This is a genomic window from Pseudomonas sp. HMSC076A11 (genome assembly GCF_001810205.1).
Taxonomy (GTDB): domain Bacteria; phylum Pseudomonadota; class Gammaproteobacteria; order Pseudomonadales; family Pseudomonadaceae; genus Pseudomonas; species Pseudomonas aeruginosa.
The window spans coordinates 152,746-207,384 of record NZ_KV800303.1; the positions used below are offsets into that span (position 1 = coordinate 152,746).

The 54,639-nt window shown below is 67.2% G+C and carries 45 protein-coding genes and 1 pseudogene; 34 read left to right on the forward strand and 12 right to left on the reverse strand.

The features are described 5' to 3' along the window. The 3 genes from HMPREF2716_RS14450 to gpmI form a co-directional block, all read right to left on the reverse strand. The coding region (locus tag HMPREF2716_RS14450) for a murein hydrolase activator EnvC family protein (protein ID WP_019682697.1) at positions 1–776 on the reverse strand (776 nt) is incomplete at its 3' end. Positions 777–925: 149 nt separating this feature from the next. Next, positions 926–1,744 carry a CPBP family intramembrane glutamic endopeptidase gene (locus tag HMPREF2716_RS14455; RefSeq protein WP_016254004.1) on the reverse strand — a complete coding sequence of 273 codons (819 nt, stop codon included), beginning with the start codon at positions 1,742–1,744 and terminating at the stop codon, positions 926–928. Positions 1,745–2,057: 313 nt separating this feature from the next. Then, positions 2,058–3,605, reverse strand: a complete 1,548-nt coding sequence (gene gpmI / locus HMPREF2716_RS14460) for a 2,3-bisphosphoglycerate-independent phosphoglycerate mutase (protein ID WP_003114478.1) — start codon at positions 3,603–3,605, stop codon at positions 2,058–2,060. Between the two features lie 324 nt (positions 3,606–3,929). Here gpmI and HMPREF2716_RS14465 point away from each other — a divergent pair, with 324 nt between their 5' ends. Genes HMPREF2716_RS14465 through secB form a run of 3 tightly spaced genes read left to right on the forward strand, consistent with a single transcriptional unit; the run spans position 3,930 to position 5,133 of the window. After that, positions 3,930–4,349, forward strand: a complete 420-nt coding sequence (locus HMPREF2716_RS14465) for a rhodanese-like domain-containing protein (RefSeq protein ID WP_003096058.1) — start codon at positions 3,930–3,932, stop codon at positions 4,347–4,349. Between the two features lies 1 nt (position 4,350). Next, entirely contained in the window at positions 4,351–4,605 is a 255-nt protein-coding gene (gene grxC, locus HMPREF2716_RS14470) for a glutaredoxin 3 (protein ID WP_003096057.1), read from the forward strand. Between the two features lie 36 nt (positions 4,606–4,641). Beyond that, positions 4,642–5,133 carry a protein-export chaperone SecB gene (gene secB, locus HMPREF2716_RS14475; protein WP_003096050.1) on the forward strand — a complete coding sequence of 164 codons (492 nt, stop codon included), beginning with the start codon at positions 4,642–4,644 and terminating at the stop codon, positions 5,131–5,133. A gap of 58 nt (positions 5,134–5,191) precedes the next feature. Here the strand turns inward: secB and trmL are convergent, their stop codons facing one another. Next, positions 5,192–5,653 (reverse strand): tRNA (uridine(34)/cytosine(34)/5-carboxymethylaminomethyluridine(34)-2'-O)-methyltransferase TrmL, encoded by a 462-nt coding sequence (gene trmL, locus HMPREF2716_RS14480; protein ID WP_003096047.1) that lies wholly within the window; start codon positions 5,651–5,653, stop codon positions 5,192–5,194. Here trmL and HMPREF2716_RS14485 point away from each other — a divergent pair. Beyond that, complete coding sequence (locus tag HMPREF2716_RS14485) at positions 5,652–6,119, forward strand: hypothetical protein (protein ID WP_003096038.1); 468 nt, start codon at positions 5,652–5,654, stop codon at positions 6,117–6,119. The genes trmL and HMPREF2716_RS14485 overlap by 2 nt on opposite strands. Before the next feature lie 811 nt (positions 6,120–6,930). Here the strand turns inward: HMPREF2716_RS14485 and ntrC are convergent. From ntrC to HMPREF2716_RS14505, 4 genes are all read right to left on the reverse strand, one after another. Further along, positions 6,931–8,361: a two-component system response regulator NtrC gene (ntrC, locus tag HMPREF2716_RS14490; RefSeq protein WP_003104661.1), complete on the reverse strand. Its 1,431-nt coding sequence runs from the start codon at positions 8,359–8,361 to the stop codon at positions 6,931–6,933. Positions 8,362–8,363: 2 nt separating this feature from the next. After that, complete coding sequence (gene ntrB, locus HMPREF2716_RS14495) at positions 8,364–9,440, reverse strand: two-component system sensor histidine kinase NtrB (RefSeq protein WP_003096033.1); 1,077 nt, start codon at positions 9,438–9,440, stop codon at positions 8,364–8,366. A gap of 270 nt (positions 9,441–9,710) precedes the next feature. Continuing rightward, positions 9,711–10,283 (reverse strand): DUF4124 domain-containing protein, encoded by a 573-nt coding sequence (locus tag HMPREF2716_RS14500; RefSeq protein WP_003114474.1) that lies wholly within the window; start codon positions 10,281–10,283, stop codon positions 9,711–9,713. Continuing rightward, positions 10,280–10,801 (reverse strand): DUF4124 domain-containing protein, encoded by a 522-nt coding sequence (locus HMPREF2716_RS14505; RefSeq protein ID WP_003104660.1) that lies wholly within the window; start codon positions 10,799–10,801, stop codon positions 10,280–10,282. The genes HMPREF2716_RS14500 and HMPREF2716_RS14505 overlap by 4 nt, the downstream gene beginning before the upstream one ends. A 287-nt stretch (positions 10,802–11,088) precedes the next feature. Here HMPREF2716_RS14505 and HMPREF2716_RS14510 point away from each other — a divergent pair, with 287 nt between their 5' ends. After that, positions 11,089–13,296, forward strand: a complete 2,208-nt coding sequence (locus HMPREF2716_RS14510) for a mechanosensitive ion channel family protein (protein WP_003111156.1) — start codon at positions 11,089–11,091, stop codon at positions 13,294–13,296. On the opposite strand, the gene HMPREF2716_RS14515 is transcribed toward HMPREF2716_RS14510, so the two are convergent. Beyond that, positions 13,293–13,697 (reverse strand): hypothetical protein, encoded by a 405-nt coding sequence (locus tag HMPREF2716_RS14515; RefSeq protein WP_003104642.1) that lies wholly within the window; start codon positions 13,695–13,697, stop codon positions 13,293–13,295. The genes HMPREF2716_RS14510 and HMPREF2716_RS14515 overlap by 4 nt on opposite strands. Before the next feature lie 147 nt (positions 13,698–13,844). Next, positions 13,845–15,254 carry a glutamate--ammonia ligase gene (gene glnA, locus HMPREF2716_RS14520; RefSeq protein WP_003096016.1) on the reverse strand — a complete coding sequence of 470 codons (1,410 nt, stop codon included), beginning with the start codon at positions 15,252–15,254 and terminating at the stop codon, positions 13,845–13,847. A 336-nt stretch (positions 15,255–15,590) separates the two neighbouring features. On the opposite strand from glnA, the gene thiI reads away from it, so the two are divergent. Continuing rightward, entirely contained in the window at positions 15,591–17,045 is a 1,455-nt protein-coding gene (thiI, locus tag HMPREF2716_RS14525) for a tRNA uracil 4-sulfurtransferase ThiI (RefSeq protein ID WP_003096011.1), read from the forward strand. A 216-nt stretch (positions 17,046–17,261) separates the two neighbouring features. After that, on the forward strand, positions 17,262–19,079 hold the full coding sequence (gene typA / locus HMPREF2716_RS14530; RefSeq protein WP_003096009.1) for a translational GTPase TypA: 1,818 nt from the start codon (positions 17,262–17,264) through the stop codon (positions 19,077–19,079). Positions 19,080–19,162: 83 nt separating this feature from the next. Here the strand turns inward: typA and HMPREF2716_RS14535 are convergent, their stop codons facing one another. Then, positions 19,163–19,588 (reverse strand): helix-turn-helix domain-containing protein, encoded by a 426-nt coding sequence (locus HMPREF2716_RS14535; RefSeq protein ID WP_003114472.1) that lies wholly within the window; start codon positions 19,586–19,588, stop codon positions 19,163–19,165. 83 nt (positions 19,589–19,671) lie between these two features. Here HMPREF2716_RS14535 and HMPREF2716_RS14540 point away from each other — a divergent pair, with 83 nt between their 5' ends. From HMPREF2716_RS14540 to HMPREF2716_RS14580, 9 genes are all read left to right on the forward strand, one after another. Further along, positions 19,672–20,256, forward strand: a complete 585-nt coding sequence (locus HMPREF2716_RS14540; RefSeq protein WP_003110179.1) for an SAM-dependent methyltransferase — start codon at positions 19,672–19,674, stop codon at positions 20,254–20,256. A gap of 138 nt (positions 20,257–20,394) precedes the next feature. Further along, positions 20,395–24,000, forward strand: a complete 3,606-nt coding sequence (locus tag HMPREF2716_RS14545; RefSeq protein WP_043494522.1) for a DUF2339 domain-containing protein — start codon at positions 20,395–20,397, stop codon at positions 23,998–24,000. Then, positions 23,997–25,391 (forward strand): DUF3999 domain-containing protein, encoded by a 1,395-nt coding sequence (locus HMPREF2716_RS14550; RefSeq protein ID WP_003162193.1) that lies wholly within the window; start codon positions 23,997–23,999, stop codon positions 25,389–25,391. The genes HMPREF2716_RS14545 and HMPREF2716_RS14550 overlap by 4 nt, the downstream gene beginning before the upstream one ends. 108 nt (positions 25,392–25,499) lie before the next feature. Further along, the gene (gene estA, locus HMPREF2716_RS14555; RefSeq protein WP_023119125.1) at positions 25,500–27,440 is read left to right on the forward strand and encodes an esterase EstA; all 1,941 of its coding nucleotides are present in this window, start codon (positions 25,500–25,502) and stop codon (positions 27,438–27,440) included. 156 nt (positions 27,441–27,596) lie between these two features. Further along, a complete protein-coding gene (gene gloA / locus HMPREF2716_RS14560; RefSeq protein ID WP_003101793.1) occupies positions 27,597–28,127 on the forward strand; it encodes a lactoylglutathione lyase in 531 nt (176 codons plus the stop codon). A gap of 139 nt (positions 28,128–28,266) precedes the next feature. Further along, the gene (locus HMPREF2716_RS14565; RefSeq protein WP_003095990.1) at positions 28,267–29,277 is read left to right on the forward strand and encodes a class 1 fructose-bisphosphatase; all 1,011 of its coding nucleotides are present in this window, start codon (positions 28,267–28,269) and stop codon (positions 29,275–29,277) included. A gap of 4 nt (positions 29,278–29,281) precedes the next feature. Further along, complete coding sequence (locus HMPREF2716_RS14570; RefSeq protein ID WP_003101790.1) at positions 29,282–29,884, forward strand: DUF924 family protein; 603 nt, start codon at positions 29,282–29,284, stop codon at positions 29,882–29,884. A 72-nt stretch (positions 29,885–29,956) separates the two neighbouring features. Next, positions 29,957–30,214 (forward strand): outer membrane protein assembly factor BamE domain-containing protein, encoded by a 258-nt coding sequence (bamE, locus tag HMPREF2716_RS14575; RefSeq protein WP_003095983.1) that lies wholly within the window; start codon positions 29,957–29,959, stop codon positions 30,212–30,214. Further along, positions 30,211–30,780 (forward strand): lipocalin family protein, encoded by a 570-nt coding sequence (locus HMPREF2716_RS14580; protein ID WP_003095980.1) that lies wholly within the window; start codon positions 30,211–30,213, stop codon positions 30,778–30,780. The genes bamE and HMPREF2716_RS14580 overlap by 4 nt, the downstream gene beginning before the upstream one ends. 142 nt (positions 30,781–30,922) lie before the next feature. Here the strand turns inward: HMPREF2716_RS14580 and HMPREF2716_RS14585 are convergent, their stop codons facing one another. Then, a complete protein-coding gene (locus HMPREF2716_RS14585) occupies positions 30,923–32,284 on the reverse strand; it encodes a formimidoylglutamate deiminase (RefSeq protein ID WP_023518171.1) in 1,362 nt (453 codons plus the stop codon). 100 nt (positions 32,285–32,384) lie between these two features. Here HMPREF2716_RS14585 and hutC point away from each other — a divergent pair, with 100 nt between their 5' ends. From hutC to HMPREF2716_RS29840, 18 genes and pseudogenes are all read left to right on the forward strand, one after another. After that, positions 32,385–33,137 (forward strand): histidine utilization repressor, encoded by a 753-nt coding sequence (gene hutC / locus HMPREF2716_RS14590; protein ID WP_003095970.1) that lies wholly within the window; start codon positions 32,385–32,387, stop codon positions 33,135–33,137. Further along, positions 33,134–33,724, forward strand: coding sequence for a HutD/Ves family protein (locus HMPREF2716_RS14595; RefSeq protein WP_003162196.1), 591 nt, complete (start codon positions 33,134–33,136; stop codon positions 33,722–33,724). The genes hutC and HMPREF2716_RS14595 overlap by 4 nt, the downstream gene beginning before the upstream one ends. Before the next feature lie 141 nt (positions 33,725–33,865). Next, positions 33,866–34,888, forward strand: coding sequence for an ABC transporter substrate-binding protein (locus HMPREF2716_RS14600; RefSeq protein WP_003101766.1), 1,023 nt, complete (start codon positions 33,866–33,868; stop codon positions 34,886–34,888). A gap of 15 nt (positions 34,889–34,903) precedes the next feature. Then, positions 34,904–35,842, forward strand: coding sequence for a fatty acid desaturase (locus HMPREF2716_RS14605; protein WP_003101765.1), 939 nt, complete (start codon positions 34,904–34,906; stop codon positions 35,840–35,842). Positions 35,843–35,860: 18 nt separating this feature from the next. Next, positions 35,861–36,658, forward strand: coding sequence for a phosphate/phosphite/phosphonate ABC transporter substrate-binding protein (locus HMPREF2716_RS14610; RefSeq protein WP_004352471.1), 798 nt, complete (start codon positions 35,861–35,863; stop codon positions 36,656–36,658). Between the two features lie 325 nt (positions 36,659–36,983). Further along, entirely contained in the window at positions 36,984–38,663 is a 1,680-nt protein-coding gene (gene hutU, locus HMPREF2716_RS14615) for a urocanate hydratase (RefSeq protein ID WP_003095958.1), read from the forward strand. A 107-nt stretch (positions 38,664–38,770) separates the two neighbouring features. After that, entirely contained in the window at positions 38,771–40,213 is a 1,443-nt protein-coding gene (locus HMPREF2716_RS14620) for a purine-cytosine permease family protein (protein ID WP_003101761.1), read from the forward strand. Between the two features lie 96 nt (positions 40,214–40,309). Beyond that, positions 40,310–41,839, forward strand: coding sequence for a histidine ammonia-lyase (gene hutH / locus HMPREF2716_RS14625; protein WP_003162197.1), 1,530 nt, complete (start codon positions 40,310–40,312; stop codon positions 41,837–41,839). Positions 41,840–41,901: 62 nt separating this feature from the next. Then, complete coding sequence (locus tag HMPREF2716_RS14630) at positions 41,902–43,305, forward strand: amino acid permease (RefSeq protein ID WP_003101758.1); 1,404 nt, start codon at positions 41,902–41,904, stop codon at positions 43,303–43,305. Between the two features lie 117 nt (positions 43,306–43,422). Then, on the forward strand, positions 43,423–44,391 hold the full coding sequence (locus HMPREF2716_RS14635) for an ABC transporter substrate-binding protein (protein WP_003095948.1): 969 nt from the start codon (positions 43,423–43,425) through the stop codon (positions 44,389–44,391). 24 nt (positions 44,392–44,415) lie between these two features. Then, the gene (locus HMPREF2716_RS14640; RefSeq protein WP_003095946.1) at positions 44,416–45,267 is read left to right on the forward strand and encodes an ABC transporter permease; all 852 of its coding nucleotides are present in this window, start codon (positions 44,416–44,418) and stop codon (positions 45,265–45,267) included. After that, on the forward strand, positions 45,264–46,094 hold the full coding sequence (locus tag HMPREF2716_RS14645) for a quaternary amine ABC transporter ATP-binding protein (RefSeq protein WP_003095945.1): 831 nt from the start codon (positions 45,264–45,266) through the stop codon (positions 46,092–46,094). Before HMPREF2716_RS14640 ends, HMPREF2716_RS14645 begins: the two co-directional genes overlap by 4 nt. Beyond that, positions 46,091–47,623: an HAL/PAL/TAL family ammonia-lyase gene (hutH, locus tag HMPREF2716_RS14650; RefSeq protein ID WP_025324635.1), complete on the forward strand. Its 1,533-nt coding sequence runs from the start codon at positions 46,091–46,093 to the stop codon at positions 47,621–47,623. The genes HMPREF2716_RS14645 and hutH (HMPREF2716_RS14650) overlap by 4 nt, the downstream gene beginning before the upstream one ends. After that, complete coding sequence (gene hutI / locus HMPREF2716_RS14655) at positions 47,620–48,828, forward strand: imidazolonepropionase (protein ID WP_003114456.1); 1,209 nt, start codon at positions 47,620–47,622, stop codon at positions 48,826–48,828. Before hutH (HMPREF2716_RS14650) ends, hutI begins: the two co-directional genes overlap by 4 nt. Further along, positions 48,821–49,621: an N-formylglutamate deformylase gene (gene hutG / locus HMPREF2716_RS14660; protein WP_003095940.1), complete on the forward strand. Its 801-nt coding sequence runs from the start codon at positions 48,821–48,823 to the stop codon at positions 49,619–49,621. The genes hutI and hutG overlap by 8 nt, the downstream gene beginning before the upstream one ends. A 269-nt stretch (positions 49,622–49,890) precedes the next feature. Then, positions 49,891–52,263: a type VI secretion system Vgr family protein gene (locus tag HMPREF2716_RS14665; RefSeq protein ID WP_003162200.1), complete on the forward strand. Its 2,373-nt coding sequence runs from the start codon at positions 49,891–49,893 to the stop codon at positions 52,261–52,263. Next, the gene (gene pldB, locus HMPREF2716_RS14670; protein WP_023518170.1) at positions 52,260–54,497 is read left to right on the forward strand and encodes a type VI secrection system-dependent phospholipase D effector PldB; all 2,238 of its coding nucleotides are present in this window, start codon (positions 52,260–52,262) and stop codon (positions 54,495–54,497) included. The genes HMPREF2716_RS14665 and pldB overlap by 4 nt, the downstream gene beginning before the upstream one ends. Before the next feature lie 3 nt (positions 54,498–54,500). After that, a pseudogene (locus HMPREF2716_RS29840) lies at positions 54,501–54,639 on the forward strand (sel1 repeat family protein); the annotation flags it as partial.

Consider the following 54,639-nt stretch of genomic DNA (forward strand, 5'->3'; position numbering starts at 1 on the left):
CGTTCGGCGGCCAGCGCGCGCTGGCGCTCGCGCTCCGCCGCGGCGGCGGCTTCGCGGGCCTGGCGGGCCAGGGTTTCCTCGATGGTCCGCAGTACCTTGGCCAGCTCGGCCTGGTCCTGTTGGCGGGACTTGAGCTTCTGGTCGCGTTCGCGGTAGTCGCTGTTCAGCTTGGCCAGGGCTTGCTGGCGCTCCTTGCGGGTCGCTGCCAGCGCCTCGCGGCGGCTGTCCAGCTCGCCTTGCTTGCTCAGTTGTTCGGCTTTCTGCGCAGAGATGTCCTGCTCGACGTTGGCCAGCTGGCGGAGGGTTTCGTTGAAGCTGGCGAGCTGTTCGAGACGGGCTTTGTTGATGTAGTCGTAGTAGGTGAGGGTGCGGCTGAATTTTTCCGGGTGTTCCTGGTTCAGCAGCAGCTTCAGGTATTCCTCGCGTCCACTCTGGTAGGCCGCGCGGGCCTGGATGGCGAGGAGGCGCTGCTGCTCAATGCGCGCGTCCTGGAGTTTTTTTTTCTCCCCATCCAGCCGTTTCAGCTCGGCTTCGCTCTTGTCCAGCTCGTCCTGCAGGGCCTTGATCTGTTTTTCCAGGTCGCCCATCTCGGTCTCGGTGGACTTCAGCTGCTTCTGCACGCCGCTCTTTTCCTGCTGGATGCCGTCCAGCAGCTTCTTCAGCTCGCCGATGTCCTTCTGCGTCTGTTCCAGCTGGCGTTGGGTGTCGGCGCGCTCGTCGGCGAAGGCCGGAGCGAGACAGGCGAGGGATAGCAGGAGAGGAAGGAGGCGGAGCATGGGGTGGCGGGCACCTGGGAATTGGACCGGCCTAGTATGCCCGTGGCCGCCGTTAAAAAAAACGCCCCGCACCGCGCGCTGTGGGGCGCTTCCACGTATTTCAGCCGGATGGCAGCGGCGGATGTCGTCGACGACGAAGGCCACGGGCATCAGGCGGGTCTGTAGAGCGGGTAGGTGAACAGCAGCAGATGCGTCAGGTTCAGCCCGAAGTGGAACAGCGTCGCCACCCACAGGCGGCCGCTCCACAGCCAGGCCAACCCGTAGATCAGCCCGGCGAGGCCGGCGAACAGCATCAGCAGCGGGCCGCCGGCGAAGTGCGCCAGGCCGAACAGCGCCGAGGCCAGCGCCAGGGCGGGCCAGGGGCCCAGCCATTGGCCCAGGCGTTGCTGCAGGTAGCCGCGGAACAGCGCTTCCTCGGCAAGGGAAACGAAGAACAGGTTGGCCAGGACGAACTGCCAGAGCCAGGCCGGCGCGTGGAGTTCCGGCCGCAGCAGGCCGACGCCGACAGCCAGTAGAAGCAGCGCCGGCACCGCCGCCACGAGCAGCAGCCAGTGCCAGGGGCGGCCGGGAGCTCGGGCTTCGTCGCGGAACAGGCTCGGCAGGCAGGCCAGTAGCAGGAACGGCACCAGTGCCTTGTCGAAGTTGAAGTACATGGTGAACGGCAGGCTCTGCGGGCCGACCACCGCCTTGTCCAGGACCCTGGGGTTGGCGAAGCCGGGTAGCAGGTGCAGGAACAGGCCCACCGCGCCGGCGACCAGCAGCAGCTCCAGGCCCAGGGCCCAGGCGCGGCGTGCCGCCAGGCGCCGGCGCAACAGGGCGAGGACGCCCAGTGCAGCCAGGGCGGCGACCGCAGGCGGAGCGAGAACCCCGTCGTAGAAGGCGAGGCAGCAGGTCGCGAGCAGCAAGACGAGGGCCAGCAGGCGCTGGAAGGACAGGGCGAGGAGCGAGGTGGCGAGGAGGAACCACATCGGCGGAAATCCTTGTAGGGCAGATGGAAAAGACAGCGCGGGCAAGGCTAGCACGGGCCTCGGCGACGTAGCGGGACGCAGGGGGGGAGACGCGGAAAATGAAAACCGCGGCACACGTCTCGACGCCGCGTGGCCAGGCCTGTCGGCCGATCGGCAGCGTTAAAGCGGGGAAGGTGGCGTCGTGGAAACAGGGCGCGGCGCCCGGCCCGCTACGGCGGATAACGTCGCAGGCGTTATCCGTCGATGGCCTGCAGAAGCGGCGGATAACCGCGACGCGGTTATCCGCCCTGCGCGGGAGTTCGTCGTTCGCGGATCAGCCGAGGGTGACGATGCTGCGACCGGTCATTTCCGCCGGCTGCTCCAGCCCCATGAGGGTCAGCATGGTCGGCGCCACGTCGGCCAGCACGCCGCCTTCGCGGATGCTCAGCTTGCGCTTGCCGACGTAGACGAAGGGCACCGGTTCGCAGGTGTGCGCGGTGTGCGCCTGGCCGGTGGACTCGTCTTCCATCTGCTCGACATTGCCGTGGTCGGCGGTGATCAGGGCTTCGCCGCCGACCTTGTCCAGCGCCTCGACGATACGGCCCATGCAGGTGTCCAGGCACTCCACGGCCTTGACCGCGGCCTCGAACACCCCGGTGTGGCCGACCATGTCGCCGTTGGCGTAGTTGACCACGATCACGTCGTAGCGCTGTTGCTCGATGGCCTCGACGATACGGTCGGTGACTTCCGGCGCGCTCATCTCGGGTTGCAGGTCGTAGGTGGCGACCTTCGGCGAGGGGATCAGGATGCGCTCCTCGCCCTCGTAGGGTTCCTCGCGGCCGCCGGAGAAGAAGAAGGTCACATGGGCGTACTTCTCGGTCTCGGCGATGCGCAGCTGGGTCTTGCCATGCTTGGCCAGGTACTCGCCGAGGACGTTGGTCAGCGGCTCCGGCGGGAAGGCGCAGGGCGCCGGGATGCTCGCCGCGTACTGGGTCAGCATGACGAAACCTGCCAGCTGCGGGGCTCGTTCGCGGGGGAACTCATTGAATGCCGGCTCGACGAAGGCGCGGCTCAGCTCGCGGGCGCGGTCGGCGCGGAAGTTCATGAAGATCACCGCGTCGCCATCCTCGACCCGCACCGCTTCGGCGCCGGCCGGGACCACCGCGGTGGCCTTGACGAATTCGTCGCTCTCGCCGCGGGCGTAGGCGGCCTCGAGGGCTGCCACCGAGGAGTCGGCGGTGAACTCGGCCTTGCCGTCGACAATCAGTTCATAGGCGGCCTGGACGCGGTCCCAGCGGTTGTCGCGGTCCATCGCGAAATAGCGGCCGATGATCGAGGCGATGCGGCCCTTGCCGAGCCCGGCGAAGGTGGCGTCGAGACGCTCCAGCGACGGCTGCGCGCTTTTCGGCGGGGTATCGCGGCCATCCAGGAAGGCATGCAGGTAGATCTTGCCGGCGCCGCGCCTGGCGGCCATCTGCGCCATCGCCACCAGGTGGTCTTCATGGCTGTGTACGCCGCCCGGGGAGAGCAGGCCGAGGATGTGCACCGCCTTGTCGGCGGCGACGGCCTTGTCGACCGCGCCGGCGATCACCGGGTTTTCGAAGAATTCGCCGTCGCGGATGGCCTTGGTGACGCGGGTGAAGTCCTGGTACACCACGCGGCCTGCGCCGAGGTTCATGTGGCCGACCTCGGAATTGCCCATCTGGCCGTCGGGCAGGCCGACGTCCATGCCGGAGCCGGAGATCAGGCCGTGCGGCTGGGTTGCCAGGAGGCGATCCCAGACCGGCTTCTTCGCGGCGTAGATGGCGTTGTAGTCAGGGCTTTCGCTGTGGCCGAAGCCGTCCAGGATGATCAGGACCAGGGGTTTGGGCGTGGCAGTCATATGTCCGGCTCTATTTCCGCGGGGTTCAGAAACTGACCAAATTTAGTGGGAACATTGTCGTTCAAGACGTAGGAAGAGGCTGATTGATTAAACCGATGACGCCGATCCGCAACCGAATGCCGCTATCCTCGCTCCCTCTGTCCCGCCCGAACCGTGCCGGGGCCGGAACTGGCCAGCTTCACAGAAAAGGACCGGCATTCTAACCGTGAAGTTTCCCGCGACGCCATTTCCTGGAGCCGAGCGGGGCGCCGCCCGGCGGGTTCCCCCCTGGCCGGCGCGGTCTGTATACTGGCCGGCATTTTTACGCCCTGGATATCCGTCACCATGCAATTCGTTTCCCGTCTGATCGAGTTCGCCACCAACCACTACCTGCTGGTCGCGGCGCTGCTGGTCCTGCTGGTCCTGCTGTTGCTGCACGAGCTGCGCAAGGGTGGCAAGAGCCTGTCGACCCGCGAGCTGACCGCGCTGGTCAATGCCGACCAGGCGGTGGTCCTGGATATCCGTCCGGCCAAGGAGTTCGCCAGCGGGCACATCGTCGACGCGCTGAACATCCCGGCCGACAAGCTGAACAGCCGCATGACCGAGCTGGAAAAGTACAAGGGCAAGACCATCATCCTGGTCGACGCCATGGGCCAGCACTCCGGTACCTGGGGCGGCGTCCTGAAGAAGGCCGGCTTCAACGCCGCCAAGCTGTCCGGCGGGATCGGCAGCTGGCGCGGCGACAACCTGCCGCTGGTGAAGTGACATGCCGCCCGTCGTGATCTACACCACCGCCTGGTGTCCGTACTGCATCCGCGCCAAGCAGTTGCTGCAACGCAAGGGCGTGGACTTCCAGGAGATCGCCTGCGACGGCAAGCCCGAACTGCGCGCCGAGCTGGCACGCAAGGCGGGATCGACCACCGTGCCGCAGATCTGGATCGGCGAGACCCATGTCGGCGGCTGCGACGACCTTCATGCACTGGAGCGCGCCGGCAAGCTGGACGCGCTGCTGTCTGCCTGAAACCATTCATGAATTGACCCAAGGGAAGGCCCGAAAATGACCGAGCAAGCTACCAACGGCGCTGCCGACGAGCAGCAACCCCAGTTCTCCCTGCAGCGCATCTACCTGCGCGACCTGTCGTTCGAGTCGCCGAAGTCCCCGGAAATCTTCCGCCAGGAATGGAACCCGTCCATCAGCCTGGACCTGAACACTCGCCAGAAGCAGCTGGACGGCGACTTCTACGAAGTGGTCCTGACCGTATCGGTGACCGTGAAGAACGGCGAGGACACCACTGCCTTCATCGCCGAAGTGCAGCAGGCCGGCATCTTCCTGATCAAGAACCTCGATCCGTCGAGCATGAGCCATACCCTCGGCGCGTTCTGCCCGAACATCCTCTTCCCGTACGCTCGCGAAGCCCTGGACAACCTGGTGGTACGCGGTTCGTTCCCGGCGCTGATGCTGTCGCCGGTGAACTTCGACGCCCTCTACGCCCAGGAAATCGCCCGCATGCAGGCCTCCGGCGAGATCCCGACGCCGTCGGTCCAGTAAGCCCAGTGCTTGCGAAAAAGCCCGCCTTGCGCGGGCTTTTTCATGCCTGCCGGCCGGCTCAGTCCATGGCGAAGCCGAGCTGGCGCCAGGCTTCGTAGACGGTCACCGCCACCGTGTTGGACAGGTTCAGGCTACGGCAGCCTTCGCGCATCGGCAGGCGCAGGCGCCGATCGGTTGGCAGGGCGTTGCGCACGTCCTCCGGCAGTCCGCGGCTTTCCGGGCCGAAGAGGAAGGCATCGCCGCGCTGGTAGGCCACTTCGTGGAAGGCCCGCGACCCCTTGGTGGTGAAGGCGAACAGGCGTGGCTGGCCGAGGGCCTCGAGGCAGCTCTGCAGATCCGGGTAGCGGCGTACGCTGGCGTATTCGTGGTAGTCGAGGCCGGCACGGCGCAAGCGCTTGTCGTCCAGTTCGAAACCGAGCGGCTCGATCAGGTGCAGGCTGCATCCGGCGTTGGCGCAGAGCCTGATAATGTTGCCGGTATTCGGAGGAATCTCCGGTTGAAACAGGATGACGTGGAACATGCAGGGCTCCGGAGCAGATAACGGGCGGCATTCTACCTCCGCCATCGACGATCTGCGGCGCCAGCGCTGGAAAGTCTGGGGTGCGCTGGTGCTTGCCGGGTTGTTGTTCGGGCTGATGCTCGGCAGGTTGTTCGGTCCCGCTTCGCTGCCGACGTCTGCGCCGCAACTGCTGGCGGTCGGGGAGAGCGAGCAGGGCCTGGTCCTGCGCTTCGATCGCCAGGCTGCGGTTACGGCGGCACGGGTGGAGGGTGCCCTGACGTTGCGCATCGTCGCCCGGGGCGCGGCGCAGCAGGGAGACGGGCGATGGCTGGGCCAGCCGTTGCGCTGGCGCGTCCGCGAGGAGGGAAAGGCGCTGCTGTTGAGCCTGGTCTCGACCCGCCCCTTGCAGGGGCGCTGGCAGTGGTCGGAGGATGGCGAGGGCTGGCGCCTGGTCGTCGAACTGCAGGAGCGCGACGGCCGGGAATAAAAGGGGGAATTCTCAGCCTGCCTGTACCGAGGTCCCCAAACGGGAGGGCGGAGGCGCGGATCACTGCGCTACCGCCGGGCATAAAAGAGGGGAGTTCTCAGCCTGCCTGTACCGAGGTCCCCGAAACGGGTGTGGTGGTTGCGCGCGGATGCTGCGTCTGCCGCCGGGTGTAAAAGAGGGGATTCCCCAGCCTGCCTGTACCGAGGCCCCCGAAATCTTCGTTATCTGCTCCAATGCAGGGGCTGTGCCAATTCTCATGAGCGCGCTGGCGGCGCGCGCGCTTTCCTGAAGGATTGTGGATAAGTCTGTGGGCGAGCTGGTGATGAATGCCTCTGGAAGCCCGTGGATCAAGGGCTTGGCGGCATCCCAGGGGTTTGTGGGAAGTCGATTGCGGAAAAATGACGGAGCGGGCTTTTCCGCCAGCGATTGATGCCGATTTGTCGCCTGCTGGTGCACGCTGCCCAAAATCCGGGCAAGGGCCGCAGCCCTGCCGAACCGGCGGATAACCGCGATGCGGTTATTCGCCCTACGCCATGGTTTGACCGGTGGTGCCGGGCGGGCGCTCGCCGAGGTTGGGGCTGTGCTGCGGACGGTAGGGCGAATAACGCCATAGGCGTTATCCGCCGCGGCCCTGCACAATCGGCGGATAACCGCGATGCGGTTATTCGCCCTACGCTACGATTTGACCGGTGGTTCCGGGCGGGCGCCCTGCCGAGGCTGGGGCGGCGTCTCGCTTGGCACGGGCGCGCGACGGACCATGAAAAACGGGGCCCGAAGGCCCCGTTGGGTCGCTCATGGGAGCAGTGGCGCTTCAGTCGTCGCCTTCGTCGTCGGCTCCATCGACGTTCATCCCCAGCTCCTTGATCTTGCGGGTCAGGGTATTGCGGCCCCAGCCGAGCAGCACGGCGGCATCGCGGCGGCGGCCGGCGGTGTGCTTGAGGGCGGTTTCTATCATGATCCGTTCGAAGGCCGGCACGGCGCTGTCCAGCAGGTTCGACTGGCCGCGGCCCAGCGCCTGGTCGGCCCACTGGCGAAGGGCCTGTTCCCAGTTCGCCGCCGGCGCGCTGTCCTGCGGCTGGGTCAGCAGCTCCGGCGGCAGGTCGTCGATGTGCACCTCGCGGCCGGAGGCCATCACGGTGATCCAGCGACAGGTGTTCTCCAGTTGGCGGACGTTGCCCGGCCAGCCGAGGTTCTTCAGGTACTCCTCGGTTTCCGCCTTCAGCAGCTTGGGTTCCACCGCCAGCTCCTGGGCGGCGCGGCTGAGGAAGTGCCGGGCCAGCGCCGGGATGTCCTCGCGGCGGTCGGCCAGCCGCGGGATGTGGATGCGGATCACGTTCAGGCGATGGAACAGGTCCTCGCGGAACTTGCCGTCGCGCACCAGGCTTTCCAGGTTCTGGTGGGTGGCGGCGATGATCCGCACGTCGACCTTCACCGGCGTGTGCCCGCCGACCCGGTAGAACTCGCCGTCGGCCAGGACGCGCAGCAGGCGGGTCTGGGTGTCGGCCGGCATGTCGCCGATCTCGTCGAGGAACAGGGTGCCGCCATCGGCTTGCTCGAAGCGTCCGCGGCGCTGGGCGGCGGCCCCGGTGAAGGCGCCCTTCTCATGGCCGAACAGCTCGGATTCCATCAGGTCCTTGGGGATCGCCGCCATGTTCAGCGCGATGAATGGCGAGGCTGCGCGCGGGCTGTGGCGATGCAGGGCATGGGCGACCAGCTCCTTGCCGGTACCCGATTCGCCGTTGATCAGCACGGTGATGTTGGAATGGCTGAGGCGGCCGATGGCGCGGAATACCTCCTGCATCGCCGGCGCCTCGCCGATGATCTCCGGCGTGCGCGCCTGGTTCGCCGGCAGCTCCAGGCCCTGCTGCTCCTGGGCGTGCTGGTTGGCGCGCTTGACCAGGGAGACCGCCTCGTCGACGTCGAACGGCTTGGGCAGGTATTCGAAGGCGCCGCCCTGGTAGGAGGCCACCGCGCTGTCGAGGTCGGAATGCGCGGTCATGATGATCACCGGCAGGCGCGGATGCAGTTCGCGGATCTGCGCCAGCAGGTCGAGGCCGCTGGCGCCGGGCATGCGGATATCGGAGATGATCACGTCCGGCTGCTGCCGGCCGAGGCGGCCGATCACGCTGTCGGCGCTGTCGAAGCTCACCGTGGTCATGCCTTCCTGTTGCAGGGCCTTTTCCAGTACCCAGCGGATGGAGCGGTCGTCGTCGACGATCCAGACGGTCTCTGATCGGCTCATGGTCAATGCACTCCTTGTTCCAGGGGCAGGAACAGACTGAACACGGTATGGCCGGGGTGGCTCTCGCATTCAATCAGCCCCTGGTGCTGGCTGATGATGTTCTGGGCGATGGCCAGGCCGAGTCCGGTACCGTCCGGACGGCCGCTGACCATGGGGTAGAAGATGGTTTCCTGGAGCTCGGCCGGAATGCCCGGGCCGTTGTCGATGATCTCCACCTTGCACACCAGGCGGTGACGCGTGTGGCCGATGGTGAACTGGCGCAGGGTACGGCTGCGCAGGGTGATGCGACCGAGGCGCAGGTCGTTCTGCCCGGCGATCGCCTGCATGGCGTTGCGTACCATGTTGAGCACGGCCTGGATCATTTGCTCGCGGTCGAGCAGCAGGTCGGGGATGCTCGGGTCGTAGTCGCGGACCAGGGTGATGCTGCCCTGGCTCTCCGCTTCCACCAGGCTGCTGACCCGCTCCAGCACTTCATGGATGTTGGTCGGCGCCAGGTTCGGCAGTTTGTTCGAGCCGAGCATGCGGTCCACCAGGTTCCGCAACCGGTCGGCTTCTTCGATGATGACGTTGGTGTAGTCCTTCAGCGACTCTTCCGGCAGCTCGCGGGATAGCAGTTGCGCTGCGCCGCGGATGCCGCCGAGCGGGTTCTTGATCTCGTGGGCGAGCCCGCGCACCAGCAGCTTGGTGGTCTCCTGCTTGGACAACTGCGCTTCTTCGCGGGTGATCCGCATCAGCCGGTCGCGCGGATGGACCTCGAGCAGCAGCAGCGTCTCGTTGCGGTTGAGGATGGGCGTCACCGCATAGTCGACCGTGATGCTGACGCCGGTGATCGAGGTCAGGGTCGCTTCGCGCTTGGTGAACGGATGTGCCTGTTCCACCGCCTGGCGCAGCGAGTTCAAGGCTTCCGGCGATTCGGTGAACAGCTCGCTGATGAATTGCCCGTGGCTGCGCTGGCCGCTCACGGCCAGGAGCATCTCCGCCGCCGGGTTCATGTACTCCAGGCGCAGTTCGCCGTTGAGCAGGATCACCGCGGTGGTCAGGTTGTCGAGCAACAGTCGGTGCAGGGTATCGGTCGGCATGGCGGGCAGCTGTTCCAAGGTTGGGCAGGAAAATGCAAAAAGCAAACCAGGCGCCGAAAAGGCGCGTTTTTTCTGCCGAGGCGCTGGCTAGAGGTGCGCCGGGAAGGTTTTCGGCGACGAGCGGTGACCCGAAATGGGGACAGTATAGAAAGTGGTGCGGGTAATCGCACCAATCTGGTGCGTTGGCGTGGCCGGCGGCGTTTTCGCCAGGAGAGTCGGGAAAAAAACCGGAAAATCCCGCCCACCGTGGAGTGGGCAGGGGAAGTTCGGCTAGCGCTCGCTTGGCTCTATCGCGCTGACCAGCGGCGTATCGACCTCCGGCAGGGGTTGCCCGGCGATGCTCACTCGATGCAGGTGGAAGGGCTGGCTCGGGGTGCTTTCGACGGTCATGCCGTCGCCATCGATGATTTCCACTGCGACCTGGTGGGTGCCGCGATCGAGGTTCTTCAACGGGAACACCGGGCTGCGTCCCGGCACTCCGGCAGGCTTGCCGTCGAGCAGCAGGCGATAGCGATGGCCGGGCAGCAGCGCCGGCTCGCTGGTGACGGTGACGATGACGTCGCCGCTGTTGGCGCGCAGGGTTGCGTCCGGTTCGGGGAAGAGGATGCGCAGTAGCTGGTAGGCCGGCGGCTTCACCTCCAGCGGCGCGGCGGGCGGACGATAGCGTATGCCCGGCGGCGCCACGCTGTTGCCCGGCGCCAGTTCGACGCGTTGGGCCTTGCGCCCGCTGGGCGGCTGGTCGGTGTAGACGCGGTTGCCCTCGGCGTCGATGTAGGTGTAGACCCCCGCTTGCGCGGCGCAGGCCAGGCACAGCAGGAGGGCGCCGAGAATGCGCGGGATCATCGCTTCTTCCCGAGGTGCACGCGCTGCACGGTGAAGGTCACCGGCGGGCTGGATTGCAGCACCCGTTCGCCGTTGAGTACCTGTACCGCGAGGCTGTGGTCGCCGCGGTCGATCTCGTGCAGGGTGAAGCGGGTGCCGCTGCTGGGCGTGCCGTAGGGTTTGCCGTCCAGCACCAGTTGCAACTGGTGGCCGCTGTGCAGGGCCGGGCGGATGCTGACGCTGACGTTGAAGGTGCCGTTGTTGGCGCGCAGCGCCTCTTCCGTGGGGAGGTCGCTGAGGGCAAGGATCTCGTAGGCGGCGGCCTCGCTATCGGCGGCCGGGGCATTGCCCGCGGAGGACTTTTCCGGCGTGTCGATTCCTACGGTATTGGTCGGCTGCAGTTCGACGGTCTGCGCCTGCACCCCGTCTGGCGGCTGGTTGGTGAATACCTTGTTGCCGTTGGCGTCGGTGTATTGGTAGATCTGCGCCATGGCCGGCAGGGCGGCGGCCAGGAGCAGGCAGCTGGTGATCAGGCGCATGGACGGTCTCCGGGTGAACCTGCCAAGCGTTGCACCGCATCGGCGCGCTGGCAAGCCGTGCATTGTGCGGCATGCGGGTATTCGAAGGTGTGCGCTGGGGCACGTTGGCGGTCGCTGTGCCCCGCCGCGCGGCTGCGTTCGTCTCAGCCGGCACTGGCGGGGCGAACCCTCGTTGCGCCAGAGTGTCTGTGCTTGCGCCGCCGGCCGGCGGCCCCGTTCGAAACGGCGGGTGTCCGGCTTGTATGATGCGGCTGTTTCGGTTTCTCACCTTGGGGACTGCCTTTCTCGTGCCGATCATCGCCCGCTTCACCCTTCGCTCCCGCGTCCTGGCGGCCCTGCTGCTGTGCCTCTGCGCCGCCCTGTTCTACTCGCCGCCGGGTGCCGCGGCGCTGCCGAACCCGTTGGCGGGGAGTTCTTCCGGTGGCGAGAAGGTCAGCGATGCGCAGTTGGAACAATCGCTGAACCAGGTCATCCAGACCCTGGAGAACGACAGGCAGCGCGCCGACCTGCTGAAAAAGCTGAAACAGCTGCGCGACGTGACCAAGAAAGGCAAGGAAAGCGAGGGTGGGGTGCTGGGGCTGATCGGCGATACCCTGACCAGCCTGGAAAAGCAGTTCCAGGGCGCGAACAGCCCGGTCGCGTTATGGGGCAACCAGTTCCAGCTGGCGCGTGCCGAACTCGAGGAGCGCTTTCCAAGCTGGCGCGACCTGCCGGCGATGGTCTTCGATTTTTCGGTGGTGATCCTCCTCTGGGCCTGCCTGGCCAGCGCGCTGCTCTGGCTCAGCCGGCGCATGCGCGAGCGCTTCGGCCTGTCGGCGGAGTTGCCGCAGCATCCGAAGACCCGCGACCTGCTGCTGTTCTCCCTGCGCAAGCTGGGCCCCTGGCTGGTGGCCTTCCTCATCACCCTGTACCTGTCGGTGGTGCTGCCGGACTCCCTGAGCAAGACCCTGGCGATGGTCATGGCCTATGTGCTGGTCTGCGGCACGCTGTTCTCCGCGCTGTGCGTGATTTCCCTCTCGCTGCTCAGCGGCCCGCACCGCCAGCGCGCCCTGGATATCCTGCGGCGCCAGGCGTTCCGCCCGTTGTGGCTGATCGGCAGCCTCGCCGCGCTGGGCGAGGTCGCCCACGATCCGCGGCTGATCGCCGGCCTCGGCGAGCACACCTCGATCTGCCTGAGTACCCTGGCCAACGCCAGCGCCGCGCTGTTCACCGCCTTGTTCGTGATGCGTTTCCGCCGGCCGATCGCCCACCTGATCCGCAACCAGCCGCTGGAGCGCCGCCTCAAGCGCCGTAGCCTGCACGACCTGGTGCAACTGGTCGGCTCGCTGTGGTTCGTGCCGGTGCTGGTGCTGGTGGGGATTTCCCTGTTCGCCACCTTCGTTTCCGCCGGCGACAGCAGTTCGGCGTTGCGCCGGGCGCTGGTCTGCGCGGTGCTGGCGGTGGTGGCGATGACCGTGATCGGGCTGATCCGCCGCCGTTCCAGTCGGGTCGGCGCCGGCCCGCGCCGCAGCGCGCCGTACATCGAGCAGTTGCAGAGCTTCGGCTACACCCTGCTGCACATCTTCGTGGTGCTGTTCTTCATCGAGGTCGCCTTGCGCGTCTGGGGCATGTCGCTGATTCGCTATGCGGAAGGCGAGGGCGAGCAGATCAGCATGAAGGTAGTCAGCTTCGGCACCACCCTGCTGGTCGCCTGGCTGATCTGGATCCTCACCGATACCGCGATCCAGCACAGCCTCGGCCTGGGCGGCAAGAGCCGGCCGAACACCCGCGCGCTGACCATGCTGCCGCTGATCCGCAACGTGCTGTTCGCCACCATCGCGGTGATCGCCCTGATCGTCGCCCTGGCCAACATGGGCATGAACGTCACCCCGCTGCTGGCCGGTGCCGGCGTGATCGGCCTGGCCATCGGCTTCGGTGCGCAGTCGCTGGTGGCGGACCTGATCACCGGCCTGTTCATCATCATCGAGGACTCGCTGTCGATCGACGACTACGTCGACGTCGGCGGCCACCTTGGCACGGTCGAGGGCCTGACTATCCGTACCGTGCGCCTGCGCGACCTGGACGGCGTGGTGCATACCATCCCGTTCAGCGAGATCAAGAGCATCAAGAACTACTCGCGCCAGTTCGGCTACGCGATGTTCCGCTGGCCGGTGCCGGCGAGCATGCCGATCGACGACGCGGTGGCGCTGGTGCGCGAGGTCGCGATGGAGCTGCGCAGCGACCCGGCGGTCTACCGCAACCTGTGGTCGCCGATGGAATTGCAGGGCGTGGAGAGTTTCGACAACGGCCAGGCGATCCTGCGCTTCCGCTTCAAGACCGCGCCGATCAAGCAGTGGGAGGTCCAGCGGGCGTTCAACCTGCGCCTGCGTCGGCGCCTCGACCAGGCCGGCCTCGAACTGTCCATGCCGCGTCTCAACGTACAGTTGAGCCGGGCGCCCAAGGCGAAATCCGCGGAACCGGACGAGCAGGGCACGCCGGCGGACGGCGGCATCTAGCGCGACAGGATGACCCGGCAGATGCGGCGCATGTCGCGGTCGTCGATGCCGTCGCACTGCCACGGCGCACGCGATACCACGGCCCGGCACTGGCGGCGCATGTCGCGGCTGTCGATGTCGTCGCAGCGCTTGCGGTCGCCGCGGACGATGGCGCGGCACTGGCGGCGCGTGTCGCCGTCGCGGATGTCGTCGCAGTCGTAGCGCTGTCCCGGCGCCAGCAGCGCGCCGCAGTAACGCCGCAGGTCGCGGCTGTCGATGTCGCCGCAATCCCCGCTGTCGCCGCGTTCCAGTGCGTTGCACATGCGCCGCAGGTCGCGGTCGTGGATATCGCGGCATTCGGTGCCGGCCTGGGCGGGCAGGCTGAGGATGGCGGCAAGCAGGAGCCAGAGAGAGTGACGCATGGACGGTCCTTATCCTTGGGGCGGGGAGCGCGGCAAGTCTAACCGAACGGCGCGGCGAACTTTGCGTTTCTCCATGGGCCGGCCCATAAAAAAGGCCTCCCGAAGGAGGCCTCAAGAGGGTGACTCGTTGTTATAGGAAAGGGTGGATCAGACGCTGTAGTACAGGTCGTATTCCAGCGGGTGCACGAAGGTGCGCACCTTGATCTCTTCTTCGCTCTTCAGCTCGATGTAGGCATCGATGAACTCGTCGGTGAACACGCCGCCCTTGGTCAGGAACGCGCGGCCCTTGTCGAGTTCTTCCAGCGCCTCTTTCAGGCTGCCGCAAACCTGCGGGATTTCCTTCGCCTCTTCCGGCGGCAGGTCGTACAGGTTCTTGTCGGCGGCATCGCCGGGGTGGATCTTGTTCTGGATGCCGTCCAGGCCGGCCATCAGCAGCGCGGCGAAGGCCAGGTAGGGGTTGGCTGCCGGGTCCGGGAAGCGCGCTTCGATACGGCGGGCCTTCGGGCTGGATACGTAGGGGATACGGATCGAGGCGGAACGGTTGCGCGCCGAGTAGGCCAGCATCACCGGAGCTTCGAAGCCCGGGACCAGGCGCTTGTAGGAGTTGGTCGAGGGGTTGGTGAAGCCGTTCAGGGCCTTGCCGTGCTTGATGATGCCGCCGATGAAGTACAGGGCGGTCTCGGACAGGCCGGCATAGCCTTCGCCGGCGAAGGTGTTCTTGCCGTCCTTGGAGATCGACATGTGCACGTGCATGCCCGAACCGTTGTCGCCGTACAGCGGCTTCGGCATGAAGGTCACGGTCTTGCCGTAGGCGTCGGCGACGTTGTGCACGCAGTACTTCAGGGTCTGCACTTCGTCGGCCTTGGCGACCAGGGTGTTGAACTTCACGCCGATCTCGTTCTGGCCGGCGGTTGCCACTTCGTGGTGGTGGACTTCGACTACCAGGCCCATTTCTTCCAGGGCGTTGCACATGGCGGTGCGGATTTCATGGTCGTGGTCGACCGGCGGTACCGGGAAGTAGCCGCCCTTCACACCCGGGCGATGGCCCTTGTTGCCGGACTCGATGTCGGCGTCGGTGTTCCAGGAAGCCTGCTCGGAGAAGATCTTGAACATCGAGCCGGAGATGTCGGACTTGAACTTCACTTCGTCGAAGATGAAGAACTCCGGCTCCGGGCCGACGAACACGGTGTCGCCGATGCCGGTGGACTTCAGGTACTCCTCGGCGCGCTTGGCGATGTTGCGCGGGTCGCGCTCGTAGCCTTGCATGGTGCTCGGCTCGATGATGTCGCAGACCAGGATCAGGGTCGGCTCTTCGGTGAACGGATCGAGGACGGCGGTGCTGTCGTCCGGCATCAGGATCATGTCGGAGGCTTCGATGCCTTTCCAGCCGGCGATGGAGGAGCCGTCGAACATCTTGCCGGCTTCGAAGAACTCATCGTCCAGCGCGTCGCGAGCCGGCATGGTGACGTGTTGCTGCTTGCCCTTGGTATCGGTGAAGCGCAGGTCTACCCACTTCACGTCATGGTCTTTGATCAGTTGGTGCGACTTGTACGACATGCTGTCCTCCAGGAGGGATTAGAGCTGGGAGCTTTTTCTGTGCCCCAGTATCGGGTGATGCCGGCCGGAATACTCCGCCAGGGCAACCTGCCTCACAAGTGAGCAAGTTGCGTGCCAGTGCCCGGAATCGGGCAGGGCCCCATGTTTGGCGGGGCCAGGTCTTCTTCAGGGTAGCTGGGCGGCCTTCGGGTGCACCGTTATGGTGCTCCATGTTGGTGCATCATTCCATTTTGGTGCAGCAAAAATAACTGTGCATATTTCTGCTCAATACGTGAGCAATTTCAGATATAATTCCGCCCCTTTTTTTCCGTCGCCCCGCGCGTTCGCGTCCCTCGCATGAAACTCATCGTCAAGACCTTCCAGGAAATCACCATCAAGAGCCGGCCGGTGCGCAAGCGCTTCATCCGGCAGTTGGCGAAGAACATCCGCGCGGTGCTGCGCGACCTGGACCCGGAGCTGAAGGTCGAGGGCGAGTGGGACAACCTGGAGGTAGAGACCGCCGTGGTCGACGCCAAGGCCAGGCGCGAGATGATCGAGCGCCTGACCTGCACCCCGGGCATCGGTCATTTCCTCGAGGTTCACGAGTATCCGCTGGGCGATTTCGACGACATCCTCGCCAAGTGCAAGGCGCATTTCGGCGACCAGTTGGCCGGCAAGACCTTCGCCGTGCGCTGCAAGCGCGCCGGCAAGCACGCGTTCACCTCGATGGAGGTGGAACGTTACGTCGGCAGCGGCCTGCGCCGCGAATGCGGGGCTGCCGGGATCGACCTGAAGCAGCCGGAAGTCGAGGTGCGGATGGAAATCCGCCTCGACCGCCTGTTCGTCATCCATCGCCAGCATCCGGGCCTGGGCGGCTATCCGCTGGGCGCGCTGGAGCAGGTGCTGGTGCTGATGTCCGGCGGCTTCGACTCGACCGTGGCGGCCTACCAGATGATGCGCCGCGGGATGATCAGCCACTTCGTGTTCTTCAACCTCGGCGGGCGCGCCCACGAACTGGGGGTGATGGAAGTCGCCCACTACCTGTGGGAGAAGTACGGCCGCTCGCAGCGCGTGCTGTTCGTCAGCGTGCCGTTCGAGGAAGTGGTCGGCGAGATCCTCACCAAGGTCGACGACAGCTATATGGGCGTGACCCTCAAGCGCATGATGCTGCGCGCCGCCAGCCGCGTGGCCGAGCGCCTGGAGCTGGACGCGCTGGTGACCGGCGAGGCGATCTCCCAGGTGTCCAGCCAGACCCTGCCGAACCTCTCGGTGATCGACCGGGTTACCGACACCCTGGTGCTGCGCCCGCTGATCGTCAGCCACAAGCAGGACATCATCGACACCGCCCGGCAGATCGGCACCGCCGAGTTCGCCCGGCACATGCCGGAATACTGCGGGGTGATCTCGGTGAACCCGACCACCCAGGCCAAGCCCTACCGCGTCGAGCACGAAGAGTCGAAATTCGACATGGCGGTGCTCGAGCGCGCCCTGGAGCGCGCCACCCAGCGCACCGTCGACCGGGTGATCGACGAACTCGGCCAGGACCTGCAGGTGGAAGAGGTCGGCGAGGTGCTGCCCGGTCAGATTGTCATCGATATCCGCCATCCTGATGCCCAGGAAGACGAACCCCTGGCCCTGGAAGGCGTCGAAGTCCAGGCGCTGCCGTTCTACGCGATCAACAGCCGCTTCAAGGAACTGGACGCCAACCGCCAGTACCTCCTGTATTGCGACAAAGGGGTGATGAGCCGCCTGCATGCCCATCACCTGCTCAACGAGGGGCACACCAATGTGCGTGTTTATCGTCCGGCTTAAGCAGCCGGGCTTGTTCGGCGGCAGCATCCGCCACCGTCCTCCCGACACGTCCGCCGCCTAGGCCGATGCCCGCCCTTCGGCGTGCCGGCCGGACCGGGGCAGCGTCCGCCTGCTGCCCGCCCCTTAATTGAAGAAGCCTGTCGTGTCGGGCGCCGCCCTGTCCGACCCCACCACCGCCGCGAAGCCGCGCTTCGGGCGTTAAACGAGACAAGACTTGTGATCGAAAATCTGCGCAACATCGCCATCATCGCCCACGTCGACCATGGCAAGACCACCCTGGTGGACAAGCTGCTGAAGCTGTCCGGCACCCTCGACCGCAAAGAAGCGGAAAGCGAGCGGGTGATGGACTCCAACGACCAGGAAAAAGAGCGTGGCATCACCATCCTGGCGAAGAACACCGCGATCAAGTGGAACGGCTACAACATCAACATCGTCGACACCCCCGGTCACGCCGACTTCGGCGGCGAGGTGGAGCGCGTGATGTCGATGGTCGACTCCGTGCTGCTGGTGGTCGACGCCCAGGACGGCCCCATGCCGCAGACCCGCTTCGTGACCCAGAAGGCCTTCAAGGCCGGCCTGCGTCCGATCGTGGTGGTGAACAAGATCGACCGCCCGGGCGCGCGTCCGGACTGGGTCATCGACCAGATCTTCGACCTGTTCGACAACCTCGGCGCCACCGACGAGCAACTCGACTTCCCGATCGTCTACGCCAGCGCCCTGAACGGCATCGCCGGCCTCGACCACGAGAAGATGGACGACAACATGGACGCGCTGTTCCAGGCGATCATCGACCACGTCCCGGCTCCGGTGGTGGACACCGAGGGTCCGTTCCAGATGCAGATCTCGCAGCTGGACTACAACAGCTTCCTCGGCGTGATCGGTATCGGCCGCATCACCCGCGGCAAGGTCAAGTCCAACACCCCGGTGGTGGCCATCAGCGACGACGGCAGCAAGCGCAACGGCCGCATCCTGAAGATCATGGGCCACCACGGCCTGCAGCGCGTCGAGGTGGCCGAGGCGGAAGCCGGCGACATCGTCTGCGTCAGCGGCATGGAGGAGCTGTTCATCTCCGATACCCTGTGCGACCCGCAGAACGTCGAGGCGCTGCCGCCGCTGACCGTCGACCAGCCGACCGTGAGCATGACCTTCCAGGTCAACGATTCGCCGTTCGCCGGCCGCGAAGGCAAGTTCGTCACCAGCCGCAACATCAAGGAGCGCCTGGAGAAGGAACTGCTGCATAACGTGGCGCTGCGCGTCGAGCCGGGCGACAGCCCGGAGAAGTTCAAGGTTTCCGGCCGTGGCGAACTGCACCTGTCGGTACTGATCGAGACCATGCGCCGCGAAGGCTTCGAGCTGGCCGTGGGCCGCCCGGAAGTGGTGATCATCGAGAAGGACGGCGAGAAGCAGGAGCCCTACGAGAACGTCACCATCGACATCGAGGAGCAGCACCAGGGCTCGGTGATGGAGCAGATGGGCCTGCGCAAGGGCGACCTGAGCAACATGATTCCCGACGGCAAGGGCCGCGTGCGCCTGGAGTACACCATTCCGGCGCGCGGCCTGATCGGCTTCCGCAACAACTTCCTGACCCTGACCTCGGGCACCGGCATCCTGACCTCGACCTTCAGCCACTACGGTCCGATCAAGGCCGGCGAAGTCAGCAACCGCCAGAACGGCGTACTGGTCTCCATGGCCACCGGCACCGCCCTGACCTACTCGCTGGAGACCCTGCAGAGCCGCGGCAAGCTGTTCCTCGGCCCGGGCGACGAAATCTACGAAGGCCAGTTGGCCGGCATCAACAGCCGTGACAACGATCTGGTGATCAACCCGACCAAGGGCAAGAAGCTCGACAACATGCGCGCTTCCGGCAAGGACGAAGTCATCGCCCTGGTTCCGCCGATCCGCTTCACCCTCGAGCAGGCGCTGGAGTTCATCGCCGACGACGAGCTGGTGGAAGTGACGCCGAAGTCGATCCGCCTGCGCAAGAAGATGCTCAACGAGAACGACCGCAAGCGCTACGAGCGCAGCAAGGTCTAAACCGTTGCCGTACCGGCGCGCCGCAACGGCGTGCCTCGCGGCCGGCAGGCAGGGCAGGGGTGCCCGGCCTACCGGCCGTTTTGCTATGCGCCGGGCGCTTTCCGGCGTGGCTTGATGGCCCCCGCGGCAGCGGCCCGCAGCAAGCGGCGGAACGTCGGGCAGTCCATGTGCTCGCGCGCCGGACAGGCCGCGGCATGCCGCAGGCCGTCGCGCATGGCGGCGAGGCGGCGGATCGTCCGGTCCAGTTCGTCGGCCTTGGCCGCCAGCGCCGCGCGGTCGATCCGCAGCGCGCCGTCGGCTGCGCCCATGCCGGCAATCTCGTCCAGCGACAACCCGGCGGCGCGGCCCAGCCCGATCAGCGCCAGCCGCTCCAGCACGCCTGCATCGAACAGCCGGCGCAGGCCGTGCCGGCCGCTGGAGGCGATCAGTCCCTTTTCCTCGTAGTAGCGCAGGGTCGAGGCCGGTACCCCGGATCGTCGCGCGACCTCGCCTATGTCCAGTTGGCGCATGCCCTTGACCTCAAGTCGACTTGAAGTGGAAGACTAGCGTTTCGGCACCTGGGCCGTGACGAAATACAGACGAGGTGAACCTCATGTGGGACGAACGCTATGCCGCCGAAGAGTATGTCTACGGAACCGAACCCAACGCTTTCCTGAAGGAGCATGCGCAGCGGCTGGCCGGGCCGGTGCTGAGCGTCGCCGAGGGCGAGGGGCGCAACGCGGTGTTCCTCGCTTCGCTGGGGCTGGAGGTGCTTGGCGTGGACGGCTCCGCCGTCGGCCTGGCCAAGGCGCGCCGGCTGGCCGAGGCGAAAGGCGTGTCGATCGACACCCTGGTGGTCGACCTGGCGGACTACGAACCGCCGGCAGCGGCGTTCGGCGCGGTGGTGTCGATCTTCGCGCACCTGCCCAGTCGCGTGCGCGGCAGACTCAACCGCCTGCTGGAGCGTTCGCTGCGACCGGGCGGTCTCTTCCTGCTGGAGGCCTATCGGCCGGAACAGCTCGGCCGCGGCACCGGCGGCCCGGCGGACGTCGACATGCTGGTGAGCCGCGCGGCGCTGGAGGCTGAGCTGCCGGAGTGCGAAGTGCTGCTGGCGCGGGAAATCGAGCGCGAGGTGGTCGAGGGCCGTTTCCACACCGGCGCGGCCTGCGTGGTCCAGTTCATCGCCAGGAAGAGGTAGCTCGCCACGGGGCGGGCGTCGGAATGCGTCGAATCTCTGGAATGCGGGCTGTATACTCCCGGGGCGGGTTCCGCTCTGGCAGGATGGCCAGGGCAGGTATCAGTGGATCGTGGTACCTCTTGATCAAGGATTCGACGCATGCAATGGATTTTCATGCTGGTGGGCCTGGTCCTCGGCGGCTTCGCCGGGGAATCGCTGGTCGGCGCCCTCCTCGGCGGCCTTTCCGGCCTGGCCCTGGGACAGGCCGTCTCGCTGCAGAACCTGGCGCAACAGAACGAGCGCCTGCGCAAGCAGATGAGCGAATTCGCCGAACGCTTCGAGCGCGGCACCGAGGTCATCCACCAGCGCTTGCTGCGCGTGGAGCGCCAGGCGCAGGACCTTCCCGAAAGCGTTCCCGAGCCGGCCGCCGGCATCGACCAGCCGCTCGCAGACACGCCTCCCGCTCCTCCCGCCGAGGTTGCCCCGCCGCTGGACTGGGACATCGAGCTGCCGGCCGTCGAGGCTGCGCCGCCTCCGCCTCGTCCCCCCGAACCCGTCCAGCCCATCGAGCGTCAGCCGGCGTTCCAGCCTGACGCCCAGCCAGCGCCGCGCCGTGCCGCCCCTCCAGCGCCTCCACGCGAACCCTCGCTGGTCGAGCGTGGCTTCGCCGCGGCCAAGGGCTGGCTGTTCGGCGGCAACACGGTATTGCGCATCGGCGTGGTGCTGCTGTTCATCGGCCTGGCCTTCCTCCTGCGCTATGCCTCGGAACGGGTGGCGGTGCCGGTGGAGTACCGCTACGCCGGGGTGGCGCTGGCAGCGATGGCGCTGCTCGGCGTCGGCTGGTGGTTGCGCGAGCGGCGCGCCGCCTACGGCCTGATCCTGCAAGGCACCGGTATCGCGGTGCTGTACCTGACCATCTTCGCCGCCATGCGCCTGCATCCGCTGATCTCTCCCGGCGCGGCGCTGGCCCTGCTGGTGGTGGTGACGATCTGCTCGGCGATCCTCGCCGTGCTGCAGAACGCCATGGGCCTGGCGGTGGTGGCGGCGCTCGGCGGCTTCGCCGCGCCGATCCTGACCTCCACCGGCAGCGGCAACCATGTAGCGCTGTTCAGCTACTTCGCCCTGCTCAACGCCGGCATCTTCGCCATCGCCTGGTTCCGCGCCTGGCGGCCGCTCAACCTGGTCGGCTTCGTCGGCACCTTCGGCATCGGCTTCGCCTGGGGACTGCGCTCCTATACACCGGAGCTGTTCGCCAGCACCGAGCCGTTCCTGGCCCTGTTCTTCCTGATGTACGTCGGGATCGGCCTGCTCTTCGCCCGCCGCAAGCTGCTGGAGGCCGCGCAGGCGCCTGCCGAGCGCGGCGAACTGCTGCGCTGGTCGGCGCGACAGGCCGACTACATCGACGCCACCGTGCTGTTCGGCCCGCCACTGGTGGGGTTCGGCCTGCAATGCGCGGTGATCGGCCACATCGACTTCGGCATGGCCTTCAGTGCCCTGGCCCTGGGGCTCTTCTACATGGTCCTGGCGCGGGTGCTGCGCGGCCATGCTTCGGCCGGACGCACCAGCCTGCTGGTGGAAATCTGCCTGGCGCTGGGGGTGGTCTTCGGCACCCTGGCCATTCCGCTCGGCCTGGACGCGCGCTGGACCTCGGCCGCCTGGGCCGTCGAGGGCGCCGGCATCTACTGGCTCGGCCTGCACCAGCAACGCCGCCTGGCGCGGCTCTTCGCCCTGCTGTTGCAGGGCGGTGCGGCGTTGGCCTACCTGAATGGCGTGCGCCCGGGTGAGACGACGTTGCTGGAGGGTTCGCCGCTGGGCGCGCTGATGCTCGGTGCGGCGGCGCTGTTCAGCTTCTGGCAGCTGCGTCGCGCGCCGGCGAAAGCGCTGGCCGACTGGGAGCCGGCCTGCCGGCCGTTGCTGGCGGCCGCCGGCCTGGCCTTCCTCTACCTGGTCGCACCGCTCTGCCTGGCCGTCGACAGCACCGCCATCGCCTGGGCCGTGGCCGGCCTGGCGAGCTTGTTCGCCGGCTTGCGCCTGGGCTCGCGTACCTTCCTGTTCTGCGCCTTCGCCGTGCAACTGCTGGGCGGTGCGCTGTTCCTCCTGCATTTGCAGGGCGGCGATGGCCAGGGTGGGGTATTCGACTCGGGCTGGCGTGGCTTGATGACCGCCTCGCTGATTGGCCTGGCGCTGATCGGCGGCATGCTGCTGGCGGCGCGCGACCCGCTGGTGAAGGACGACAGTCGGCTGCTCATGGGCTTGAGCCTGGTGCTGCTGGCCGGTCTGGCGTTCGTCAACCTGGCAGTGCTGTTCGTCCTGCCTTGGCGCAGCGCCAGCGCGGTATGGGCCGGTAGCGGGCTGCTGATCATCTGGCTGAGCCTGGTGCTGCGCCAGCGCCTGAGCTTCTACTTCGGCCTCGCCTTGCAGGTAGTGGGCGGCCTGGCGTTCCTCCTCGCCGGGCCGTCGCTGTTCGGCTCGCTGAGCGGCGAAGGCCTGCGGCCCCTGGCCCATTCCGGGTTCTGGACGCCGGCAGTGCTGGCCCTGGCGGCGCTGGTCGGCGCCTGGCGGCTGCGCCGCGCCGGCGAGCGCGAGCGGGCGCTGGGTATCGGTACCCTCGGCCTGGCCGAGCTGTCGCACTTGCTGCTGCTCTGGGGAGCCGGCTGGTGGGCGCTGACCGCGCTGTGCGAAACCGTCCGCTTCGTGCCTTATGGCCTGCGCGAGCATGCGTTGCTGCTGGTGGCCGCGGCGACAGTGGCGTCGTGGATGCTGCTGGCGCTGCGCGAGCGCTGGCGCGAACTGGCCCTGCTGTGCCTGGCGCTGGTCCCGGTGGCGCTGTTGGCCCTGGCCAGTGCCTGGCGTTTCGATTACCAGCCGTTCGGCGAATTCGGCTGGCTGGCCTGGCCGCTGCTGTTCGCCACGCACCTGCTGTCGCTGCGACGCCTTGCCCCGTTGCTGCCGGCGAAGGCCCTGAGCGTTGCCCATGTGCTCGGTTGCTGGCTGTTGCTAGGGGTGCTGGCGCTGGAGCTGCGCTACCTGTTCGCCCTGCTCGCCGAACAGTACAACGCCTGGCGTTGGCTGGGCTGGGCGTTGGTCCCGAGCGCCTACCTGCTGCTGGTGGCTGGCGGGCGGAGCCTGCCCTGGCCGCTGCGCGACTTCCCGCGGGAGTATCGGCTGCTCGCCGCTGCGCCGGTGGCGCTGTTGCTGCTCGGCTGGTTCTGGAGCGCCAACCTGCTCAGCGACGGCGCTGCCGAGCCGCTGCCTTACCTGCCGCTGGCCAACCCGCTGGAACTGGGGCTGCTGATCGTGCTGTTCGCCCTCTACCGCTGGAGCGACGCCAGCCTGGCCTCGCTCGTCGATGGCAATGCCAGCGCGCGCCTGGGGCGCCAGGCGTTGGCCGGCGCCTCGCTGTTCGCCCTGCTGACCCTGGCGGTGTGCCGCGCCGCGCACCACCTGGCCGGCGTACCGTTCCAGGCCGAGGCGCTGACCGCGTCGATGCTGGTGCAGGCGGGGCTGTCGCTGGTCTGGACGCTCTGTGCGCTGGGCCTGACCATCGCCGGTACCCGTCTCGGCCGGCGCGACCTGTGGATGGTCGGCGCGGCGCTGGTCGGCGTCGTGGTGGTCAAGCTGTTCTTCGTCGAGCTGGGCAACAGTGGCAGCCTGGAGCGAATCATCTCCTTCATCGGGGTCGGTGTCCTGTTGCTGGTCGTCGGCTACTTCTCACCCTTGCCTCCGCGTCGCGCCGAGGTCGCATCGGAGGCCGAGCAGCCATGACGCGCTCCTTTTCGTTCAGAACCGCCGGCCTGCTCCTGCTGGGCGCCTGCCTGTCCCTGCCGCTGTCGGCGAAGGAGTCTGCCGAAGGTTTCAGCCGCCAGGTGGCGCTGTCGCTGCAGGGCGAAGGTCCCTGGTATCGCCTGAGCATCCCGATGAGCGTGCAGTTGTCGGCTGCCCATGCCGACCTGCGCGACCTGCGGGTCTTCGATGCCGAAGGCGAGGCCTTGCCCTACGCCCTGGTGGCCGGCAGCGAGCGCCAGGCCAGCACGCCGCATGAGGCCGAGGTGCGGCTGTTCCCGTTGCGAGGCACGTCCGCCGCCGACGCGACGCAACCGAACCTGCGGGTGCAGCGCAACACCAGCGGCACCATAGTCGAGGTGCTGCCGGAAAACGCCGGGCCGGCTGCCGAGACTTTGCGCGGCTGGCTGATCGACGCGAGCGCGGTGACGTTTCCCCTGGAGCGCCTGCGGCTGGACTGGAGCAGCCCGGAGGAGGGCTTCCAGCGCTTCTCCGTGGAAGCCAGCGACGACCTCGAGCATTGGCAGGCCTGGGGTGACGGACAGATCGCCCGCTTGACCTTCAACGGCGAACGCATCGACGTCAGCGAGGTCAAGCTTCCCGGCCGCCAGGCCCGCTACCTGCGTCTGGCCTGGCCGGCCGGGGCAACCGCGGCAGACCTCCAAGGCGCCCGCCTGCAAGGCAGCACGCGGAGCACCGAGCCGGCGCCGATGATCTGGTCCGAGCCGCTGGCCGGGCGCCAGGCGGGGGACGGCGAGTACCGCTGGCAGTTGCCGCTGGCGTTGCCGTTGCAGCGGGTGCGGGTGTCCCTGGAGCAGGCGCTGACCCACACCATCGTCCCGGTGGAACTGTCCGGCCGTGATCGTACGGAGAACGCTTCGCCGCGCCGGGAGGCCGCCTGGAGCAGCCTGGCACGCGGGGTTCTCTACCGGCTGCCGATCGACGGCCGCAACGTACGGCAGAACGAGCTGGAACTGCCGGGCTGGGCGGTGCGCGAGCTGCGTCTGCAGGTGGACCAACGAGGTACCGGCCTGGGCCCGGAGGTCCCGTCCCTGAGTGTCGGCTTGCCGGCCAGCGAACTGGTGTTCCTGGTGCGCGGCAGCCCGCCGTACCGGCTGGCGTTCGGCAAGCCCGGCGCGCAGTCGGCGGCGCTGCCGCTCGGCGTACTGATTCCCGGCTATACCGAGAGCAAGCGCGCCACCCTGGGTAGCGCCAGCCTGGGCGAACCGCTGGAGGTGGCCATGGCGGCCGCGGCGCCGGCACCGGGTAGCGACTGGAAGAAGATCGGCCTGTGGGCGGTACTTCTGCTGGGGGTCGCTCTGCTGGTAATAATGGCAATGAGCCTGCTGCGTTCCTCGCCGAACAAGCCATGAGCCGGTTCCGCGCTATGCTGTTCGGCTGAGGAGGCTTTACGACGGGCCCCGGGGCGCATGCCGACGACGCGGCGGCCCGACAATAAAAACAAATCACGGAGTAAGAGAATGATCAGAATGGCGCTCAAGCCACTGGTAGCGGCCTGCCTGCTGGCTTCGCTGTCCACCGCCCCGCAGGCTGCTCCTTCGCCCTATTCGACGCTGGTGGTGTTCGGCGACAGCCTCAGCGATGCCGGGCAGTTCCCCGATCCTGCCGGCCCCGCCGGAAGCACCTCGCGTTTCACCAACCGGGTCGGCCCGACCTACCAGAACGGCAGCGGCGAGATCTTCGGACCGACCGCGCCCATGCTGCTCGGCAATCAGCTCGGCATCGCCCCGGGCGACCTGGCTGCCTCGACCTCGCCGGTCAACGCCCAGCAGGGCATCGCCGACGGCAACAACTGGGCGGTGGGCGGCTACCGGACCGACCAGATCTACGACTCGATCACCGCGGCCAACGGCTCGCTGATCGAGCGCGACAATACCCTCCTGCGCAGCCGCGATGGCTACCTGGTGGACCGTGCCCGCCAGGGCCTGGGTGCCGATCCGAACGCGTTGTACTACATCACCGGCGGCGGCAACGACTTCCTCCAGGGGCGCATCCTCAACGACCTCCAGGCACAACAGGCCGCCGGTCGCCTGGTGGATAGCGTGCAGGCCCTGCAGCAGGCCGGCGCGCGCTACATCGTGGTCTGGCTGTTGCCCGACCTGGGCCTGACCCCGGCTACCTTCGGTGGTCCCTTGCAGCCTTTCGCCAGCCAACTCAGCGGCACGTTCAACGCCGAGCTGACCGCCCAGTTGAGCCAGGCCGGCGCCAACGTCATTCCGTTGAACATCCCGCTGCTGCTCAAGGAAGGCATGGCCAACCCGGCTTCCTTCGGCCTGGCCGCCGACCAGAACCTGATCGGCACCTGTTTCAGCGGCAACGGCTGTACCATGAACCCGACCTACGGGATCAACGGCAGCACGCCCGACCCGAGCAAACTGCTGTTCAATGACAGCGTGCACCCGACCATCACCGGCCAGCGCCTGATCGCCGACTACACCTATTCGCTGCTGTCGGCGCCCTGGGAGTTGACCCTGCTGCCGGAAATGGCCCACGGCACCCTGCGTGCCTACCAGGACGAACTGCGCAGCCAGTGGCAGGCGGACTGGGAGAACTGGCAGAACGTCGGCCAGTGGCGCGGCTTCGTCGGCGGCGGTGGCCAGCGCCTGGACTTCGACTCCCAGGACAGCGCCGCCAGCGGCGACGGCAATGGCTACAACCTGACCCTTGGCGGCAGCTACCGCATCGACGGGGCCTGGCGCGCCGGGGTCGCCGCCGGTTTCTACCGGCAGAAGCTGGAAGCCGGCGCCAAGGATTCCGACTACCGGATGAACAGCTACATGGCCAGCGCCTTCGTGCAGTACCAGGAAAACCGCTGGTGGGCCGACGCGGCGTTGACCGGCGGCTACCTCGACTACGACGACCTGAAGCGCAAGTTCGCCCTGGGCGGCGGCGAGCGCAGCGAGAAAGGCGACACCAACGGCCACCTGTGGGCGTTCAGCGCGCGCCTGGGCTACGACATCGCCCAGCAGGCCGACAGTCCCTGGCACCTGTCGCCGTTCGTCAGCGCCGACTATGCACGGGTCGAGGTCGACGGCTATTCCGAGAAGGGCGCCAGCGCCACCGCGCTCGACTACGACGACCAGAAGCGCAGCTCGAAGCGCCTGGGCGCCGGCCTGCAAGGCAAGTACGCGTTCGGCAGCGATACCCAGCTGTTCGCCGAGTACGCCCACGAACGCGAGTACGAGGACGACACCCAGGACCTCACCATGTCCCTCAACAGCCTGCCGGGCAATCGCTTTACCCTCGAAGGCTACACCCCGCAGGACCACCTCAACCGCGTCTCCCTCGGCTTCAGCCAGAAGCTGGCACCGGAGCTGTCGCTGCGCGGCGGCTACAACTGGCGCAAGGGCGAGGACGATACCCAGCAGAGCGTCAGCCTGGCGCTGAGCCTGGACTTCTGAGGTAGCGGCGACCGGCGCCCGGGCGGCGCCGGTCGCGTTTCTCGCCGACGGAACGAACGGCGCGCGCCGGCATCAAGAGAGTAGTACCCCGCTGTTACTCGCCGCCCGGTCGACCGCCATACACTGCCGATCCGTTTCGTTCGAGGGAATCGCCCGATGAGTTTCAACACCGAAGTACAGCCCGGCATCTGCATGGAGCCGGACGCCATCACCCAGGAATACGTGTTCAACCACACCATGTTGCGGGTCAAGGATCCGAAGCGCTCGCTCGACTTCTACTCGCGGGTGCTCGGCATGCGGCTGCTGCGTCGCCTGGATTTCGAGGAAGGCCGCTTCTCCCTGTATTTCCTCGCCATGACCCGTGGCGAAGAAGTGCCTGATGCGGTCGACGAGCGCCAGCGATATACCTTCGGGCGCCAGTCGGTCCTCGAGCTGACCCACAACTGGGGCAGCGAGAGCGACGACAGCCAGTACCACAACGGCAACCAGGACCCGCGCGGGTTCGGCCATATCTGTTTCTCGGTGCCCGACCTGGTGGCGGCTTGCGAGCGTTTCGAAACGCTCGGGGTGAACTTCGTCAAGCCGTTGGACCGAGGCATGAAGAACGTGGCCTTCATCAGCGATCCCGACGGCTACTGGGTGGAAATCGTCCAGGCCAGCCTGAACGGCGAGATGGGGCGCGGCTGACGACCGTCGATCGGTTGCGCGCCGCGGAAATGAACCGCGCCGCCGCCGCCGATCTCCAACCGGCGGTTGCGCGGAGTCAAGCGTGACCGCCAATTCCGCGTTAAACTGCGCGGGTTTTTTCCTCTCTCCGGAGCCATCCATGTCCCGCGTTACCCTGAGCCGCTATCTGATCGAGCAGACCCGCAGCCACAACACCCCGGCCGACCTGCGCTTCCTCATCGAGGTCGTGGCGCGTGCCTGCAAGGAAATCAGCCATGCGGTGTCCAAGGGCGCGCTGGGTGGCGTGCTCGGCAGCATGGGCACCGAGAACGTGCAGGGCGAGGTGCAGAAGAAGCTGGACGTGATGTCCAACGAGATCCTGCTGGAAGCCAACGAATGGGCCGGCAACCTGGCCGGCATGGCCTCCGAGGAGATGGACCACCCCTACCAGATTCCGGGGCGCTATCCGAAAGGCGCCTACCTGTTGGTCTTCGACCCGCTGGACGGCTCCAGCAACATCGACGTCAACGTCTCGGTCGGCACCATCTTCTCGGTGCTGCGCTGCCCCAACGAGTACCTGAACCAGAACGATACCCTGCGCGAGGAAGCCTTCCTCCAGCCGGGCACCACCCAGGTCGCCGCCGGCTACGCCATCTACGGCCCGCAGACCATGCTGATGCTGACCCTCGGCAATGGCGTCAAGGGCTTCACCCTGGATCGCGAGCTGGGCAGCTTCGTCCTCACCCACGACAACATCAGCGTGCCGGAAAGCACCGCCGAGTTCGCCATCAACATGTCCAACCAGCGCCACTGGGAAGCGCCGGTGAAACGCTACGTGGAAGAACTGCTGGCCGGCAAGGAAGGCCCGCTGGGCAAGAACTACAACATGCGCTGGATCGCCTCGATGGTCGCCGACGTCCACCGCATCCTGACCCGTGGCGGCGTCTTCATGTACCCGCGCGACGCCCGCGAGCCGGAGAAGCCCGGCAAGCTGCGCCTGATGTACGAAGCCAACCCGATGTCGTTCATCATCGAGCAGGCCGGCGGCGCCGCCACCAACGGCACCCAGCGCATCCTCGACATCAAGCCGGAGAACCTGCACCAGCGTGTCGCGGTGTTCCTCGGCTCGAAGCAGGAAGTCGAGCGCATCACCGGCTACCACGCGGAGTAGGCCGATGAGCGCGCCCTGGGAGACCTTGCTCGACTGGTGGTTCGGCACCTCCAGCGATGCCGCCGAGGTGGTTGCCCAGCGCAACGGCCTGTGGTTCGGCAAGAACGTCTGCCAGGACGCCGATGCCGGCGGCCGTTTCGGCGACCTGGTGAACCAGGCGCTGGACGGCGGCTTGCAGGAGTGGACGGCCGAGGCCGATGGCTGGCTGGCGCTGATCCTGTTGCTCGACCAGTTGCCGCGGATGATCTACCGCGACACGCCGCGCGCCTACGCCGGCGACGCCCGGGCGCAACGGGTGGTGCGCGAGGGCCTGGAAAAAGGCTTCGACCGCCAGTTGCCGCCGGTGCGCCGGGTGTTCGCCTACCTGGTCCTGGAGCACGCCGAGGACCTGCCCAGCCAGGAGCGGGCGGTAGCCTGCTTCCGCGACCTGCGCGATCAGGTCGGTGGCAGCGTGCGCAAGCCCTTCGACGATTTCTACGACTATGCCGAGCGGCATCATGCGGTAGTCGCCCGCTTCGGTCGCTTTCCCCATCGCAACGCCATTCTCGGCCGCCCCTCCAGCGAGGAGGAGACGGCGTTCCTCAGGGAACCCGGTTCGCGTTTCTGACTCCAAGGCTCCGGATTTCCCCCGCGTGTGCCAAGCTGTAGGGCAGCGCTTCCCCCGAACAAGGAGTTCCTCATGGCGTCGTTCCGTACCCTGGCCGTGGTCGCTTTCTGCGTCGTCCTGGCCGCCTGCAGCAAGATCAACCAGGAAAACTATTCCAAGCTCAAGGCCGGCATGAGCAAGGCCGAGGTCGAGGCGATCCTCGGCAAGCCCACCGAGTGCTCCGGCGCGCTGGGCATGTCCAGTTGCACCTGGGGCGACGAGAAGGCTTTCATCAGCGTGCAGTACGCGGCCGACAAGGCGCTGCTCTTCTCCGGCCAGGGGCTCAAGTGATCGGTCTGCCGATCCGGGTGCTCTGCACCCTGTGGCTGGGCTTGCTGCTGGTCGGTTGCGCGGGCTCGCCGAAGAATCCGCCGGCCACCGAGCAGGTCGACCTCCAGCGCTACCAGGGCACCTGGTACGAACTGGCGCGCTTGCCGATGTTCTTCCAGCGCAACTGCGCGCAATCGGAGGCGCATTACCGCTTGCAGGAAGACCAGAGCATCCAGGTGATCAATCGCTGCCTGACCCTGGATGGCGACTGGGAGCAGGTGGAGGGGCGGGCAGTCGCCCAGCAACCGGGTCGCACCGACAAGTTGTGGGTGCGCTTCGACAACTGGTTCGCCAATCTCTTCCCCAACGTGGCGCGCGGCGACTATTGGGTGCTGGCGGTGGACGACGACTACCGTACCGCGCTGGTGGGCAATCCGAACCGTGAATACCTGTGGCTGCTGTCGCGTACCCCGCAGGTTTCGCAGCAGACCCGCGAGCGTCTGCTGGAAGAAGCGCGCAGCCGCGGTTACGCGGTGGACGAGCTGATCTGGCGGGTACCCGACGGCCAGTTGAAGCGGAGCCAGTGAAGGAACGCCCCGCCGGGGCGTTTTTTCTTTCCAGCGCCGTTCACGCCTGGCGGCTGGCGTGGGAAGTATCGGCGTTTAGCGCCCGACGGCTCGAACGAGTGGGGCGGATAAGCGCAACGCGGTTGTCCGCCGCTGTGCAGGGTCAGTCGAGCAGTTCCCCCAGCACCTGGACGAATGCCCGTGCGCTGCGCTCTTCCCCTGCATGCCGGCCGTCGCGCACCACCCATCTGCCGGCCACCATCACGTCGCGCACCTGGCGGTCGCCGCCGGCGAACAGCCAGCGGTTGAGCAGGGCGTCGCCCTCGGCGCTGGCCAGGTAGGGGTCGTTGCCGTCGAGCACCAGCAGGTCGGCGCGACGGCCCACGGCGAGACTACCGATCGGCTGCCCAAGGGCCTGGGCGCCGCCAGCCAGAGCAGCGTCGTAGAGCGTGCGGCCGATCATCGGCTGGTCGTCGCGGTACAGCCGGTTGCGTTTCCGGTCGCGCAGGCGCTGGCCGTATTCCAGCCAGCGGAGTTCCTCGACCACGCTGAGCGAGACGTGGCTGTCCGAGCCGATGCCCAGGCGCCCGCCCTGGGCGAGGAAGTCCGTCGCCGGGAAGATGCCGTCGCCGAGGTTGGCCTCGGTGCTCAGGCACAGGCCGGCCACCGCGCCGCTACGCGCCATCGCCGCCACCTCGGCGGGGTCGGCGTGGGTCGCATGGACCAGGCACCAGCGCTGGTCGACCGCGACGTTCTCGTACAGCCATTGCAACGGCCGGCGTCCGCTCCAGGCCAGGCAGTCGTCGACTTCCTTCTGCTGTTCGGCGATATGGATGTGGACCGGCAGGTCGTCGTGGCCGGCGGCGAGGACCGTGGCGATCTGCTGCGGAGTCACCGCGCGCAGGGAGTGGAAGCACAGGCCCAGGGAGTGGCCTGCCGCCTCCAGCGGCGCGCGCAGGCGCTGGAGCAGTTCCAGGTAGGCCTCGCTGCCATTGATGAAGCGCCGCTGGCCCTCGCTGGCCGGCTGGCCGCCGAAGCCTGCGTGGCTGTAAAGCACGGGAAGCAGGGTCAGGCCGATGCCGGCGGCGCTGGCGGCGCGGGAGATGCGCAGGGAAAGTTCGGCAGGGTCGGCGTAGGAGCGGCCGTCGAGGTCGTGATGGACGTAGTGGAATTCCGCCACCGCCGTGTAGCCGGCCTTGAGCATCTCGATATAGAGCTGGCGGGCGATGACCTCGATCTGTTCCGGCGACAGCCGAGCGACCATCCGGTACATCAGCTCGCGCCAGGTCCAGAAACTGTCGTTGGGATTGCCGGCGACTTCGGCGAGCCCGGCCATGGCGCGCTGGAACGCGTGCGAATGGAGGTTGGGCATCCCCGGCAGCACGGCGCCGCCGAGGCGTTCGGCGCCGTCGGCGTTGGCGTCGGGACGAATCCCGGCGAGGACTCCGTCCGCGGAAATCTCGAAACGGACATTTCGCGCCCAGCCTTCCGGCAGCAACGCACGTTCAGCGAAAATTGCGGACATAATCAGCTCACACGCAGTCTGTTTTATTTGTATATACATATACAGACGATTAAGCGGTGCGTAAACTCACTTCATCGACGCCTCGACAAGGAGTCTCTCCGTGACGTCCTCTTCCTCCGATCGTTCCCCGCTGGCCTCGCAACTCGGCGAGGTACCGGCGCCGCTCTACGCGCGGGTCAAGCAGATGATCGTCAGCCAGATCCAGTCGGGCGCCTGGCCGCCGCACCACCGGGTGCCGTCCGAGAGCGAACTGGTCAGCCAGCTCGGCTTCAGTCGCATGACCATCAATCGCGCCCTGCGCGAACTGACCAGCGACGGCCTGCTGGTGCGCATGCAGGGGGTAGGAACCTTCGTCGCCGAGCCCAAGGGCCAGTCGGCGCTGTTCGAGGTGCACAACATCGCCGACGAGATCGCGGCCCGCGGGCATCGCCATCGTTGCCAGGTGATCACCCTCGGCGAGGAGGTCGCCGGCCCCGAGCGCGCCCTGGCACTGGACGTGCGCGAAGGCCAGCGGGTGTTCCACTCGCTGATCGTGCACTACGAGAACGATATCCCGGTGCAGATCGAGGACCGCTACGTGAACGCCGCGGTGGCGCCGGACTACCTCAAGCAGGATTTCACCCGGCAAACGCCCTATGCCTACCTGACCCAGGTGGCGCCGCTCACCGAGGGCGAGCATGTGGTCGAGGCGATCCTCGCCGAGCCGGCCGAGTGCAAGCTGTTGCAGATCGAACGCGGCGAGCCGTGCCTGCTGATCCGCCGCCGCACCTGGTCCGGGCGTGTCGCGGTGACCGCCGCGCGGCTGCTGCACCCGGGTTCCCGCCACCGTCTGGAAGGACGTTTCAGCTCATGAGCGAATTCCGCATCCTGCGCGCCGTCGACTACCCGAGAATGCCGTGGAAGAACGGCGCCGGCTCCACCGAGGAGATCGCCCGCGACGGCGGCGACGGCCTGGACGGCTTCGGCTGGCGCCTGTCGATCGCCGATGTCGGCGAGTCCGGCGGCTTCTCCCGCTTCGCCGGTTACCAGCGGATCATCAGCGTGCTGGAGGGCGGCGGCATGCGCCTGCGGGTGGATGGCGCGGAATCCGCGCCGCTACGCGCCCGGCAGGCCTTCGCCTTTTCCGGCGACAGCGAGGTGCACTGCACCCTGCTCGATGGAGCTATCCGCGACTTCAACCTGATCTATGCGCCCCGGCGCCATCGCGCGCGCCTGCAATGGCTGCGGGTCGAGGGCGAGCTGGACTGGCACGGCACGGCGAGCACGCTGCTGCTGTTCGCCCAGCAGGACGGGGTAGCGATTTCCTTGCAAGGGCAACCTCGCGGGCAACTGGCTGCCCACGACTGCCTGTGCGCCGAGGGGCTGCAGGGCTTGCAGCATTGGCGCCTGACGGCCCACGAGCCGGCGTGGGTCTGTGCGGTGGAACTCGATTCGCTGTGATTCGCCGGCGCCGCCAGGAAAAAGCGTCTACACCGAAAGGGTAGGCGCTTTTGTCTATCCAAAGAATCAAACGTTATTAATCCAATATTTTTAATGCCTATATAGTTCCGCATGCCGTCCGACTCCAACCGGGAGACCCGCATGCCCCCGCTTCGCCAGATCCTCGCCGTCCTCGCCCTGGGCGCCAGCCTCGCCAGCCAGACCGCCGTCGCGGCGGAATGCCCGTACCCGGGCAAAGTGGTGTTCGCCGGGCTGAACTGGGAAAGCGGCATGTTCACCACCGACCTGTTGCGCTACGTACTGGAAAAAGGCTACGGCTGCGAGACCGACGCGCTGCCGGGCAATACCGTGACCATGGAAAACGCCCTGCGCCAGAACGATATCCAGGTCACCGGGGAGCAATGGGCCGGGCGTAGCCCGGTGTGGCGCGCGGCGGAGGAGGCGGGCGAGGTGTTCTCCGTCGGCGAGACGGTGAAGGGCGCCACCGAGGGCTGGTGGGTGCCGGAGTACCTGGTCAAGGGCGACCCGCAACGAGGCATCGAGGCGAAGGCGCCGGAGTTGAGGTCGGTCGCCGACCTGCCGCGCTACAAGGCGCTGTTCCGCGATCCCGAGGAGCCCGCCAAGGGGCGTTTCTACAACTGCCCGACCGGCTGGACCTGCGAGATCGTCAACAGCCAGAAGCTCAAGGCCTACAGGTTGCAGGACAGCTACACGAACTTCCGCACCGGCACCGGCCCGGCGCTGGATGCGGCGATCAGTGCGGCCTTCCGGCGCGGCGAGCCGGTGCTTTTCTACTATTGGTCGCCGACTCCGTTGATGGGCCGTTTCAAGCTGGTGCAACTGGAAGAGCCGCCGTTCAGCGAGAAGGCCTGGGCCACCCTGTCCGATCCGAAGAACCCCGACCCCATCGGTTCCCGCTCGTTGCCGGCGAAGATCACCATTGGCGTTTCCCGCGATTTCCATGACAAGGCGCCGGCGTTGGTCGAGCTGTTCCGCAAGGTCGAGATCCCCTTGCCGCTGTTCAACGAGCTGCTCGCCGACATGGCGCAGAATCATCGCGAGGTCGGCGAGGTGCGTGCGCAGTTTCTTCGCCAGCATCGCGAAATCTGGAGCCACTGGGTGCCGGCCGAAGTCGCCGCGCGCCTCGATACCTCCCTGAAGTAAGCCTCGCCAGCCTTCATGGCGCACTACCTGAGCGGGCGTCAGCGCACCCTGGTGCGGCGGCTCCAGGATACCTTCCAGGCGCGCAGCGAATGGCCGACCTGGCTGCTGATCGCCTGCCTGTACGGCGGTTGGGCATTGCTCGCCAGCCAGTATGAGCGCTGGGGTTGGCCGGTGCTGGCGGGACTGGTGCCGTTCGCCTCCCTCTACATGTCGTTGCAGCATGAGCTGATCCATGGCCACCCGACCCGCTGGCCGAGGTTCAACGCCATGCTCGGCTACCTGCCACTGGCCGTCTGGTATCCCTATCCGCTGTACCGTGACAGCCACTTGCGGCACCACCTCGACGAGCAACTGACCTACCCGGGGCTGGACCCCGAGAGTCGCTACGTCAGTCTGTCCGAATGGCCGCGCCTGGGCTCCTGGCGGCGGCGCTGGCTCTGCCTGGACAAGACCCTGCTCGGTCGCGCCACCCTCGGCCCGCTGCTGGCCCTGGCGGCGATGGCGCGCCTGGAAGGTTCGCGGTTGCGCCGGGGAGAGGGTGCCGCCTGGCGCCTGTGGGGCCTGCATGCCGTGCTGCTGGGCGGGTTGCTGGCCGGGCTTTGGCGCTGGGCGGGCATCCCGCCCTGGCTGTACCTGCCGGCGGTGGCCTATCCGGCCCTCGGCCTGAGCATGCTGCGCTCTTTCTACGAGCACCGTCCGGCCCGTGAGCCGGCGCAGCGCAGCGTGCTGGTCGACGCGGGGTGGCCGTGGCGGCTGCTGTTCCTCAACAACAACTTGCATCTGGTCCACCACGATCTGCCGGGCCTGCCCTGGTACCTGCTGCCGCGCGTGTATAGCGCAAGCCGCCGTGCCTACCGGCGACGCAGTGGCGATTTCCACCTGCCCGGCTATGGTCGTCTATGGCGGCGTCACGGTTGGCGGCCAGTGGATGCGCCGGTGCATCCCGAGCATTGAAGGCAGGCGGACGAGAGCATGATCGATACCCCGGTGGTGGCGGCGCTGGACATGTATGTCGAGCCGGACTGCGTCAGGCAGGCCGGCGCAACCTTCATCGGCGAGGTCTGCCGGCGCCTGGGCGTGCGCCGTTACGCGTCGGCCGCCACCGATCTGGCGGTGCAGTGGCGACAGCCTAACCTGTTGTTCGCGCAGACCTGCGGCTATCCGCTGATGACCCAGTTGCGCGGCCAGGTGGCGGTGCTCGCGGTGCCCAGCTACGACTTGCCCGATTGTGCTCCCGGCGAGCATTGCAGCCTGTTCGTCGCCGCCGAAGGACAGGCGCGCCAGCGCCTCGGCGACTTCCGCAATACCCGCCTGGCGCTCAACGACCACGACTCCAACAGCGGCATGAACCTGCTGCGCCATGCGCTGGCGCCGCTGGGGCGAGACTCGGCGTTCTTCGCCGAGGTGCACATCAGCGGCGGCCACCTGCGCAGCCTGGCGATGGTGGCCGCGGGTGAGGTCGAGCTGACCTCGGTGGATGCAGTGACCTTCGGCTACCTGCAACGCCACGCACCGGAGCGCCTGGCCGGCCTGCGCGTGCTCGGGCGCAGCGCGCCGAGCCCGGCCTTGCCGCTGATCACCTCGCTGCACTGGAGTGCGGCGCAACGCCGCGAGCTGTTCGAAGCGCTGAACCTGACGCTGATCGAGTGCCCGCACCTGGCCGCGACACTGGCGCTGAAAAGCTTCCTCCCGGCCGGCGAGGAGCATTACCGGATTCTCCTCGACTACGAGCGTCAGGCGCAGGGCTGGGGTTACCCGCAATTGCGCTGAACGGTGTTACCGAAGGCCCCAAACCGGTGCGCGCACGCTTCGATCACGTGCACCCAGGGCCGTTCCGGCAGGCTCCTTCTCCCGGGGGAGAGGCTACCTTCGCTAATTCTTAACTACAGAAAAATCAAAGGGTTGAATGAAATTCACGGGAATGTGGAGATATCTCCGGAGGGCGTGGCGGCAGAATTGGCCCTTCCTTTGCTTATACTTGTATGTACAAGCATAGATGTGTTCGGTAGACCCAGCCCGACCTCTGCTTCGTCCCCGAATTCAGGCGCACCCTCGCCGGTCGCCGCCCGTTGAACGCCACGCCCAGGAGCCTGCCGTGACCACCCCGAGCAAATTCCGCGATATTGAAATCCGCGCCCCGCGCGGCACTACGCTGACCGCCAAGAGCTGGCTGACCGAAGCGCCGCTGCGCATGCTGATGAACAACCTCGACCCGGAGGTCGCGGAGAACCCCAGGGAACTGGTGGTTTACGGCGGCATCGGCCGTGCCGCGCGCAACTGGGAGTGCTACGACAGGATCGTCGAGACCCTCAAGCAACTGAACGACGACGAGACCCTGCTGGTACAGTCCGGCAAGCCGGTCGGCGTGTTCAAGACCCACGCCAACGCGCCGCGGGTGCTGATCGCCAACTCCAACCTGGTGCCGCACTGGGCGACCTGGGAACACTTCAACGAACTGGACGCCAAGGGCCTGGCGATGTACGGCCAGATGACCGCCGGTTCGTGGATCTACATCGGCAGCCAGGGCATCGTCCAGGGCACCTACGAAACCTTCGTCGAGGCTGGCCGCCAGCATTACGACGGCAATCTCAAGGGCCGCTGGGTGCTTACCGCCGGCCTTGGCGGCATGGGCGGCGCCCAGCCGCTGGCGGCGACCCTGGCCGGCGCCTGTTCGCTGAACATCGAGTGCCAGCAGAGCCGCATCGACTTCCGCCTGCGCAGTCGCTACGTCGACGAGCAGGCCAAGGACCTGGACGACGCCCTGGCGCGGATCCAGCGCTACACCGCCGAAGGCAAGGCCATCTCCATCGCCCTGCTGGGCAATGCCGCCGAGATCCTTCCGGAACTGGTTCGCCGCGGCGTACGCCCGGACATGGTCACCGACCAGACCAGCGCCCACGATCCACTCAACGGCTACCTGCCGGCCGGCTGGAGCTGGGAAGAGTACCGCGACCGCGCGCAGACCGACCCGGCCGCCGTGGTCAAGGCCGCCAAGCAGTCCATGGCGGTACACGTGCGGGCCATGCTGGCGTTCCAGCAGCAGGGCGTGCCGACCTTCGACTATGGCAACAACATCCGCCAGATGGCCAAGGAAGAGGGGGTGGCCAATGCCTTCGATTTCCCCGGCTTCGTCCCGGCCTACATCCGCCCGCTGTTCTGTCGCGGCATCGGTCCGTTCCGCTGGGCCGCGCTGTCGGGCGACCCGCAGGACATCTACAAGACCGACGCCAAGGTCAAGCAACTGATCCCCGACGATGCCCACCTGCACCGTTGGCTGGACATGGCCCGCGAGCGCATCAGCTTCCAGGGCCTGCCGGCGCGCATCTGCTGGGTTGGCCTGGGGCTGCGCGCCAAGCTCGGCCTGGCCTTCAACGAGATGGTGCGCAGCGGCGAGCTGTCCGCGCCGATCGTCATCGGCCGCGACCACCTCGACTCCGGCTCGGTGGCCAGCCCCAACCGCGAGACCGAGGCCATGCAGGACGGCTCCGACGCGGTGTCCGACTGGCCGCTGCTGAATGCCCTGCTGAATACCGCCAGCGGCGCCACCTGGGTCTCGCTGCACCACGGCGGCGGCGTAGGCATGGGCTTCTCCCAGCACTCCGGGATGGTGATCGTCTGCGACGGTAGCGACGAGGCCGCCGAACGCATCGCCCGCGTGCTGACCAACGACCCGGGGACCGGGGTGATGCGGCACGCCGACGCCGGCTACCAGGTCGCCATCGATTGCGCGAAGGAGCAGGGCCTGAACCTGCCGATGATCACCGCCCAGCGCTGACCTCGGAAACCGCCTCCACGCCGGCGGGGCGTGGGGGCGGCCGCCCACTGTCCCGACCAGGCCACAACAAGAATGGCGGCGCGCGAGCCGCAGCGGAGTACAGCAGCATGACCCAGGGCAGCGACAGCAAGCCACTGATCGAACGGCGCTCGATCGACTACATCCCGGCGAACGAGCGTCACGGCCGCCTCTACAGCCAGTTCACCCTCTGGCTGGGGGCCAACCTGCAGATCACCGCCATCGTCACCGGCGCCCTCGCCGTGGTCCTCGGCGGCGACGTGTTCTGGTCGCTGGTCGGCCTGCTCATCGGCCAGCTCCTCGGCGGCGCGGTGATGGCCCTGCACGCCGCGCAGGGGCCGCGCCTGGGGCTGCCGCAGATGATTTCCAGCCGGGTGCAGTTCGGCGTCTACGGCGCCTGCATCCCTATCGCCCTGGTGTGCCTGATGTACCTGGGCTTCACCGCCACCGGCACGGTGCTTTCCGGCCAGGCCATCGGCCAGCTCACCGGGCTCAGCGACAGCGCCGGGATCTTCATCTTCGCCGCCTTCATCGTCCTGGTGACGGTGCTCGGCTATCGCGTCATCCACATCATCGGGCGGATCGCCAGCGTCCTCGGCATCATCGCCTTCGCCTACCTGTTCAGCCGCCTGATGCTGCTCAGCGACATCGGCGACCTGCTCGCCATCCGCCATTTCAGCTGGGCCTCGTTCCTCCTCGCGGTGTCGCTGGCGGCGTCCTGGCAGATCGCCTTCGGCCCCTACGTGGCCGACTATTCACGCTACCTGCCGGCGTCCACCTCGTCGTGGAAGACCTTCCTCGCCGTCGGCCTCGGCTCGGTGCTCGGCGCCCAGGCCTCGATGGTCCTCGGGGTGTTCTCCGCAGCCCTGGCCAACGGCCAGTTCGCCGGCCGCGAGGTGGCCTACATCGTCGGCCTGGGCAGCAGCGGGACCGTCGCCGCGCTGCTCTACTTCAGCATCGCCTTCGGCAAGGTGACCATTTCCACGCTGAACTCCTACGGCAGCTTCATGTGCATCGCGACCATCATCAGCAGCGTACGCGGCCAACTGGAGATCACCCGCGTGCAACGCCTGTTCTTCGTCCTCGCGATCGTCGGCGCCTCGACGCTCATCGCGCTGCTCGGCCAGCACTCGTTCCTCGCTGCGTTCAAGTCCTTCATCCTGTTCCTGCTGACCTTCTTCACCCCGTGGAGCGCGGTGAACCTGGTCGACTACTACTTCATCACCCGCGAGCGCTATGACGTGCCCGCGCTGGCCGACCCCGACGGCCGCTACGGTCGCTGGAACCTGCCGGGAATCGCCGTCTATACCCTCGGCGTGCTGGTGCAGATGCCGTTCCTGGCGACCACGCTGTACACCGGACCGATGGTCGAGCACCTCGGCGGCGTGGATATCTCCTGGATCATCGGCTTGCTGGTGCCGGCGGTCCTCTACTACCTGGTGGCGCGGCGCAAGGCCACGCGCCAGGCCCCGGCGCGAATGATCCTGCCGGCCGATCCCGGCGCCTTCGAACATCCCGCGCACGGGGCCTGAGACGAATTTCCAGGGCGGCGCGGCCGCCTTCAATCCGATGAAACGCCGCCGGCGGACGGCGCTGCCGAGCCCGCCGAACCGAACAAGGAGCCTTCGATGAGCCTGCATCTGAAACCCGGCCAGTTGACCCTGGCCGACCTGCGCCAAGCCTACCTGGCCCCCGTGCGCCTGAGCCTGGATCCCAGCGCCGACGCGCCGATCGCCGCCAGCGTCGCCTGTGTCGAGAACATCATCGCCGAGGGCCGCACCGCCTACGGCATCAACACCGGCTTCGGCCTGCTGGCCTCGACGCGGATTTCCCCGGCCGACCTGGAGAAGCTCCAGCGTTCCATCGTCCTGTCCCATGCCGCCGGCGTCGGCGAGGCGCTGGACGACGCCATGGTGCGGCTGGTCATGCTGCTCAAGGTGAACAGCCTGGCGCGCGGGTTCTCCGGCATCCGCCGCAAGGTGATCGACGCGCTGATCGCGCTGATCAACGCCGAGGTCTATCCGCACATCCCGCTGAAAGGCTCGGTGGGTGCGTCCGGCGACCTGGCGCCGCTGGCGCACATGTCGCTGGTGCTGATCGGCGAAAGCCGGGCGCGCCATCGCGGTGAGTGGCTACCGGCCGCCGAAGCGCTGGCGGTGGCCGGGCTGGAGCCGCTGACCCTGGCGGCGAAGGAAGGCCTGGCCCTGCTCAATGGCACCCAGGTGTCCACCGCCTACGCGCTGCGCGGGTTGTTCGAAGCCGAGGACCTGTTCGCCGCCGCCACCGTCTGCGGCGGGCTCAGCGTCGAGGCCATGCTCGGTTCGCGGGCGCCGTTCGATGCGCGCATCCATGCCGCGCGCGGCCAGCGCGGGCAGATCGACGTGGCCGCGGCCTATCGCGACCTGCTCACCGCCAGCAGCGAGGTGGCGCGCTCCCATGAGAAGTGCGACAAGGTCCAGGACCCCTATTCGCTGCGTTGCCAGCCGCAGGTGATGGGCGCCTGCCTGACCCAGATGCGCCAGGCCGCCGAGGTGCTGGAGATCGAAGCCAACGCGGTGTCCGACAACCCGCTGGTATTCGCCGCCGAGGGCGACGTGATCTCCGGCGGCAACTTCCACGCCGAACCGGTGGCGATGGCCGCCGACAACCTGGCCCTGGCGTTGGCCGAGATCGGTTCGCTGTCGGAACGGCGCATCTCGCTGATGATGGACATGCACATGTCGCAGTTGCCGCCGTTCCTGGTGGCCAACGGCGGGGTCAACTCCGGCTTCATGATCGCCCAGGTCACCGCCGCCGCGCTGGCCAGCGACAACAAGGCCCTGGCCCATCCGGCCAGCGTCGACAGCCTGCCGACCTCGGCCAACCAGGAAGACCATGTGTCGATGGCGCCGAACGCCGGCAAACGGCTCTGGGCGATGGCCGAGAACGTCCGCGGGATTCTCGCCGTGGAATGGCTGGGTGCCTGCCAGGGCCTGGACTTCCGCGAGGGCCTGCAGAGTTCGCCGAAGCTGGAGCAGGCTCGCCGCCTGCTGCGCGACAAGGTGCCGTACTACCAGGAGGATCGCTTCTTCGCCCCTGACATCGAGGCCGCCAGCCAGTTGCTCGCCAGCGGTTGCCTGAACGCGCTGCTGCCGGCCCGGCTGTTGCCGAGCCTTTGATACCCGCCCCCGGCCGCTCGGCCGGGGCGCTCCAGCAAGAACAACAACAGGAGAGCCGAGGGATGACGCACGACACGGGGCTTCGGCGCGGACTGAACGCCCGTCATATTCGTTTCATGGCACTGGGGTCGGCGATCGGCACCGGCCTGTTCTACGGTTCCGCATCGGCCATCCAGATGGCCGGGCCGGCGGTGCTGCTGGCCTACCTGATCGCCGGCGCGGCGGTGTACATGGTGATGCGCGCGCTCGGCGAGATGGCGGTGCACGAGCCGGTGTCCGGCTCGTTCGGCCATTACGCCAGCAGCTATCTCGGCCCCCTGGCCGGGTTCGTCACCGGCTGGACCTACGCTTTCGAGATGATCATCGTCTGCCTCGCCGATGTCACCGCGTTCGGCATCTACATGGGGTTCTGGTTTCCCGACGTGCCGCGCTGGATCTGGGTATTGTCCATCGTGCTGTTCATCGGCGGGCTGAACCTCTGTCATGTCAAGGTCTTCGGCGAGCTGGAGTTCTGGCTGTCGCTGGTCAAGGTCGGTGCCATCGTCGCGATGATTCTCGCCGGGCTCGGCATCATGTTCTTCGGCTTCAGCCTGGGCGGCGCGGCGACGTCCGCCACCGGCGTGCACAACCTGTGGCAGCACGGCGGCTTCCTGCCCAACGGCTGGGCCGGGCTGGTCGCCTCGCTGTCGGTGGTGGTATTCGCCTTCGGCGGCATCGAGATCATCGGCATCACCGCCGGCGAGGCGCAGGACCCGCAGCGGGTGATCCCGCGGGCGATCAATGCGGTGCCGCTGCGCATCCTGCTGTTCTACGTGCTGACCCTGTTCGTGCTGATGGCGATCTTCCCCTGGCAGCAGATCGGCAGCAACGGCAGTCCCTTCGTGCAGATCTTCGACGGCCTGGGGATCGAGTCGGCCGCGGCGATCCTCAATGTCGTGGTGATCACCGCGGCGATTTCGGCGATCAACAGCGACATCTTCGGCGCCGGTCGCATGCTCTACGGCATGGCCCGCCAGGGCCAGGCGCCGGTCGGCTTCTCGCGGGTGTCGCGGCACGGCGTGCCGTGGATGACCGTGCTGCTGATGGCGGTGGCCCTGCTGCTCGGCGTGGCGCTGAACTACCTGATCCCGCAGAGCGTATTCCTGTTGATCGCTTCCATCGCCACCTTCGCCACCGTGTGGGTCTGGCTGATGATCCTCCTGGCCCAGGTCGGCATGCGCCGGCGCATGGGGCCGCGCCAGGTCGCCGCGCTGAAGTTCCCGGTGCCGCTGTGGCCATTCGCGCCGGCGGCGGCGATCGTCTTCATGCTGTTCATCTTCGTGGTGCTCGGCTATTTCCCGGACACCCGCCCGGCCCTGTGGGTCGGGGCTATCTGGATCGCCTTGCTGGTGATCGCCTACCGGCGCTGGGTCAGGCCGAAGGGCGATGCCGCGCATGGCGTGCTTCAGGCCCAGGGAGGGCTGTGACGGAACCGACGGCGGCCTGAGCCGCCGGCCAATAACAACGATCGAGGCCGTTCCCCCGGGCGCGGCCCGCAGGTTTTCCAACTGCCTTTCCCAATCGTGCATCTGGAGCGTCGAACCATGCGATACAAGAAGTCGATGTTGAGTGTTCTCTGTGCCCTCGGCCTGCTCGCCGCCGCGGCGGGCGCCCAGGCGGAAGGCTGGTGCGAGTCCGGCAAGGCGGTGAAGTTCGCCGGGCTGAACTGGGAGAGCGGGACCCTGCTCACCGAACTGATGCAGTTCGTCCTGGCCAAGGGCTACGGCTGTACCACCGACAGCCTGCCGGGCAACTCGATCACCATGGAGCAGGCGCTGAGCACCAATGACATCCAGGTCTTCGCCGAGGAGTGGATCGGCCGCAGCGACGCCTGGAACAAGGCTGCCGCGGCCGGCAAGGTGGTCGGCGTCGGCGAACCCATCGTCGGCGCGGTGGAGGGCTGGTACGTGCCGCGCTACGTGATCGAGGGCGACCCGCAGCGCAAGCTCGAGGCGAAGGCGCCGAAGCTGCGCTCTATCGCCGACCTGGCGCAGTACGCCGAGGTCTTCCGCGACCCGGAAGAGCCGGGCAAGGGGCGCTTCTACAATTGCCCGGCCGGCTGGACCTGCGAGCTGGAGAACAGCGAGATGCTGAAAAGCTACGGCCTGGAAGAGACGTTCACCAATTTCCGTCCGGGCACCGGCCCGGCACTGGACGCGGCGGTGCTGTCGAGCTATCGGCGCGGCGAGCCTATCCTGTTCTACTACTGGTCGCCGACGCCGCTGATGGGCCGCGCCGACCTGGTGCGCCTGGAGGAAAGGCCCGGCGTCGACAAGCGCATCAGGATCCAGGTCGGCCTGTCGCGGACCTTCCACGACCAGGCGCCGGAGCTGGTGGCGGTGCTGGAGAAGGTCAACCTGCCGGCGGAGCTGCTGAACAGCGACCTGGCGCGGATGGCCAAGGACCGGATCGATGCGGCGCGCCTGGCGCGCGAGTTCCTCAAGGAGCACCCCGAGGTCTGGCACGCCTGGGTCGACGAGGACGCGGCGAAGAAGATCGAAGCGGCACTCTGAACCCACGACCGACGAGAGCAGACCATGTTTCCCGAACGCCTGACATTTTCCATCGCCGACTGGGTCAACGCTTGGGTCGACGCCCTGGTGACCAACTACGGCGACCTGTTCCGCAAGATCTCCGACACCCTGCTGTGGGCCATCGTCAACCTCGAAGGGCTGCTCCGCGCCACGCCCTGGTGGCTGTTGCTGGCGATCGTCGCGGCGATCGCCTGGCACGCCACCCGGCGCCTGCTGCCGACCCTGGTGATCACCGGCCTGCTGTTCCTGGTCGGCGCCGTCGGCCTCTGGGACAAGCTGATGCAGACCCTCGCGCTGATGCTGGTGGCGACCTTCATCTCGGTGCTGATCGGCATCCCCCTGGGCATCCTCGCCGCGCGCAGCAACCGCCTGCGCGCGGTGCTGATGCCGCTGCTGGACATCATGCAGACCATGCCCAGCTTCGTGTACCTGATCCCGGTGCTGATGTTGTTCGGCCTGGGCAAGGTGCCGGCGATCTTCGCCACCGTGATCTATGCCGCGCCGCCGCTGATCCGCCTCACCGACCTGGGCATCCGCCAGGTCGACAGCGAGGTGATGGAGGCGGTCAACGCCTTCGGCGCCAACCGCTGGCAGCAGCTGTTCGGCGTGCAGTTGCCGCTGGCCCTGCCGAGCATCATGGCGGGGATCAACCAGACCACCATGATGGCCCTGTCGATGGTGGTGATCGCTTCGATGATCGGCGCCCGCGGCCTCGGCGAAGACGTACTGGTGGGCATCCAGACGCTGAACGTGGGCAAGGGCCTGGAAGCCGGCCTGGCGATCGTCATCCTCGCGGTGGTGATCGACCGCATCACCCAGGCCTATGGCCGTTCCCGGCACGAGACGAGCAAATGAGCGGTGCGCAGATGAACAAGATCGAAGTGAAGAACGTGTTCAAGATCTTCGGCCCGCGCGCCGATGCCGCGCTGGCGCTGATCCGCCAGGGACGCAGCAAGGCCGAAGTGCTGGCGCAGACCGGCTGCGTGGTCGGCGTCAACGACCTGTCGCTGTCCATCGGCGCTGGCGAGATCTTCGTGATCATGGGCCTGTCGGGTTCCGGCAAGTCGACCCTGGTGCGCCACTTCAACCGCCTGATCGACCCCACCAGCGGCGAGATCCTGGTGGATGGCGAGGACATCCTGCGCTACGACATGGAAGCCCTCCGGCAATTCCGCCGGCGCAAGATCAGCATGGTGTTCCAGAGTTTCGGCCTGCTGCCGCACAAGAGCGTGCTCGACAATGTCGCCTACGGCCTGAAGGTTCGCGGCGAAAGCCGGGCGCAGTGCCACGAGCGGGCCCTGCACTGGATCGCCACGGTGGGCCTGAAGGGCTATGAGAAGTCCTATCCGCACCAGCTTTCCGGTGGCATGCGCCAGCGCGTTGGCCTGGCCCGCGCGCTGGCCGCCGACACCGAGATCATTCTCATGGACGAGGCCTTCAGCGCCCTCGACCCGTTGATCCGCGCGGACATGCAGGACCAGTTGCTGGAACTGCAGAAAACCCTGCACAAGACCATCGTCTTCATCACCCATGACCTCGACGAGGCGGTACGCATCGGCAACCGCATCGCGATCCTCAAGGACGGCCAACTGATCCAGGTCGGCACACCACGGGAAATCCTCCACCAGCCGGCCGACGACTACGTCGACCGCTTCGTCCAGCGGCGGGTGGCGAACCTATGAGCGACCTACCGAGCGTCGTGTTCGGCGACGGTCCGCTGCGTTGGCAGGAACTGGTCGCGGTGGCCCGGCACGGTGCGCGCCTGGAACTGTCGGCGGCGGCCTGGGCACGGATCGACAACGCCCGCGCCATCGTCTGCCGTATCGTCGCCAATGGCGAGCGTGCCTACGGCATCAGTACCGGCCTCGGCGCGCTGTGTGACGTCCTGCTGGAAGGCGAGCAGCTCGCCGAGCTGTCGCGCAACACCTTGCTCAGCCATGCCTGCGGGGTCGGCGAGCCGCTGCGCGACGAACAGACCCGGGCGATCATCTGTGCCGCCGTCGCCAACTACAGCCAGGGCAAGTCCGGGCTCGACCGTTCGCTGGTGGAAGGGCTGCTGGCGCTGCTCAACCACGGGATTACCCCGCAGGTGCCGGCCCAGGGCTCGGTGGGCTACCTGACCCACATGGCGCACGTCGGCATCGCCCTGCTCGGCATCGGCGAGGTCAGCTACCGCGGCAGCGTCGTGCCGGCCGCCGCCGCGTTGGCGGCGGAAGGCCTGGCGACGGTGCGCCTGGGAGCCAAGGACGGGCTCTGCCTGGTCAACGGCACGCCGTGCATGACCGGCCTCGCCTGCCTGGCCCTGGACGACGCGCAGCGCCTGGCGCAGTGGGCCGACGTGATCGGGGCGATGAGCTTCGAGGCCCTGCGCGGCCAACTGGCGGCGTTCGACGCCGAGATCGTTGCGCTCAAGCCGCATCCCGGGATGCAGCGGGTCGCCGCCAATCTGCGGGCCTTGCTGGCTGGCAGCCAGGTACTGGAGAACGCCCGCGGCATCCGCACCCAGGATGCCCTGAGCATCCGCTCGATACCGCAGATCCATGGCGCCTGCCGTGACCAGTTGGCCCACGCGGCGCGGCAGATAGAGACCGAACTCAACTCGGCCACCGACAACCCGCTGCTGCTGGGTACGCCGGACGCCTACCGGGTGGTATCCCAGGCCAATCCCCACGGCGAATCGGTGGCGATGGCCGCCGACCTGCTGGCGATCGCCGTGGCCGAGCTGGGCGGGGTCGCCGAGCGGCGCCTGGATCGCCTGGTCAACCCGCTGGTCAGCGGCCTGCCGGCGTTCCTGGTGGGCAAGCCGGGAGTCAACTCGGGGATGATGATCACCCAGTACGTCGCCGCCTCCCTGGCTGGCGAGAACCGCCAGCTGGCGCAGCCGGCGGTGGTCGACAACTTCGTCACCTCGGCGCTCCAGGAGGACCACCTGAGCCTCGGCACCAGTGCCGCGCTCAAGCTTGGCAGGGCCCTGGAGAACCTCCGGCGGATCCTCGCCATCGAGTACCTGCTGGCCGCCCAGGCCTTCGAATTCCTCGCCCCGCAACGCTTCGGCCAGGGCACCGCGGCGGCCTGGGGCATCCTGCGCGAGCGCGTGCCCGCGTACGACACCGACCGCTGGCTGGCTCCCGACATCGCCAGCGCGGCGGCCATCCTCGGCGAGCGGAAGAGTCTCGCCCGGCTGGCCGCGAGCATAGGAGACCTGCAATGAAACGACTCTGGCAGCATTGCCATGCCGCCACCCTCAAGGGCGGCAAGTACTCGATCGTCGAGGACGCCGCCCTGGTCACCGACGGTCCGCTGATCCACTGGATCGGCCCGCGCGCCGAACTGCCGCCCGGCGACTACGCCGAACGCATCGACCTCGGTGGCGCCTGGCTGACCCCGGGGTTGATCGACTGCCACACCCACGCGGTGTTCGGCGGCAACCGCAGCGGCGAATTCGAGCAGCGCCTGGAGGGCGTCAGCTACGCCGAGATCGCCGCCGCCGGCGGCGGTATCGCCAGCACCGTACGCGCCACCCGCGAGGCCAGCGAGGAAGAATTGCTGGCCAGCGCGCGCAAGCGCCTGGAGCCCTTGCTGCGCGACGGCGTGACGGCGCTGGAGATCAAGTCCGGCTACGGCCTCGACCTGGCCAGCGAACGCAAGATGCTGCGGGTCATCCGCCGCCTCGGCGAACGCCTGCCGGCGACCGTGCGCAGCACCTGCCTGGCCGCCCATGCGCTACCGCCGGAATACGCCGGGCGCGCCGACGACTACATCGAGCATATCTGCTCGACGATGCTCCCCGCGCTGGCCGGGGAGGGACTGGTGGACGCGGTGGACGCCTTCTGCGAGCACCTGGCGTTTTCCCCGGCGCAGGTCGAGCGGGTATTCATCGCCGCCCGCGAGCTGGGCCTGCCGGTGAAGCTGCACGCCGAGCAGCTATCCTCGCTGCACGGTTCCAGCCTGGCGGCGCGCTACCGGGCTTTGTCGGCCGACCACCTGGAGTACATGACCGAGGACGACGCCCGCGCCATGGGCGAGGCGGGCACCGTCGCGGTGCTGCTGCCGGGCGCCTTCTACCTGTTGCGCGAGACCCAGCTGCCGCCGATCGATGCCCTGCGCCGGCACGGCGTGGCCATGGCCATTGCCAGCGATCTCAATCCCGGCACCTCGCCGGCGCTGTCGTTGCGCCTGATGCTGAACATGGCCTGTACCCTGTTCCGCCTGACCCCGGAGGAGACGCTGGCCGGTGTCACCCTGCACGCCGCCCGGGCGCTGGGGCTGGAAGCCAGCCACGGCAGCCTGGAGGTCGGCAAGCTGGCCGACTTCGTCGCCTGGGACATCGAGCGTCCGGCGGAGCTGGCCTACTGGCTGGGCGGCGATCTGCCGAAACGCGTCATTCGCCACGCCGAGGAGGTATACCGTGGATGAAGTCCTGAGTTTCAAGCGCGGCCGCGTGCCGCTACTGATCAGCATGCCGCACCCCGGCACGCGCCTGACCCCGGCGGTGGACGCCGGCCTGGTGGAGGAGGCGCGGGCGCTGACCGATACCGACTGGCACATTCCCCGGCTCTACGATTTCGCCGAGGAACTGGGCGCCAGCACCCTGGCTGCCCACTATTCGCGCTATGTGGTCGATCTCAACCGCCCTTCCGACGACAAGCCGCTGTACAGCACCGCCACTACCGGCCTGTATCCGGACACCCTGTTCGACGGCCGGCCGCTCTACCGCGAAGGCATGGCGCCGTCCGCCGAGGAACGCATGCGCTACCTGGCCGAAGTGTGGACGCCCTACCACCGGACCATCGCCGAGGAACTGGCGCGGCTGAAGGCCGAGTTCGGCTACGCGCTGCTCTGGGACGCCCACTCGATCCGTTCCCACGTGCCGCACCTGTTCGACGGCCGACTGCCCGACTTCAATCTCGGCACCAACGCCGGCGCCAGTTGCGATCCAGCGCTGGCGGCCCGCCTGGAGGCGGTCTGCGCTGCCGCCGAAGGCTACAGCCATGTGCTCAACGGGCGCTTCAAGGGCGGCCACATCACCCGCCACTACGGCCAGCCGGAGCAGCACGTCCATGCCGTCCAGCTGGAGCTGGCGCAGTGCACCTACATGGACGAGCAGGCCCCGTTCGCTTACCGCGCGGACCTCGCCGAAGCGACCCGCGCGGTCATCCGCGAACTGCTGGAAAGCCTCCTCGCCTGGGGTCGCGAGCGCTACGCCTGAGGCGCTCGAGGCGGCGGACGCCTGGCCCGTCCTGGCGGACGTGAATGCCGCGGATGGGGTGGGGCGTCCGTGTCGGCATTCTGGAAATTTTCTGTTACAAATTTATTGAGGTCAGCGTTGATGCGGCCGGGAGGCCGAGTGCGCAAAGAGTTGCACAACTGTTCTCCTCTATCCTCTCGGCCAGCATTTCCATCGCGCGGGCGCAGGCGCGTCGCGCCCGGAACCGAATACGCCAGGAACGCACGGCTGCGTTTCCAAGAGGACAGTGAATGTTCGCCCCCGCCAACCAGACGCACTTCAGCCTTCGCATCGAAAACCTCCGGCACGACTTCCAGGTACTCGCCTTCCGCGGTCGCGAAGCCATCAGCCAGCCCTTTCGCTTCGACCTGGAGCTGGTCAGCGAGCGATCCGATCTGGACCTCGACGCGCTGCTGCACCAGCCGGCCTTCCTGATCCTCTCGCCGAGCGGGCAAGGGGTCCACGGACAGCTCACCAGCATCGCCCAGGGGGACTCCGGCAAGCGCCTGACCGGCTATCGCGCGACCCTGGAGCCGCGCCTGGCCTACCTGGGGCTGTGCAGCGACCAACGCATCTTCCAGCGCCTCAGCGTGCCGGAAATCATCGGTCGGGTGCTGGAGGGCCACGGCATTCTCGCCGACGCCTACCGCTTCCAGCTGGGCCCGACGCCGTACCCGGCCCGCGAATACTGCACGCAGTACGACGAAACCGACCTGGCGTTCCTCAGCAGGCTCTGCGAGGAGGAGGGCATCCATTACCACCATGAGTTTTCTGCCCAGGGCCATGTGCTGGTCTTCGGCGACGACCAGACCTCCTTTCCGCGGCTGCAACGCCCCGTCGCCTACGTGCAGGACGCCGGGCTGGTCGCCGACCAGCCGGTGGTCAAGCGCTTCGGCGTGCGCTTCGACACCCGTGCCAGCCGGGTTACCCGGCGCGACTACGACTTCGAGCAACCCGCGTTGCAGATGCAGGCCGCCCATGGCCCGCAGCTCGTGGCGCAGCAACCGGACCTGGAGGACTACGACTATCCCGGCCGCTTCACCCACCGCGAGCGCGGCAAGCACCTGAGCCGGCGCGCGCTGGAACGGCATCGCGCCGACTACCTACAGGCCAGGGGCGAAAGCGACGAACCGGCGCTGCTCAGCGGACACTTCCTGACGCTGTCCGCGCATCCCCGCGGCGAATGGAACGATCTCTGGCTGCTTACCGAGGTTCTCCACGAAGGGCGGCAGCCGCAGGTACTGGAAGAGTCGATCGACAGCGACGTCGCGCAGGGCCAGGGCGATTTCCGCCAGGGCTATCGCAACCATTTCGTCGCCACTCCCTGGAGCGCGCATTTCCGCCCCCCGCTGGAGCATCCCAGGCCACGCGTGCTGGGCTGCCAGACAGCGGTCGTGACCGGCCCCGCCGGCGAGACCATCCACTGCGACCAATACGGCCGGGTCAAGGTGCAGTTCTTCTGGGATCGCCTCGGCCAGGCCGACGACAACACCAGTTGCTGGTTGCGCGTCGCCTCCAACTGGGCGGGCAAGCGCTATGGCGGCGTCGCCATCCCGCGGGTGGGCATGGAAGTCCTGGTGGGTTTCCTGGAGGGCGATCCGGATCAGCCGCTGGTCACCGGCTGCCTCTACCACAGCGAAAACCGGGTGCCCTACGAGCTGCCGCAGAACAAGACCCGCAGCGTTTTCAAGACCGACAGCTACCCCGGCGGCGGCGGTTTCAACGAACTGCGCATCGAGGACCGCAAGGGCCAGGAACAGATCTTCGTCCACGCCCAGCGCGACTGGGACGAGAACATCGAGCACGACCAGAAGATCCGCGTCGGCCACGAGCGCCACGACACGGTCGAGGGCGATAGCTACAGCGAGTTCAGGGCCGAGGAACAGCGCACGGTCCATGCCGACCGCAAGGTCGAACTGAAGGCGGCCGACCACCTCAGCGTCGCCGACGCGTTGCACCTGAGGATCGGCACCGGCCAGTTCGTCGAGGCGGGCGACGAGATCCATTTCAAGGCCGGCGACAAGGTAGTGATCGAGGCAGGCATGGAGTTGACCCTAAAGGGCGGTGGCAGCTTCGCCAGGCTCGACCCGGGCGGTGTCACCCTTGACGGCGCCCAGGTGATGATCAACAGCGGCGGCAGCCCCGGCATCGGTAGCGGCGTTCGCGCGCTGTCGCCGCTGCAACCGCTCGCGGCCGACGCCGCGGCGGCGGGAGGCGCCTTGTTGGGAGCCATCGCCCAGAAGGTCGGCGAAGCGCCGCAGAAACTCCTGCGTTTCGAACTCAGTCCGTTGCCCGGTGTGCCATCGGCGGCCAGGCAACCGTATCGGCTCTACGCCAATGGTGCCTTCAAGGAGGAGGGCATCGCCGACGAAGGCGGCGCAATCAGCTTCGAACCGCTGCCGGGCGAACGCACCTATCGCATCGAGACCGCCAATGGCCACGCCTACGAAGTGGAGATGGTCGACCAGCCGGACGCACTGCAGGCCGACGATCGGCTCGCCCAGCAGGGGTTCCGCGACTACCGGGCGGAAATGCCCCAGCACAAGCCGCGTTCCGCCCCGGACGCCTACCGGCGCGACGCCTCGCGGCCCGGCGCCGCCGACAAGGATGAGCCCACGCCATGAGCGACCTGTACAAACCGCAGACCCTCAAGCTATACGCGCAACAGGCCGGCAGCGTCCGGCTGACCCTCGACTGGTTCGCCAACAAGGCTTTCTACCCGCCGCGCGCGGGTGTGCACATCAAGCCGCTGATCAATGGCCAGGCGGCCTTCGACGCGGTGCATGCGGCGATGGAGGCGGCCCGGCACAGCATCGACATCATCACCTGGGGCTTCGACCCGGCCATGCGTTTCAAACGCCCCGACGGACCGCGAATCGGCGAATTGCTGCAGACGAAGGGCCGCGAAGGAGTGCAGGCGCGAGTGCTGGTCTGGAGCAACCAACTCGCCAGGCTCAAGGAAAACACCATCCCCGGGGCCGGCGTCGGCGGTTCCGGCGGCACCTGGGCGGGCTCGGGCGTCGCCAGCGGCAGCGCGGTGGACAACGAGGTGCTGCGACTGGAGCAGCGGCGCCAGCATAACCTCAACCTCATCGCGCGGCAGCAGGAAGCCCTGGAGCGCTCGGAACGGCTGCACCGCGAAGGCAGGCTGCCGAGCTTCGACCCGCGGGGCGCCGCCCACGCGCGGGCGCGCATCGCCGAGCTGGAGGCGGAGAACGCCGAGATCCAGCGCACTCTCGACAGCAGCGAGGCCCAGGGCTACGGCGGCAAGCGCGGTTCCGGCGGCACCCGCCAGGATCCCTGGGGGCAGATATTCACCCGCGACTGGTTCAAGGCGGTACGCGGCGGTGGGTTGCAGAACGTCGAGTTCCGTACCCGCGACTTCGAGCAGACGGCCAGGCCGGTGATGAACGGCGAGCAAGTGCGCCTCGTCAATGGGCGACTGCAAAGCCTGATCCACCTGCTGCGCGCCGATGGCATCGACGACCTGGGCATCGGCCAGTTGCTGGTACTCACCCAGTTCGCCAGCCATCACCAGAAGATGGTCGTGGTCGACTATGGCAGCCCGCAGGCCATCGGCTTCGTCATGGGTCACAACATGCACCGCAACTACTGGGACACCAGCGCCCACCTGTTCGACGACCGCGCCGCCGGTCGCGATCCCGGGTTCGGGCCCTGGCAGGATATCTCCATGCAGGTCCAGGGCCCGGTGCTGGCCGACCTCAGCCGCAACTTCAGCGAGGCCTGGGACCTCGAGACGCCGTGGTACAAGCGCTGGTTCTCGACGCCATCGCTGACCGCCGAGCGCGACGCCTTGCCGCTGCCGAAGATCGCCACGCCCGCCAGCAACAGCGTCGCGCAGATTTGCCGGACCCAGCCGCAGGACGACGAGCGCTCGATCCTGGAGCACTATCTCAAGGCCCTGGGCAATGCCACCGACTACGTCTACATGGAAAACCAGTACTTCCGTTATGCCGGCTTCGCCGAGCGCCTGCGGAAGACTGCGCAGGTGCGCAAGGCCCGGGGCGTGCCCGGCGACCTGTACCTGTTCGTCGTGACCAACACCCCCGACTCCAGCGACGCCTCGAAGACCACCTACGACATGATGAAAGGCCTGGGCCAGGAGCAACTGATGCCGCAGGTACAGCGCGACCTGGCGCATGACTTGCGGGAAAAGCGGGAGCAGTTGAAGCAGGTCAGGGAAAACCTACATCCCGATCCCTATGTCCGGCGCGGCCAGGAAAACAACATCGAACGGCTGGAGCGCAAGATCGAGGCGCTCGAAGAGAAAGGCGTGACGCCGGAAGTCGAGCAACGCCTCGGCGATCTCGGCGCGCAGGAGATTCCCGGACTGGCGAAGAACACCGGCGAGGACGACAAGCCCTATCAACTCGCCGAAGTACCCGGCCTCAAGGTGGTCGTCGCCACCCTGGCCACCAGTGACCCTGCCCCCGGCAGCCCGCCGCCAGCGCGCCTGTCCGCCGAAGCCGAGGCCGCCCTCGGGGCGCCGCCGCTGAAGGCGCGCTACAAACACATCTACGTGCACTCCAAGCTGCTGCTGGTGGACGACCTCTATACCCTGCTCAGCTCGGCCAATATCAATGTCCGCAGCATGCATAGCGACAGCGAATTGGGGATTGCCCAACCCAATCCGGATTTGGCGAGGGCGATGCGGGAGGAGTTGTGGGGGGCACATGCTTATAAGTTGGCCGAAACGACCGAAGAAAACTTCAAGCTGTGGAATCAGAAGATGGATAAGAACTGGAAGCAGCAGCGAAATGGTGAATCTCTAACGACCCATTTATTGCGGTTCTGGGATGTCACCACACCCTATAGTCCCAATTTTACGGTGGACTGAGCGATGCGTATCTCTATTTATCTGTTCACTTTCCTGCTGAGTTTCGGAGTTTCCGTTATGGCCGACAGCAAATCATTCGTCTGCGTTAATGAAAAAGACCATCTTCCTCCGTTGGATTCGCAAGCCGATGCTTGGTACCGCG

Excerpts from the sequence above, each read along its gene's own strand:
- trmL (WP_003096047.1), bottom strand. The coding sequence starts at position 5,653 with ATGTTCCACGTCATCCTGTTTCAACCGGAGATTCCTCCGAATACCGGC.
- bamE (WP_003095983.1), top strand. The coding sequence starts at position 29,957 with ATGGCGTCGTTCCGTACCCTGGCCGTGGTCGCTTTCTGCGTCGTCCTG.
- HMPREF2716_RS14515 (WP_003104642.1), bottom strand. The coding sequence starts at position 13,697 with ATGCGTCACTCTCTCTGGCTCCTGCTTGCCGCCATCCTCAGCCTGCCC.
- thiI (WP_003096011.1), top strand. The coding sequence starts at position 15,591 with ATGAAACTCATCGTCAAGACCTTCCAGGAAATCACCATCAAGAGCCGG.
- HMPREF2716_RS14565 (WP_003095990.1), top strand. The coding sequence starts at position 28,267 with ATGTCCCGCGTTACCCTGAGCCGCTATCTGATCGAGCAGACCCGCAGC.
- HMPREF2716_RS14585 (WP_023518171.1), bottom strand. The coding sequence starts at position 32,284 with ATGTCCGCAATTTTCGCTGAACGTGCGTTGCTGCCGGAAGGCTGGGCG.
- ntrB (WP_003096033.1), bottom strand. The coding sequence starts at position 9,440 with ATGCCGACCGATACCCTGCACCGACTGTTGCTCGACAACCTGACCACC.
- HMPREF2716_RS14620 (WP_003101761.1), top strand. The coding sequence starts at position 38,771 with ATGACCCAGGGCAGCGACAGCAAGCCACTGATCGAACGGCGCTCGATC.
- HMPREF2716_RS14550 (WP_003162193.1), top strand. The coding sequence starts at position 23,997 with ATGACGCGCTCCTTTTCGTTCAGAACCGCCGGCCTGCTCCTGCTGGGC.
- estA (WP_023119125.1), top strand. The coding sequence starts at position 25,500 with ATGATCAGAATGGCGCTCAAGCCACTGGTAGCGGCCTGCCTGCTGGCT.
- HMPREF2716_RS14545 (WP_043494522.1), top strand. The coding sequence starts at position 20,395 with ATGCAATGGATTTTCATGCTGGTGGGCCTGGTCCTCGGCGGCTTCGCC.
- grxC (WP_003096057.1), top strand. The coding sequence starts at position 4,351 with ATGCCGCCCGTCGTGATCTACACCACCGCCTGGTGTCCGTACTGCATC.
- HMPREF2716_RS14645 (WP_003095945.1), top strand. The coding sequence starts at position 45,264 with ATGAGCGGTGCGCAGATGAACAAGATCGAAGTGAAGAACGTGTTCAAG.
- HMPREF2716_RS14455 (WP_016254004.1), bottom strand. The coding sequence starts at position 1,744 with ATGTGGTTCCTCCTCGCCACCTCGCTCCTCGCCCTGTCCTTCCAGCGC.
- HMPREF2716_RS14505 (WP_003104660.1), bottom strand. The coding sequence starts at position 10,801 with ATGCGCCTGATCACCAGCTGCCTGCTCCTGGCCGCCGCCCTGCCGGCC.
- HMPREF2716_RS14500 (WP_003114474.1), bottom strand. The coding sequence starts at position 10,283 with ATGATCCCGCGCATTCTCGGCGCCCTCCTGCTGTGCCTGGCCTGCGCC.
- HMPREF2716_RS14630 (WP_003101758.1), top strand. The coding sequence starts at position 41,902 with ATGACGCACGACACGGGGCTTCGGCGCGGACTGAACGCCCGTCATATT.
- HMPREF2716_RS14600 (WP_003101766.1), top strand. The coding sequence starts at position 33,866 with ATGCCCCCGCTTCGCCAGATCCTCGCCGTCCTCGCCCTGGGCGCCAGC.
- gloA (WP_003101793.1), top strand. The coding sequence starts at position 27,597 with ATGAGTTTCAACACCGAAGTACAGCCCGGCATCTGCATGGAGCCGGAC.
- HMPREF2716_RS14570 (WP_003101790.1), top strand. The coding sequence starts at position 29,282 with ATGAGCGCGCCCTGGGAGACCTTGCTCGACTGGTGGTTCGGCACCTCC.
- gpmI (WP_003114478.1), bottom strand. The coding sequence starts at position 3,605 with ATGACTGCCACGCCCAAACCCCTGGTCCTGATCATCCTGGACGGCTTC.
- HMPREF2716_RS14465 (WP_003096058.1), top strand. The coding sequence starts at position 3,930 with ATGCAATTCGTTTCCCGTCTGATCGAGTTCGCCACCAACCACTACCTG.
- HMPREF2716_RS14635 (WP_003095948.1), top strand. The coding sequence starts at position 43,423 with ATGCGATACAAGAAGTCGATGTTGAGTGTTCTCTGTGCCCTCGGCCTG.
- pldB (WP_023518170.1), top strand. The coding sequence starts at position 52,260 with ATGAGCGACCTGTACAAACCGCAGACCCTCAAGCTATACGCGCAACAG.
- hutH (WP_025324635.1), top strand. The coding sequence starts at position 46,091 with ATGAGCGACCTACCGAGCGTCGTGTTCGGCGACGGTCCGCTGCGTTGG.
- HMPREF2716_RS14610 (WP_004352471.1), top strand. The coding sequence starts at position 35,861 with ATGATCGATACCCCGGTGGTGGCGGCGCTGGACATGTATGTCGAGCCG.
- HMPREF2716_RS14640 (WP_003095946.1), top strand. The coding sequence starts at position 44,416 with ATGTTTCCCGAACGCCTGACATTTTCCATCGCCGACTGGGTCAACGCT.
- hutI (WP_003114456.1), top strand. The coding sequence starts at position 47,620 with ATGAAACGACTCTGGCAGCATTGCCATGCCGCCACCCTCAAGGGCGGC.
- HMPREF2716_RS14605 (WP_003101765.1), top strand. The coding sequence starts at position 34,904 with ATGGCGCACTACCTGAGCGGGCGTCAGCGCACCCTGGTGCGGCGGCTC.
- HMPREF2716_RS14595 (WP_003162196.1), top strand. The coding sequence starts at position 33,134 with ATGAGCGAATTCCGCATCCTGCGCGCCGTCGACTACCCGAGAATGCCG.
- HMPREF2716_RS14665 (WP_003162200.1), top strand. The coding sequence starts at position 49,891 with ATGTTCGCCCCCGCCAACCAGACGCACTTCAGCCTTCGCATCGAAAAC.
- glnA (WP_003096016.1), bottom strand. The coding sequence starts at position 15,254 with ATGTCGTACAAGTCGCACCAACTGATCAAAGACCATGACGTGAAGTGG.
- HMPREF2716_RS14535 (WP_003114472.1), bottom strand. The coding sequence starts at position 19,588 with ATGCGCCAACTGGACATAGGCGAGGTCGCGCGACGATCCGGGGTACCG.
- secB (WP_003096050.1), top strand. The coding sequence starts at position 4,642 with ATGACCGAGCAAGCTACCAACGGCGCTGCCGACGAGCAGCAACCCCAG.
- ntrC (WP_003104661.1), bottom strand. The coding sequence starts at position 8,361 with ATGAGCCGATCAGAGACCGTCTGGATCGTCGACGACGACCGCTCCATC.
- HMPREF2716_RS14485 (WP_003096038.1), top strand. The coding sequence starts at position 5,652 with ATGCAGGGCTCCGGAGCAGATAACGGGCGGCATTCTACCTCCGCCATC.
- hutH (WP_003162197.1), top strand. The coding sequence starts at position 40,310 with ATGAGCCTGCATCTGAAACCCGGCCAGTTGACCCTGGCCGACCTGCGC.
- HMPREF2716_RS14540 (WP_003110179.1), top strand. The coding sequence starts at position 19,672 with ATGTGGGACGAACGCTATGCCGCCGAAGAGTATGTCTACGGAACCGAA.